The sequence below is a fragment of the Escherichia sp. E1V33 genome (genome assembly GCF_004211955.1).
Taxonomy (GTDB): domain Bacteria; phylum Pseudomonadota; class Gammaproteobacteria; order Enterobacterales; family Enterobacteriaceae; genus Escherichia.
Genome location: NZ_RHJI01000019.1, coordinates 115,343 through 173,013, shown reverse-complemented (window position 1 = coordinate 173,013; position 57,671 = coordinate 115,343). Strand labels below are relative to the sequence as shown.

Here is a 57,671-nt window from a genome sequence, read left to right as displayed (position 1 = left end):
CGAATCATGAAGCGATTGATTTTTTGATCGATTTCATCATGAGACATACCTGGGTGAATCGCTGTCAGTTCTGTCGCTGCCGCTTCAACCGTATCATCTGCAAAAGCAGATGGGCTCACAATGGTAGCAACAACGACAGCCAGTAAAGACAACTTTACAGATTTCATTTATTTTTTCTCAATCAAATTAAGTTTTATTTTGGTTTCTAATAGAAACTAATAATATTTCTATTGGAGTTAATATGCGTTGCAATTTAATCGAAATCTACGCCGCCATTTGTGTGATGTAAAGCGCATTTTTGTCTTGTGTAAGCGTAAACACTGTCTATAAGAAACTTAATTGGTTTCTTAAATAAATAATTTTGAAAATCATTTTGTGCTATTTTAGCGTAAAGAAGAGTAAAGACTTGTTTTGATAAGCGAAATAAATTCTGTTTCTGGACTAAACGTGAAGCGGTTCCTGATGTGTGCTAAAATGCGTTTCTTTGATAAATCTCAATTTTTAAGAGGTTTACGCCAGGCAGGAAAATTTAAATGAATGAATTTGAGAAGATTTTTAATGAAATGAATCTGGACCGGGCATTGCTACCGATCCTTTTTCGTTCGAACCGGTCAACAGTGTGGAAATATTTAAGTGGCGATAGTACGGCTCCTGCCTCTGCCATGTCGCTGATTATGCTGTTGCAGTTAATCCAGAAACGAAACCCCGATCTGTTAGCCGAATGGTTAACACTTTCTGATTTCACCATTCCGCCAGAAGTTTACCTGGACCAGCCTGATTACTGGAAAGGGTGGGTGTATACCCAACACAAGGTCAATAAAAACGTCCTGGAATATTTAAAAAAACACTACCCGGATGAAGACCAAAAAGGTATGGGTAAAGGCCGGGAAGAGTAATTTTGCCTCTACTCGGCTATATGCCGGATGCGGCGTAAACGCCTTATCCGGCCTACGATTCGGGCACAGACTTCCAGGCATGATAATACGCGTCAGCGTCGCATCAGGCATCGGCGTATAACCGCCGGATGCGGCGTAAACGCCTTATCCGGCCTACGATTCGGGCACAGACTTCCAGGCATGATAATACGCGCCCGCCTCGCATCAGGTGTCGGTGCACGACTGCCGGATGCGGCGCAAGCGCCTTATCTGGCCTACGATTCGGGCACAGACTTCCAGGCATGATAATACGCGCCCGCCTCGCATCAGGTGTCGGTGCACGACTGCCGGATGCGGCGCAAGCGCCTTATCTGGCCTACGATTCGGGCATATTTTGTAGGCCTGATAAGACGCGTCAGCGTCGCATCAGGCGATGACCGCACGGATGATCAACGTTATCCCTTCTATCGCAATGACTTCAACATGCGTACCTGCGCCTAAATCTTCGCTGGCGCTGACAGGCCATGAACTGTCGCCGACACGCATATGACCGCGCCCGTTGACCAGCGGTGATTCCAACACAAAACGTCGGCCAATCAATTGTTGCCCGCGCTGATTAAGATGGCTGTCACTGTGCTTTTGTTCGCGAACCCGCCGCGACAACCATTTCCACCACAACCAGGCGGCGAGCAGCGTCAGGACGGCAAACATAACCCCTTGCCACTCCCAACCCAGCGGCACCAGCCAGACCACCAGGCCGGTAATCACCGCTGCCACACCGCTCCACAACAAATAACCATTTCCGCCCAGCATCTCGGCTGCCAGCAGCAAACCACCGAGACTCAGCCAGAAAATATGTGGATGAACGACCATTAGCTCAATCATGGGTGAGTCCGTTTATCGGCGCTGTCTTTCACCAGTTCGGCAATCCCGGCAATCGATCCCATCAGGCTGCTGGCCTCTAATGGCATCATCACCACTTTGCTGTTACTGGAGGAACCAATCTGCTGTAACGCTTCGGTGTATTTCTGCGCCACGAAGTAGTTCACCGCCTGAATGTCGCCAGAAGCAATGGCTTCAGACACCATTTGGGTCGCGCGGGCTTCCGCTTCGGCAGAACGTTCACGGGCTTCAGCCTGTAAAAAGGCCGACTGACGTTCGCCTTCCGCTTTCAGGATTTGCGACTGTTTTTCACCTTCGGCTTTGAGGATTTCCGCCTGACGTATCCCTTCCGCTTCAAGAATGTAAGCGCGTTTGGTACGTTCCGCTTTCATCTGCGCGTTCATTGAAGAGATAAGCTCTGCGGGCGGGCGTACATCACGAATTTCGATACGGGTGACTTTTATCCCCCACGGATTAGTGGCTTCATCGACAATATGCAGCAGACGCGAGTTAATGCTGTCGCGCTGAGAGAGCATTTCATCGAGTTCCATTGAACCCAGAACGGTACGGATGTTAGTCATGGTCAGGTTGATGATCGCCAGTTCCAGATTGCTGACCTCATAAGCCGCGCGCGGAGCATCAATCACCTGAATAAAGCAAACGGCGTCGATAGTGACGTTGGCGTTATCTTTCGAGATAACTTCCTGGGATGGGATGTCGAGCACTTGCTCCATCATATTGATCTTACGACCAATACGATCCATAAACGGCACCACCAGACTTAGCCCCGGCTGTAACGTTTTGGTATAGCGACCAAAACGTTCTACTGTCCACTGATAGCCCTGCGGTACGATTTTGACACCCGCGCCAACAATGACCAGCGCGACAAAAATGAGAATCGGGATAAAAATTAGCATCGGAAAAACCTCCTGTTGTACCGTCCATAAAGAGCAAAATTGCTGCTTGATTAAACAAATTATACCTGATTACTGAAAGAGAGTTCCCCCTTATTCTTGTGGAGGATAAACTGTTTTTAGTAAAAATCAGAAAAAGGGATGGGCAATGCAGGAAAATAGTCTTTTGCTCCAACTGCAAAATGTTGGATATCAGGCGGGCGATACGAAGATTCTAAATAACATCAATTTTTCGCTGCGTGCTGGCGAATTTAAGTTAATTACCGGCCCTTCCGGCTGTGGCAAAAGTACGTTGCTAAAAATTGTTGCTTCATTAATCAGTCCGACCAGCGGAACGTTACTGTTTGAAGGTGAGGATGTCAGCGCACTAAAGCCAGAAATTTACCGCCAACAAGTGTCTTACTGCGCCCAGACGCCGACGCTGTTTGGCGATACGGTATACGATAACTTGATCTTTCCCTGGCAGATCCGTAATAAGCAGCCTGACCCGGCTATCTTTCTCGATTTCCTCGAACGCTTCTCCTTACCGGACACCATTTTGACGAAAAATATCGCCGAGCTATCTGGTGGTGAAAAACAACGCATCTCGTTGATTCGTAACCTGCAATTTATGCCTAAGGTTTTATTGCTTGACGAAATCACCAGTGCACTGGATGAAAGTAATAAACATAACGTTAATGAAATTATCCATCGCTATGTGCGCGAGCAAAATATTGCCGTGCTGTGGGTAACACACGATAAAGACGAAATTAATCATGCGGATAAAGTGATTACGCTGCAACCGCATGCTGGAGAAATGCAGGAAGCACGCTATGAACTCGCATAATATTACTAACGAATCATTGGCGCTGGCATTAATGCTGGTGGTGGTGGCAATCTTAATTAGCCATAAAGAAAAACTGGCGCTGGAGAAAGATATTCTCTGGAGCGTCGGGCGCGCGATAATTCAGCTGATTATTGTCGGCTATGTGCTGAAATATATTTTCAGCGTGAATGATGCCAGCCTGACATTATTGATGGTGTTATTTATCTGCTTTAATGCGGCGTGGAATGCACAAAAACGCAGTAAATATATTGCTAAAGCTTTTATCTCGTCGTTTATTGCTATTACGGTCGGAGCGGGAATTACCCTGGCGGTACTGATCCTCTCAGGGTCGATTGAATTTATCCCGATGCAGGTGATCCCTATCGCCGGGATGATAGCCGGTAACGCCATGGTAGCGGTAGGACTGTGTTACAACAATTTAGGACAACGAGTGATTAGCGAACAGCAACAGATTCAGGAGAAACTGAGTCTTGGCGCGACGCCGAAACAGGCTTCAGCGATATTGATTCGAGACAGTATTCGCGCGGCTTTAATTCCGACGGTCGATTCAGCAAAAACGGTTGGCTTAGTAAGTTTACCAGGAATGATGTCCGGGCTGATATTTGCCGGGATTGATCCGGTGAAGGCGATTAAATATCAGATTATGGTGACCTTTATGCTGCTCTCAACCGCCAGCCTGTCGACCATTATTGCCTGCTATTTAACCTATCGTAAGTTTTACAATTCGCGCCACCAGTTGGTGGTGACGCAATTGAAGAAGAAATAATGCGATGCCGGATGCGCAGCATCGCATCCGGCGTTGTGGTTCATGTGCCGATCAACGGAAAATCAATACAACAACGCATACAGCTGGCGGCGATACTTCGACGCCAGTGCATCACCCGTACCCAGCGCAGCGAGGATCTCCTGGAACGTTTTACGTGTCTGACCGTCTGCGGCGGTGAGATCTTTACGCAGATGCCCAAACAGTAACTCCAGCGCCTCTTCATTGCGCCCAACCTGATGCAGTTGCAGCGCCAGTTGCGTTGCCAGTGCGGCATCTTCTGGATTCTCCGCCACCTGCTGTTGCAACTGTTGAATTTCCGGCGTATCAGCCGCCTGCTTCAGCAGTTCGATTTGCGCCACCAGCCCCTGATAGCGGGTGTCCTGATCCTGCAACGGAATGGTTTTCAGCACCGCTTCTGCATCTTCTGAACGGTTCAGCGCAATCAGCGTTTCTGCCAGCAGCAGGCCGATTTCCCCGTTCTGATTCGACAACTGCCAGGCGTCTTTCAGTAATGGCAGGGCGTCGGTGTAATTGCCTTCCTGCATCAGTTGCATCGCCTGCTGCGCTTTCAGCTCTTCTTCGCGCGGCAGCACCTTATCCAGCAGGGCGCGGATCGCCTCTTCCGGTTGCGGCCCCTGGAAGCCATCTACCGGTTGCCCGTTCTGGAACAGATACACGGTCGGAATCGCGCGCAGACCAAACTGGGCGGCAATCATCTGCTCCGCGTCGCAGTCCAGCTTCGCCAGAATAAATTGCCCGTTGTACTGCGCCGCGAGGCTTTCCAGAATTGGGGTTAACTGCAAACAGTGCTGGCTACGTTCAGACCAAAAATAGAACAGCACCGGAGTGGTCATCGACTGTTCAAGAACCTGTTGCAGGTTAGATTCGTTAATGTTGACAATATTTTCTACGGACATGGAGTCGCTCTCTGTTGTCGATATTTTCTTTGACATGGGGGCTTAAGCGCGCGCTTCAACTCACCCCTGCAATATTTTGTCCATCACGCGCCCCGGCAGCAGGCGCTTAAGCACCATTACTGCCCAGGTCACCAGCGTTACCGGATAGCGCATCTTCGGCTTCTCGCTAATAAAAGCATGGCGTACTTTGTCCACCACCGCTTCCGGTCCCAACGTAAAGCGGGCGGCGATGCCGGGATTTTCGACTGGTTTATCACTTTGCGTCTGGTTGACGTTGTCGGTGAAGCGAGTACGAATGGGACCGGGTTCGATCAGGCTGACTTTAATTCCGCTGTGGCGTAGCTCCATGCGCAGCGCGTCTGACCACGCCTCCAGCGCATATTTACTGGCCGCGTAAGCGCCACGACCCGGCGTGGAGATTAATCCCATCACCGATGATGTCATCACAATACGCCCTTCACCGTGCGGTAACATCGCGGGTAACAAGCGCATGGTGAGCTGGTGTGCGCCGAAAAAGTTGGCGGAAAACTGCTGTTCCATCTGCGCACGGCTGATGGTGGAAAGGGGGCCATACATGCCGAAGCCGGCATTGTTAAAGATCCCATACAGACAATTATCGGTCAGGGCGATCACTTCGTCGGCTGCGCGATCAACACTTTCTGGTGAATCCAGATCGATCAACACGCCGGTAAATCCCATGCTGTTCATGCGCTCAACATCATCCGGTTTCCGGCAACCTGCCAGCACATGAAAACCCTGGCGTTTTAATTCGAGCGCGCTTTCCAGGCCAATTCCACTGGAACATCCGGTAATTAAGACCGATTTTTGCATAACTTTACCTGTCAGGATCTCCGTTGCTTTATGAGTCATGATTTACTAAAGGCTGCAACTGCTTCGCCATCCAGTCGGCAATAAACGGCTGGGCGTCGCGGTTGGGATGAATACCGTCATCCTGCATCCATTGTGGCTTGAGGTAGACCTCTTCCATAAAAAAGGGCAGCAGCGGAACATCAAACTCTTTGGCGAGTTTGGGGTAAATGGCGCTAAAGGCTTCATTATAACGGCGACCATAGTTTGCAGGCAGACGTATTTGCATTAACAATGGTTCAGCGTTGGCGGCTTTGACATCCTGCAAAATCTGGCGCAGCGTTTGCTCGGTTTGCTGTGGCTGAAAACCACGCAAACCGTCATTGCCGCCCAGTTCAACCAGCACCCAGCGCGGCTGATGCTGTTTCAGCAGAGCCGGAAGGCGCGCCAGCCCTTGTTGCGAGGTGTCGCCGCTGATGCTGGCATTAACTACCGACGTTTTACTCTGCCACTTATCATTCAACAAGGCAGGCCAGGCCGCGCTGGCAGACATTCGATACCCGGCGCTCAGGCTATCACCCAGAATCAATAACGTGTCCGCTGCGGCGGCACGGAAGGTTAACAGGACCAGGAACAGGAAGGGCAAATGCCAGCGGAAAACATTGTTGAAGTTCATCATCTTAAGAAGTCCGTCGGTCAGGGGGAGCATGAACTCTCCATCCTCACCGGAGTTGAGCTGGTTGTCAAACGTGGCGAGACCATCGCGCTGGTGGGCGAGTCGGGATCGGGTAAGTCAACCTTGCTGGCAATCCTCGCAGGGCTGGATGACGGCAGCAGTGGCGAAGTGAGTCTGGTGGGACAACCGCTACATAATATGGACGAAGAAGCGCGGGCAAAGTTGCGCGCGAAGCACGTAGGCTTTGTTTTTCAGTCGTTTATGTTAATTCCTACCCTTAACGCGCTGGAAAACGTCGAGCTTCCGGCGCTGCTGCGCGGTGAGAGTAGCGCAGAAAGTCGTAACGGGGCGAAAGCGTTGCTCGAACAGTTAGGGCTGGGTAAACGTCTTGATCATCTTCCGGCACAGCTTTCCGGCGGCGAACAGCAACGAGTGGCGCTGGCGCGAGCCTTTAACGGTCGACCTGATGTGCTGTTTGCCGACGAACCCACCGGCAACCTTGACCGCCAGACGGGCGATAAAATTGCCGACTTGCTGTTTTCCCTCAACCGTGAGCATGGCACCACGTTGATTATGGTGACCCACGACCTGCAACTGGCGGCACGCTGCGACCGCTGCTTACGGCTGGTGAACGGGCAGTTGCAGGAGGAAGCATGATTGCACGTTGGTTCTGGCGCGAATGGCGTTCGCCGTCGCTATTAATTGTCTGGCTGGCGCTAAGCCTGGCGGTGGCCTGCGTGCTGGCGCTGGGCAACATCAGCGATCGCATGGAGAAGGGCTTAAGCCAACAAAGCCGGGAGTTTATGGCGGGCGATCGGGCGTTGCGCAGTTCGCGCGAAGTACCGCAAGCGTGGCTGGAGGAAGCGCAAAAGCGCGGCCTGAAAGTCGGCAAGCAGCTGACTTTCGCCACGATGACATTTGCAGGCGACACACCGCAGCTGGCGAACGTCAAAGCGGTGGATGACATCTACCCGATGTATGGCGATCTGCAAACTAATCCCCCTGGCCTGAAACCGCAGGCGGGCAGCGTATTGCTGGCCCCACGCCTGCTGGCACTGCTTAACCTGAAAACAGGCGACACCATCGACGTGGGTGATGCCACTTTGCGGATTGCCGGAGAAGTGATTCAGGAGCCGGATTCCGGTTTTAACCCCTTCCAGATGGCTCCGCGTCTAATGATGAATCTGGCGGATGTCGATAAGACCGGAGCCGTGCAGCCGGGGAGTCGGGTCACCTGGCGTTATAAATTCGGGGGCAGCGAGAACCAGCTCGACGGCTATGAGAAATGGTTGTTACCCCAGCTTAAACCCGAACAACGCTGGTACGGTCTGGAACAGGACAAAGGCGCGCTGGGGCGATCGATGGAACGCTCGCAACAGTTCCTACTGCTTTCGGCGCTTCTGACCTTGTTGCTGGCAGTGGCGGCGGTGGCGGTGGCGATGAATCATTACTGTCGTAGTCGCTACGATCTGGTGGCGATCCTCAAAACGCTGGGGGCAGGGCGAGCGCAACTGCGTAAGCTAATCGTCGGTCAGTGGTTGATGGTGCTGACGCTTTCAGCCGTTACCGGTGGGGCGATAGGGCTGTTGTTCGAAAATGTGTTGATGGTGCTGCTCAAGCCCGTTCTGCCTGCTGCACTACCGCCAGCCAGCCTCTGGCCATGGCTATGGGCGCTCGGCACCATGACGGTCATCTCGCTGCTGGTGGGGCTACGACCATACCGCTTGTTGCTGGCAACGCAGCCTTTACGCGTATTACGTAATGATGTGGTTGCGAACGTCTGGCCGCTGAAGTTTTATCTGCCGATTGTCAGTGTGGTGGTTGTGCTGCTGCTCGCCGGATTAATGGGCGGCAGTATGCTGCTTTGGGCGGTGCTGGCGGGCGCGGTAGTACTGGCTTTGCTGTGCGGTGTGCTGGGCTGGATGCTGCTGAATGTATTACGCAGCATGACGCTGAAATCGCTGCCTCTGCGCCTGGCGGTTAGCCGCTTGTTACGTCAGCCGTGGTCAACGTTAAGCCAGCTTTCGGCATTTTCGCTCTCCTTTATGCTGCTGGCACTGCTACTGGTGCTGCGTGGCGATCTGCTCGACCGCTGGCAGCAGCAGTTACCGCCAGAAAGCCCGAACTACTTTTTAATCAACATCGCCACAGAACAGGTAGCACCGCTAAAAGCGTTCCTCGCGGAACATCAGATAGTCCCGGAATCGTTTTATCCGGTGGTGCGGGCGAGACTGACGGCGATTAACGGCAAGCCGACAGAAGGCAATGAAGATGAGGCTCTCAATCGCGAACTCAATCTTACCTGGCAAAATACGCGGCCCGATCATAATCCGATTGTCGCCGGTAACTGGCCGCCAAAAGCTGATGAAGTGTCGATGGAAGAGGGGCTGGCGAAACGCTTAAACGTTGCCCTCGGTGATACCGTGACTTTTATGGGCGATACCCAAGAGTTCCGCGCTAAAGTGACCAGCCTGCGCAAAGTGGACTGGGAAAGTCTGCGGCCTAATTTCTATTTTATTTTCCCTGAAGGGGCATTAGACGGGCAGCCGCAGAGCTGGCTTACCAGTTTCCGCTGGGAGAATGGCAACGGCATGTTGACGCAACTCAACCGCCAGTTCCCGACCATTAGCCTGTTAGATATTGGCGCGATTTTAAAACAGGTCGGCCAGGTGCTGGAGCAGGTAAGTCGGGCGCTGGAAGTGATGGTGGTGCTGGTCACCGCCTGCGGTATGTTGCTGTTGCTGGCACAGGTGCAGGTGGGAATGCGTCAGCGTCATCAGGAGCTGGTGGTGTGGCGCACACTCGGTGCGGGGAAAAAACTGCTGCGCACGACATTGTGGTGTGAGTTCGCCATGCTCGGGTTTGTTTCCGGCCTGGTAGCCGCAATTGGTGCAGAAACGGCACTGGCAGTGTTGCAGGCGAAAGTGTTTGATTTTCCGTGGGAGCCAGACTGGCGATTGTGGATTGTGCTGCCGTGCAGCGGTGCGCTGCTGCTGTCGCTTTTCGGCGGCTGGCTGGGTGCGCGACTGGTTAAGGGTAAGGCGCTGTTCAGGCAGTTTGCGGGGTGATGACAGGTGTTAGATTGCCTGATGCGCTACGCTTATCAGGCCTACGAAGAGCGTGCAATATATTGATTTTGCAAGATTGTGTAGGCCGGATAAGGCGTTTACGCCGCATCCGGCATGAACAGTGTGCATTTTGGCAATAAATCTGAAACCAACTGTCATGTCGGTTTTTTTAAAGGCCGAAGGTGGTAAACCTTCGGCCTTAGCTACGTTTCCTCAGTTATTCAATAAACTGACGGATCAGTTCCAGCAGCGCGATTAGCGCCTTAAGCACGATGAGAACTTTATCGAGAAAAGTTTTCATCCGTTGCTCCCTTAAGGGAGAAAGACAATCACAGCTTACCCTTACGTTGCCTGTAACTATGATTTTCTTCATGTGCTAGATGAGGACTGCCTCTCTCCAAATTAGAGCACCAGAATCAGCACCACCTGTATCCTGACCAGGACTTAAAAGTACTTTTCCGCACTGCGGTAATCCCTTGAGGCAGTATCACTACTAGCGTCGGGATTGTATCGCCAACATAGCTGTTTGAATATGTAGGCATCCTGACTTATAATTCACTTGCTAGATGAGGACTGTTTCATTTCTGCCCGGAACCACCAAGTCTTGGGCGGAAAAAATAAAAAAACCGACTGTCATGTCGGTTTTTTTATATCTGTATTTTGGTGCAACCATTCTGTTCTCACGACAATCGCCGTTTCAGAATACCGCCCATCACTGCGCCTTAACCCATTCCGCCACTTCCGCCCACTCACCGCGAAAGACGATTTTTTCCGCTTTTTTCTCAAGCTGATAGCGATACATCGGGTCGTAATATTCTTCAAGTAGCGGCACCAGCCAGGCCATATGACAGTCGGTACTGCCAGTGGTGAGTTGCGTTGCCAGCGCCGCATCCAGACGTGCAGCCAGTTCGTTATAGCGCTGTAGCCCCAGCCGACGCTTAATCGCCGAAAGTCCGTGATGCAGGTATTCGCAATATTTCTGCCAGCCCTGTTCGTCGCCAAAAGCATGGGTAAAATCATGATGCATACGCAAGAAATACTCTTCGTTCAGGCGTTCAAGACGGATCTCAAACGGATCTTCTACCACCGCAATCGCCGCCTGGGTCATTCGCTCGCGCAGACATTCCGGCAGGTGATTCGAACCGATCATCCGGCTTTCATCTTCCAGCACCCACAGGCGCAAATCCTGACGGGCGTCGGTTTTTAGCATTTCGGCAGCCAGCAGGTTTTCAAAACTCGCCTGACTAAGCTGCGGTTGCAACGTGCGACCAAAAGCAGAACCGCGATGACGCGCCAGCCCTTCCAGATCAACACCGTTCGATTGCTGTTGTACCAAAAGCGTTTTACCGCTGCCGGTACAACCGCCAATCAGCACTATCGGTTTTTGTGACAGTTCAATGGTTGCCTGAATCGCAGTCTGGCGCAGTACCTTATAACCGCCTTCCACCAGCGGATAATCAATCCCCGCTTCATGCAGCCAGCGTTGCACAATATGTGAACGTTGACCGCCACGGGCGCAGCAGAGAATACCTTGCGGATTTTGCAGGCACGCTGCCCGCCAGGCGTACATACGCTGCTGACGAATTTCACCCGCCACCAGTTTATGCCCCAGTGCCAGCGCCGCATCTGACCCTTGCTGTTTATAGCAGGTGCCAACAGCGGCGCGTTCATCGTTATTCATTAACGGCAGGTTGATAGCTGCGGGCATTGCGCCTTGCTCAAACTCGATAGGGGCGCGAACATCAATAATGGGCGTATCAGCAATCAGCAGGGCACGATAGTCCTGTTCCGTGTGTCTCTCTTGCATAGTAAAAAGTAAACCTCAAATCAGCTTGCGCGCTATTTTACGCGCCAACGCGCAAGGAAACTTGATTTTTAACTGCGTGAGTTGCCGAAAATTTCTAAAAATCCACTGATTTCCGGTCTGCGCTGGGTAAACAAGGCCACAATATCTTCCACCGCTTTGCCACTGCCAAATTTACGCCATGCCAGACTCAATGGCGAAGGCGGGCGCATAGTTGGGATTACCCGGCTGACCAGTTGTTGATTATCGATCATTGACTGGCAAAGTGATTTTGGCAAAAAACCAATGCCAACGCCCGCCAGATGGGCTGCTATTTTCGTTTCCATATCAGGAACAATAATCTCTTTTTGCCCTGGCAATCGCCAGGCGACGCGTTTGGTTAAGGTGCGGGCGCTGTCTTCAATATTGACCGCCGGAAAGCGACGCAACTGCGCTTCTGTTAGCGGCTCTTCAACGTTCGCCAGCGGATGATCCGCCGCCATGACAAATCGCCATTGCACCGATCCTAAGGGATCAAGACTAAAGGTATTTGCCAGCGCCTCAGTTCCCGTGACGCCGATAGCCAGCGAAAAACCTTCGTACAATAGCGAATCCCAGACGCCCATATAGATTTGCCGGGAGATATGAAACTGGGTAAACGGGTAACGTTCATTCAGCCATGCCAGCAGTTGGGCGACGGCCTCGGAATTATAGAGCAGGTTGTTGATGACGATATTCACCTGGCGTTCCACGCCATCGTTCACCTGTTGCAGTTCGCTCGGCATGCTTTCCAGCCAACTCAGCCAGTCTCTGGCCTGACAAAGCAGATGTTCGCCTGCCGCTGTCAACGTCACGCAGCGAGTGGTACGGAAAAACAATGCCACCCCGGTATTCTCTTCCAGAAGTTTAATGCGATAACTGATGGTTGCCGTGGTTTTACATAATCGTTCTGCCGCTTTTGAAAAACTTCCCGTTTCGGCAACAGCGATGAAAGTCCGCAAAGTTTCTGGATCAAACATCTTCAGGTATCCCCTTTTAAATCCGCAAGTTGCGTGATTTTCTTGTCCTTTGATTTACCTGTATTTTCACATGATAACCCTGCGTGATTTGTGGGCTAAATCTAGTTTTGGAAAAATATTCCAACTTTTGTGTTGATGTTGTTCTCTTAAGGTTTTAGATTGCCTGTTATTCAAACCAAGCTGACCGATCGGCGGTGGTTGAACGGAATTATGTTACAAGGACAAAAAGATGAAACTTCAGGTATTACCGTTAAGTCAGGAAGCCTTCTGTGCTTATGGCGACGTTATTGAAACGCAGCAACGGGATTTTTTCCATATTAACAATGGCCTGGTAGAGCGCTATCACGATTTGGCGCTGGTTGAGATTCTTGAGCAAGACCGTACGCTTATCAGCATTAACCGCGCGCAACCGGCGAATCTGCCGCTGACTATTCACGAACTCGAACGTCATCCGCTCGGTACCCAGGCGTTTATCCCGATGAAAGGCGAAGTGTTTGTGGTGGTCGTGGCGTCAGGTGACGACAAACCAGACCTGTCAACGCTGCGGGCGTTTATCACCAACGGTGAACAGGGGGTGAATTATCATCGTAACGTCTGGCACCACCCGCTTTTCGCCTGGCAGCGCGTCACCGATTTTCTGACCATCGATCGCGGCGGCAGTGACAACTGTGATGTTGAAAGTATTCCTGAACAGGAACTCTGTTTTGCGTGACGCCTGCAACCGACTTGCATAAGATAAACTAATTGTTCATTGTTTATGCTCACTTGTAGGTCGGAGTTAACGTAGGTATGACGGAAGTTAGACGGCGCGGCAGGCCAGGACAGGCGGAGCCTGTGGCACAGAAGGGCGCACAGGCGTTAGAGCGGGGAATTGCGATTCTGCAATATCTGGAAAAAAGTGGGGGAAGTTCGTCGGTTAGCGATATTTCTCTCAATCTGGATTTGCCGCTTTCAACGACCTTTCGCCTGTTAAAGGTTTTACAGGCAGCGGATTTTGTCTATCAGGACAGTCAGTTAGGCTGGTGGCATATAGGATTAGGTGTCTTTAACGTCGGCTCGGCGTACATCCATAACCGTGATGTCCTCTCCGTCGCCGGGCCGTTTATGCGCCGCCTGATGTTACTTTCCGGCGAAACGGTCAATGTCGCGATCCGTAACGGCAATGAAGCGGTATTAATTGGTCAGTTAGAGTGTAAATCGATGGTCAGGATGTGTGCGCCGCTGGGCAGTCGTCTGCCACTGCATGCTTCCGGTGCAGGCAAGGCGCTGCTTTATCCGCTGGCGGAAGAGGAGTTGATGAGCATCATCCTGCAAACGGGTTTGCAGCAGTTTACGCCAACTACGCTTGTGGATATGCCCACCTTGCTGAAGGACCTGGAACAAGCGCGTGAACTGGGCTATACCGTAGATAAAGAAGAGCATGTTGTCGGCCTGAATTGCATAGCTTCAGCAATTTACGATGATGTAGGTAGTGTTGTTGCCGCTATCTCCATCTCCGGGCCTTCATCAAGACTGACAGAAGATCGTTTTGTCAGTCAGGGTGAGCTGGTCAGAGACACCGCCCGCGATATCAGCACGGCGTTGGGACTGAAAGCACATCCATAGTGTCTGTCGCATCCCGCTCTGCGGAGCGGGTTTTTTTGACAAAATTTGAAAGTTGGAAAATTTTTCCAATTAATAGAGGTAGGAATAAAATGGCAAAAATGAGAGCCGTTGACGCGGCAATGTATGTGCTGGAGAAAGAAGGTATCACCACCGCCTTCGGCGTTCCGGGAGCTGCAATCAATCCGTTCTACTCAGCGATGCGTAAGCACGGCGGTATTCGTCACATTCTGGCGCGTCATGTGGAAGGTGCTTCGCACATGGCGGAAGGTTATACCCGCGCAACGGCAGGGAATATCGGCGTATGTCTGGGGACTTCCGGTCCTGCGGGCACTGATATGATTACCGCGCTCTATTCTGCTTCTGCTGATTCCATTCCTATTCTGTGCATTACCGGCCAGGCTCCGCGCGCCCGTCTGCATAAAGAAGATTTTCAGGCCGTAGATATTGAAGCAATTGCTAAACCGGTCAGCAAAATGGCGGTTACAGTACGTGAAGCGGCGCTGGTGCCTCGCGTGCTGCAACAGGCATTTCACCTGATGCGTTCTGGTCGTCCGGGTCCGGTACTGGTGGATTTACCGTTCGACGTTCAGGTTGCGGAAATCGAGTTTGATCCTGACATGTACGAACCGCTGCCGGTCTACAAACCTGCTGCCAGCCGTATGCAGATCGAAAAAGCGGTAGAAATGTTAATCCAGGCCGAGCGTCCGGTGATTGTTGCTGGGGGCGGAGTGATCAACGCCGATGCTGCCGCACTGTTACAACAGTTTGCCGAACTGACCAGCGTTCCGGTGATCCCAACGCTGATGGGCTGGGGCTGTATCCCGGATGACCACGAACTGATGGCCGGGATGGTGGGTCTGCAAACCGCGCATCGTTACGGTAATGCAACGCTGCTGGCGTCCGACATGGTGTTTGGTATCGGTAACCGTTTTGCTAACCGTCATACCGGTTCGGTAGAGAAATACACCGAAGGGCGCAAAATCGTTCATATCGATATTGAGCCGACGCAAATTGGCCGCGTGCTGTGTCCGGATCTCGGCATTGTCTCCGACGCTAAAGCGGCGCTGACGCTGCTGGTTGAAGTGGCCCAGGAGATGCAAAAAGCGGGTCGTCTGCCGTGTCGTAAAGAGTGGGTCGCCGACTGCCAGCAACGCAAACGCACTCTGTTGCGTAAAACCCACTTCGACAACGTTCCGGTTAAACCGCAGCGCGTGTATGAAGAGATGAACAAAGCCTTTGGTCGCGATGTTTGCTATGTCACCACCATCGGTCTGTCACAAATCGCTGCGGCACAAATGCTGCATGTCTTTAAAGACCGTCACTGGATCAACTGTGGTCAGGCAGGCCCGCTGGGCTGGACCATTCCGGCGGCGCTGGGCGTGTGTGCTGCTGATCCAGAGCGCAATGTGGTGGCGATTTCCGGTGACTTCGACTTCCAGTTCCTGATTGAAGAATTAGCCGTTGGCGCACAGTTCAACATTCCGTACATCCATGTGCTGGTCAATAACGCCTATCTCGGTCTGATTCGCCAGTCGCAACGCGCATTTGATATGGATTACTGCGTACAGCTCGCGTTCGAAAATATTAACTCCAGTGATGTGAACGGTTATGGCGTTGACCACGTGAAAGTAGCGGAAGGTTTAGGTTGTAAAGCTATTCGCGTTTTCAAACCGGAAGATATTGCTCCAGCCTTTGAACAGGCGAAAGCCTTAATGGCGCAGTACCGTGTCCCGGTGGTGGTGGAAATTATGCTGGAACGTGTAACCAATATTTCGATGGGCAGCGAACTGGATAACGTCATGGAATTTGAAGATATCGCCGATAACGCAGCGGATGCACCGACTGAAACCTGCTTCATGCACTATGAATAAGGGAGATAAATAATGTTACGTTTCTCTGCTAATTTATCGATGTTATTTGGTGAATATGATTTTCTCGCCCGTTTTGAGAAAGCTGCGCAGTGTGGTTTTCGCGGCGTTGAATTTATGTTTCCTTATGACTACGACATTGAAGAATTAAAACAGGTGCTGGCGAGTAATAAACTCGAACATACGCTGCACAATTTACCGGCGGGTGACTGGGCGGAGGGGGAGCGCGGTATTGCCTGTATTCCTGGCCGTGAAGAAGAGTTTCGGGATGGCGTAGCAGCAGCGATTTGTTATGCCCGTGCGCTGGGTAATAAAAAAATTAACTGTCTGGTCGGTAAAACGCCGGCTGGTTTCAGCAGTGAACAGATTCACGCAACGCTTGTAGAAAACCTGCGTTATGCCGCGAATATGCTGATGAAAGAAGATATTTTATTACTGATTGAACCTATTAACCATTTTGATATTCCTGGTTTCCATCTCACCGGAACTCGGCAGGCGCTGAAATTGATTGATGATGTTGGTTGCTGCAATTTGAAAATTCAGTATGACATTTATCACATGCAGCGGATGGAAGGTGAATTAACCAACACCATGACTCAGTGGGCCGATAAAATAGGTCACCTGCAAATTGCCGATAATCCGCATCGCGGCGAACCGGGGACCGGAGAAATTAATTATGATTATCTCTTTAAGGTAATCGAAAATTCTGACTACAACGGTTGGGTTGGTTGTGAATATAAACCCCAAACCACCACGGAAGCCGGTTTACGCTGGATGGATCCGTACCGTTAAAACGTAACGCTGTTCAGACAATGCTTTTTTAGGCCGCAACGTCGGCAGGGGATCGTGTTGTCTGAATTCAGGAATAGCGACATTTAAAAAGAGGTTAATTATGAAACTGGGATTTATTGGCTTAGGCATTATGGGTACTCCGATGGCCATTAATCTGGCGCGTGCCGGTCATCAACTGCATGTCACAACCATTGGTCCGGTTGCTGATGAATTACTGTCACTGGGTGCCGTCAGTGTTGAAACTGCGCGCCAGGTAACGGAAGCATCGGACATCATTTTTATTATGGTGCCGGATACACCACAGGTTGAAGAAGTTCTATTCGGTGAAAATGGTTGTACCAAAGCCTCGCTAAAGGGCAAAACCATTGTTGATATGAGCTCCATTTCCCCGATTGAAACTAAACGTTTCGCTCGTCAGGTGAATGAACTGGGCGGTGATTATCTCGATGCGCCAGTCTCCGGCGGTGAAATCGGCGCGCGTGAAGGGACGTTGTCAATTATGGTTGGCGGTGACGAAGCGGTATTTGAACGTGTTAAACCGCTGTTTGAACTGCTCGGTAAAAATATCACCCTTGTGGGCGGTAACGGCGACGGTCAAACCTGCAAAGTGGCAAACCAGATTATCGTGGCGCTCAATATTGAAGCGGTTTCTGAAGCCCTGCTGTTTGCTTCAAAAGCCGGTGCGGACCCGGTACGTGTGCGCCAGGCGCTGATGGGCGGCTTTGCTTCCTCACGTATTCTGGAAGTTCACGGTGAGCGCATGATTAAACGCACCTTTAATCCAGGTTTCAAAATTGCGCTGCACCAGAAAGATCTCAACCTGGCACTGCAAAGTGCGAAAGCACTGGCGCTGAATCTGCCAAACACCGCGACCTGCCAGGAGTTATTTAATACCTGTGCGGCAAACGGTGGCAGCCAGTTGGATCACTCTGCGTTAGTGCAGGCGCTGGAATTAATGGCTAACCATAAACTGGCCTGATACCCGCAATAAAAATGGCCGATATCAGAAAATGAATCGGCCAGCAATATTAAAAAAGAAAGCAGCCAAAGATGTTGCTTCAGTATTAAAAATAATATTTTTATTTTATTTGTTCCTCATAGCTAGATTAAAACAACGTTATTCGATACGTGAAATTAAGAGGGATTTATGGAACATCAGAGAAAACTATTCCAGCAACGCGGCTATAGCGAAGATCTATTGCCGAAAACGCAAAGTCAGCGGACCTGGAAAACATTTAACTATTTTACCTTATGGATGGGTTCGGTTCATAACGTTCCCAATTATGTGATGGTCGGCGGCTTTTTTATTCTCGGCTTGTCTACCTTTAGTATTATGCTGGCAATTATCCTCAGCGCCTTTTTCATTGCCGCGGTAATGGTATTAAACGGCGCTGCAGGCAGTAAATACGGCGTACCGTTTGCCATGATCCTGCGAGCTTCTTATGGCGTACGTGGCGCACTGTTTCCCGGATTATTAAGAGGCGGTATTGCTGCCATAATGTGGTTTGGCCTGCAATGTTACGCGGGGTCACTGGCCTGCTTGATTCTGATTGGCAAAATCTGGCCAGGATTTTTAACTCTCGGTGGTGATTTCACGCTGTTAGGCCTTTCTCTACCGGGCTTAATTACTTTCTTACTCTTCTGGCTGGTCAACGTTGGTATAGGTTTTGGCGGTGGCAAAGTTTTAAATAAATTCACTGCCATTCTTAACCCGTGCATCTATATCGTTTTCGGCGGTATGGCGATTTGGGCGATTTCGCTGGTCGGGCTCGGTCCAATCTTTGACTACATTCCGAGCGGTATTCAGAAAGCAGAAAACAGTGGATTCTTGTTCCTGGTAGTGATTAACGCGGTAGTTGCGGTCTGGGCGGCACCGGCGGTGAGCGCATCCGACTTTACGCAAAACGCCCACTCGTTTCGTGAACAGGCGCTGGGGCAAACGCTGGGTTTAGTTGTGGCCTATATTCTGTTTGCGGTCGCTGGGGTATGTATTATTGCCGGAGCCAGTATTCACTACGGCGCTGACACCTGGAACGTGCTGGATATTGTTCAGCGTTGGGACAGCCTGTTTGCCTCGTTCTTTGCGGTACTGGTTATTCTGATGACCACCATCTCCACGAACGCCACCGGTAATATTATTCCGGCCGGTTATCAGATTGCTGCCATTGCACCGACAAAACTGACCTATAAAAACGGCGTACTGATTGCCAGTATTATCAGCCTGCTGATCTGCCCGTGGAAATTAATGGAAAATCAGGACAGTATTTATCTGTTCCTCGATATCATCGGCGGAATGCTGGGTCCGGTAATTGGTGTCATGATGGCGCATTATTTTGTGGTGATGCGTGGGCAAATTAATCTTGATGAACTGTACACCGCACCTGGCGATTATAAATATTACGATAACGGATTTAATCTCACGGCGTTCTCAGTAACTCTGGTTGCGGTTGTTTTATCTCTCGGCGGTAAATTTATTCCGGTCATGGAACCGTTATCGCGTGTTTCATGGTTTGTCGGCGTGATCGTCGCCTTTGCGGCCTACGCTTTATTAAAAAAACGCACAGCAGTCGAAAAAACAGGAGAGCAAAAAGTCACAGGTTAATTAATCCCGATATTCAAAATTGAGTTAGAAAAACCAATCTGTATTTTACAAGGAGTTTGTTATGTCTTTTGATTTAATTATTAAAAACGGCACCGTCATTTTAGAAAACGAAGCTCGCGTTGTAGATATCGCCGTTAAAGGCGGAAAAATTGCCGCTATCGGTCAGGATCTGGGCGATGCAAAAGAAGTTATGGATGCGTCTGGCCTGGTCGTTTCTCCGGGCATGGTTGATGCGCACACCCATATTTCTGAACCGGGTCGTAGCCACTGGGAAGGTTATGAAACCGGCACTCGCGCAGCGGCAAAAGGTGGTATCACCACCATGATCGAAATGCCGCTCAACCAGCTGCCTGCAACGGTTGACCGCGCTTCAATTGAACTGAAGTTCGATGCCGCTAAAGGCAAGCTGACTATCGATGCGGCACAACTCGGTGGCCTGGTGTCTTACAACATCGACCGTCTGCATGAGCTGGATGAAGTAGGCGTTGTCGGCTTCAAATGCTTCGTTGCGACCTGTGGCGATCGCGGTATCGACAACGACTTCCGTGATGTAAACGACTGGCAGTTCTTCAAAGGTGCGCAGAAGCTGGGCGAACTGGGGCAGCCGGTGCTGGTGCACTGCGAAAACGCGCTGATCTGTGACGCACTGGGCGAAGAAGCGAAACGTGAAGGTCGCGTAACTGCCCATGACTATGTGGCTTCGCGTCCGGTATTTACCGAAGTGGAAGCGATTCGCCGCGTGCTGTATCTGGCGAAAGTTGCCGGTTGCCGTCTGCACGTTTGCCATATCAGCAGCCCGGAAGGCGTTGAAGAAGTGACTCGTGCACGTCAGGAAGGTCAGGACGTTACTTGTGAATCCTGCCCGCATTACTTCGTACTGGATACCGATCAGTTCGAAGAAATCGGTACTCTGGCGAAGTGTTCACCGCCGATCCGCGATCTGGAAAACCAGAAAGGCATGTGGGAAAAACTGTTTAACGGTGAAATCGACTGCCTGGTTTCCGACCACTCACCATGCCCTCCGGAAATGAAAGCCGGCAACATCATGGAAGCATGGGGCGGTATTGCCGGTCTGCAAAACTGTATGGACGTGATGTTCGATGAAGCGGTACAGAAACGCGGAATGTCTCTGCCAATGTTCGGCAAATTAATGGCGACTAACGCAGCAGATATTTTTGGTCTGCAGCAAAAAGGCCGTATCGCCCCAGGAAAAGATGCCGACTTCGTCTTCATTCAGCCGAATAGCAGCTATGTTCTTACCAATGACGATCTGGAATATCGCCACAAAGTCAGCCCGTATGTTGGCCGTACCATTGGCGCGCGTATCACGAAAACCATCTTACGTGGTGATGTGATTTACGACATCGAACAGGGCTTCCCTGTTGCGCCGAAAGGTCAATTTATCCTTAAACATCAGCAGTAATCTGGCCCCTGCAATGCCCGTCCTTGCGGCGGGCATTCTCCGGTTAAGGTGTGTTTATGTTCAATTTTGCAGTTAGCCGCGAAAGCCTGTTATCAGGATTTCAGTGGTTTTTCTTTATTTTTTGCAACACGGTTGTGGTTCCTCCTACGCTACTTTCTGCTTTTCAGTTGCCGCAAAGTAGCCTGCTTACACTCACACAATATGCTTTTCTTGCTACCGCACTGGCCTGCTTCGCTCAGGCGTTCTGTGGCCATCGTCGCGCTATTATGGAAGGGCCGGGGGGCCTGTGGTGGGGAACCATCCTAACTATCACCCTTGGCGAAGCATCGCGCGGGACACCGATCAACGATATCGCCACCAGCCTGGCAGTGGGGATTGCGCTCTCCGGCGTGCTGACGATGTTGATTGGTTTTAGCGGATTAGGCCATCGCCTGGCACGGTTATTTACGCCGTCGGTGATGGTCTTGTTTATGTTGATGCTGGGCGCGCAGCTGACCACTATCTTTTTCAAAGGTATGCTCGGGCTACCGTTTGGCATAGCCGACCCAAATTTTAAAATTCAGTTACCACCGTTCGCGCTCTCGGTGGCGGTGATGTGCCTGGTACTGGCGATGATTATCTTTCTGCCGCAACGTTTTGCCCGTTATGGCCTGCTGGTCGGTACGATAACCGGCTGGTTGTTGTGGTACTTTTGCTTTCCTTCTTCGCATTCGCTCTCCGGTGAGTTGCACTGGCAGTGGTTCCCGCTCGGCAGTGGCGGTGCTTTGTCGCCGGGGATTATTTTGACGGCGGTGATTACAGGTCTGGTAAATATCAGCAATACCTACGGTGCGATTCGGGGCACGGATGTTTTTTATCCGCAGCAGGGCGCGGGGAATACGCGTTATAGTCGCAGCTTTGTGGCGACCGGATTTATGACACTGATAACCGTGCCGCTGGCAGTAATTCCATTTTCACCGTTTGTTTCATCCATTGGTTTATTAACCCAGACTGGCGATTACACGCGGCGTTCGTTTATTTATGGCAGCGTTATTTGCCTGCTGGTGGCGCTGGTTCCGGCACTCACGCGACTGTTTTGCAGTATCCCTTTACCCGTGAGTAGTGCGGTCATGCTGGTTTCTTATCTGCCTTTACTCTTTTCCGCGCTGGTGTTTAGCCAGCAAATAACGTTTACCGCTCGCAATATTTATCGACTCGCATTGCCGTTATTTGTCGGCATATTTTTAATGGCATTACCGCCTGTGTATCTGCAAGACCTTCCATTAACGCTTCGTCCTCTGCTCAGTAACGGCTTATTGGTCGGGATTTTACTGGCTGTTCTTATGGATAACCTTATTCCGTGGGAACGCATCGAATAATTTGTTGAAAAAGGATTGATAATGAAGATTGTCATTGCGCCAGACTCTTTTAAAGAGAGCTTAAGTGCAGAAAAATGTTGTCAGGCAATTAAAGCCGGGTTTTCGACCCTCTTTCCCGATGCGAACTATATCTGTTTGCCGATAGCGGATGGCGGCGAAGGGACGGTGGATGCGATGGTCGCCGCGACGGGCGGCAACATCGTGACGCTTGAAGTCTGCGGGCCGATGGGCGAAAAAGTGAATGCTTTTTATGGCCTTACCGGCGACGGGAAAACGGCGGTGATTGAGATGGCGGCAGCAAGTGGCCTGATGCTGGTCGCGCCTGAAAAGCGTAATCCGTTGCTGGCCTCCAGTTTTGGTACGGGGGAGTTAATTCGTCATGCGCTGGATAACGGCATTCGCCATATTATTCTCGGCATTGGCGGCAGTGCGACGGTCGACGGCGGTATGGGCATGGCGCAGGCGCTCGGTGTGCGTTTCCTTGATGCCGACGGTCAGGTGCTGGTGGCTAACGGCGGCAATTTAGCGCGCGTGGCAAGCATTGAGATGGATGAATGCGATCCGCGTCTGGCGAACTGCCATATTGAAGTAGCATGTGACGTTGATAACCCGCTGGTAGGGGCACGCGGCGCGGCGGCGGTGTTTGGCCCGCAAAAAGGGGCAACGCCGGAAATGGTCGAAGAGCTGGAACAGGGGCTGCAAAATTACGCCCGTGTTTTACAACAGCAAACTGAAATCAACGTCTGCCAGATGGCGGGCGGCGGCGCTGCGGGCGGTATGGGTATTGCGGCGGCGGTATTTCTCAATGCGGATATTAAACCGGGTATTGAGATTGTACTGCGGGCGGTCAACCTGGAGCAGGCGGTGCAGGGCGCGGCGCTGGTGATCACCGGGGAAGGGCGCATCGACTCGCAAACGGCAGGCGGTAAAGCGCCGCTGGGCGTTGCGTCGGTGGCGAAGCAGTTTAATGTACCGGTGATTGGGATTGCTGGCGTATTGGGTGATGGCGTGGAAGTGGTGCAACAGTACGGCATTGACGCGGTATTCAGCATTTTGCCTCGTCTGGCACCTTTAGCCGAAGTGCTCGCCAGCGGTGAAACCAATCTCTTCAACAGCGCGCGAAATATTGCCTGCGCCATTAAAATAGGTCAGGGAATTAAAAACTGACTCTTGCCTTTAAAGCGGATGCTATTTATTTCGTATAAGAGCGCAGTGCTCATGCCGGATGCTGCATGAGCACTATATCCTTCCTGAAAATCGCGCAAATTCTATATATTGCAGAGATCATGTAGGCCTGATAAGCGAAGCGTATCAGGCAATGTTACAAAAAAAGCCACGGTATAAACCGTGGCAAAATCCAACATAGCTAAAAATAATCAGGCGAGTGGTATGACTTAAATCTCTACGTCGCGGTTGCAATCTTTCGAGTAAATATAGCTGAACGCTTCACCACGCCCTACGCCATAACCGGCCTGTAAGGAATAAGCGCCCATAAAGATGTAATCGCCTTTTTTCACCGGGATCCAGTTATTGTCGAGGTTATAAACCCCCTGACCGGAAAGAATATAGGCACCATGTTCCTGAACGTGTGTTTCGATATAACCGTGGCTGGCACCTGGCGCAAAAGAGAGGATATGCATGTTCATATCAAAACCTAACTCTTTGGGCAGAAAATCCAGCAGAATAACATCGTCCATACCTTCATAGTGAATGCGTTCCAGTTCGCTGGCATTGCCAGAAACCAGCCACGGTGCATAGCCTTCTACCGGAACATAGCGGCGCTTATATAAAAAGATTTGGCTGTCTTCGGCCTGGGCGTTAACAAACGTCATTAAGGAGCCAGGCGGGCAATAAAGATATCCACCTTCGCTTAAGGAAAATGTTTTGCCTTCGGCTTTGGCAGTGATATTTCCAGAGATCACATACAGGAACGTTTCAATGCCTTCGCCACCGAAGCCCTGTTGGTTGCCGCCGTTTTGATGCAGTGTGACCAGATAATCAACAAAAGAGGCACCCAGCTTTGGCGTGGAGAGGATTGTCGCGTCACAATTTTCAAAGCCCGGAATAATATTTTTTACCAGACCGTCTGGTGTTAACAGTGCGAAATTACCGTGTTTCACAATCGCACGGTTAGCCAGTAAATCATCGCGGTAACCGGTGACGTTATTTAAATATCCCATTTATGACTCCTTATTTCTGCCAGGCAAGTTGATAAAGCATGAGTGCCAACGTTTTGACCCCTTCGGCAAGGTCGGTAATATTGGTGCGTTCCGCCGGGTTATGGCTGATCCCGTTGATGCTGGGGATAAAAATCATGCAGGTTGGTACGCGAGGCGCGAAAATTTGCGCGTCGTGCCCGGCACCACTGTGCATCACCCGGTAATTCAGTTTTTCACTTTCACACAATTCTGTCAGGGTGGCGACCAGGTCCTTATTCATCGGCACGGGTTCTTCGTCCATCCATAAATCGATATCAATACCAATGTCCATTTCATCGCAAATCGCCCGCATGTCGTTTTCTAACTGTTGGGTGAAATCACGCAGCACGGCGGCGTCGGTATGACGACAATCAATGGTGAACGTGGTTTTACCCGGCACCACATTCACCGTATTCGGGCGCGGCTCCACTTTCCCAAAGGTCAGAACCAGCGGATCGCCCATCTTTTTCGCTTTTTCGATCGACTGATGGCAAATGCGACTGAAAGCGTAAACCGTATCACGACGATAACCCATCGGCGTGGTGCCTGCATGGTTTGATTCGCCGTTCAGCGTCACCGTATAGCGACGTTGCCCGACAATTGCATTCACCACGCCAATTGATTGCCCATTACTTTCCAGCACACAGCCCTGTTCGATATGCAGTTCGACAAAGGCTTTAATATCCTGACGCGGAGTTAGCGGGGCGTCCGGCAGAGTAAATCCGCAAGCCTTCATCGCATCGACAAAACTATTTCCTTTGGCATCACAGATATTCCGCACGTCGTCAGGATTCGCCAGTCCAAAGATATTTTTACTGCCCCAGAAGACATACGGGAAGCGGCTGCCTTCTTCTTCCGCCATCGCCACCACTTCGACCGTACGTAGCGGCGCGCCGTATTGCGTTTTCAGCCAGTCAATTGCCAGCCAGGCCGCCAGCGCGCCGAATTGCCCGTCGAGGTTACCGCCGTTAACCACGGTATCGATATGCGAACCGCTCAGAACCACTTCCTGTGGATATTCGGTGCCATTCAGGCGACCGTATAAATTCCCCACTTCATCGAAACGTGTTTCCAGCCCGCTTGCTGCCATTCTTTTTTTAAATTGCTGCTGGGTTTCCAGCCATTCCGGCGAATAAAGTAAACGGGTCATCCCACCCGCTGGGTCAGCGCCAAAAGAGGAAAGCCAGGGCAGCGTTTCTTCTATGGCTTGGCGAAAATGTGTAATCATAAGAAAGTCCTGTCTCAATAATTATTGCGCAAAGGGATTTTTCGTTTCGTATGACGTGTTATAAAGCGCGTCGGAAATTAAATACTGGTAAATATCATCAACAATTTCGATGCCTTCGACGGCGGCTTTGCGTTGTTTAATATCCTGATCTTGCCCCGGATAATAAACCTGATTAAAACCGGGCGCGGGGGTAATGGCATTTAATTCGCGCATGGTCTGGCTAAGATGTTGACGGAATAATTCGCTGGAGGAGAAAAAGTTCGGGTTAATAACTACATGTAATTGCCCCAAATTACGCCCGGCGTGTAAATCGTCATACATCGAACTAACCTGTCGCCCGAACGGTAAGCCGAGTAAGACGCCTGAGAGGACGTCAATCATCATCATCAGGCCATACCCTTTCGGCCCAGCGGCGGGGAGCAGAGCATGTACCGCGAACGGATCGGTTGTTGGTGCACCGTTTTTATCGACCGCCCAGGTATCCGGGATAGACATATTACGCGAGCGGGCGTCGAGCACTTTTCCCCATGCCTGTACGGTAGTCGCCATATCAAAGGTAAGGATCTCGTCGCCTTCTCCCGGCGCGGCAAAGGCCAGTGGGTTAGTACCGTAGTAAATTTCCGCGCCGCCAAACGGCACCACCATCGGATCGGACTGGCACATCGAAATGCCAATTAATCCGGCGCGGGCTGCCTGCTGCACAAAATAAGAGATTGCGCCGCTGTGACCCATCCGGCTGATACCGACCACCGCAACGCCATTTTGCTGGGCGGTTTTGATGGCATGTTCCATACCCATTTTCGCCGCGACCTGTCCGGCGGCATTGTCGGCATGTAAAATTGCCGAGCACGGCCCGGTTTCCTCAAGACGAAACTCCGGTTCGCGGTTGGTGCCGCCTTTTGAAATGCGTTCCGCGTAGTATTCCACGCGCACCGCGCCATGAGAGTGGATCCCTCTGGCATCGGCGTAAACCAATACTTCAGCCACGGTTGCAGCGTGCTCACGTTTTAACCCAGCCTGGCAGAGTTTATTCTCGATTAGCTGGTGGAGTGTTTCCCGACTGATTTTCATCTGTCTTCCTTTTTAACGACGGTGTGAAGCATGACTGCAATTAACATACAGGGAAAATATCTGGATTATGTGATCCAGACAGGCAAAAAAATATAGTTAGAATTTATTTGATAATCCGCTCGCTTTTAACCTGGTTTTTAAAACAACCACGCTTATTAAAAAATAACACGTAATAGCATGGCGGTTATTTGAATTCTTTTGTTAATAATCCCTGTGTGATATTCATCACCTTATTTACTCGTTGTCATCGATACCGTAATCGCCACATTAACACTGCTCGTGCAATTGCCATGGGTGCAATTTTTAAGGAGTTGTTATGATCCACGCCTTTATTAAAAAAGGGTGTTTTCAGGATTCGGTCAGTTTAATGATTATTTCACGAAAACTCAGCGAATCAGAAAATGTTGATGATGTTTCCGTAATGATGGGTACGCCCGCCAATAAAGCGTTATTAGATACCACAGGTTTCTGGCATGACGATTTTAATAACGCCACGCCGAACGATATTTGCGTGGCAATTCGTAGCGAAGCGGCGGATGCGGGGATCGCGCAGGCGATTATGCAGCAGCTTGAAGAGGCGCTAAAACAACTGGCGCAGGGGTCAGGCAGCAGCCAGGCGTTGACGCAGGTGCGTCGCTGGGACAGTGCCTGTCAGAAATTACCCGATGCCAATCTGGCGCTGATTTCAGTGGCTGGCGAGTATGCGGCGGAGCTGGCGAACCAGGCGCTGGATCGCAACCTCAATGTGATGATGTTCTCCGATAATGTCACGCTGGAAGATGAAATCCAACTTAAAACCCGCGCTCGGGAAAAAGGTTTGCTGGTGATGGGGCCGGACTGCGGTACGTCGATGATCGCCGCCACGCCGCTGGCTTTTGCTAACGTGATGCCGGAAGGCAACATTGGCGTCATTGGCGCTTCCGGTACCGGGATTCAGGAGCTGTGCTCGCAGATTGCGCTGGCAGGGGAGGGAATTACTCACGCGATTGGCCTTGGCGGGCGCGACCTCAGCCGTGAAGTGGGCGGCATCAGTGCGCTAACAGCGCTGGAAATGCTCAGTGCAGACGAGAAAAGCGAAGTGCTGGCATTTGTTTCAAAACCACCTGCCGAAGCTGTGCGTCTGAAAATTGTTAATGCCATGAAAGCAACCGGCAAACCGACGGTGGCGCTGTTTTTAGGTTATACCCCGGCGGTGGCCCGCGACGAGAATGTCTGGTTTGCCTCCTCGCTGGATGAGGCCGCAGGCCTGGCTTGCCTGCTTTCACGCGTTACGGCGCGACGTAACGCGATAACGCCTGCCAGCAGCGGATTTATTTGCGGTTTGTATACCGGCGGTACGCTGGCTGCCGAAGCGGCGGGATTACTTGCCGGACACCTTGGCGCGGAAGCCGATGATGCCCATCATCACGGCATGATGCTGGACGCCGATGGCCACCAGATTATTGACCTCGGCGATGATTTCTACACCGTCGGGCGTCCCCATCCGATGATCGACCCAACCTTACGCAACCAGTTAATTGCCGATCTCGGCGCTAAACCGTCAGTGCGCGTATTGCTACTTGATGTCGTGATTGGCTTCGGCGCGACCGCCGATCCTGCCGCCTCGTTGGTGAGCGCCTGGCAAAAAGCCTGTGCCGCGCGTTCAGACAGCCAACCGCTGTATGCCATTGCCACGGTGACAGGCACCGAACGTGACCCGCAATGCCGCTCGCAACAAATCGCCACGCTGGAAGATGCGGGGATCGCGGTAGTGAGTTCGCTGCCGGAAGCCACATTGCTGGCAGCGGCGTTAATTCATCCGCTCTCGCCTGCCACACAGCAACACACACCGTCATTACTGGAAAACGTCGCCGTGATTAACATCGGGTTACGCAGCTTTGCGCTGGAGCTACAAAGCGCCAGCAAACCGGTAGTGCATTACCAATGGGCGCCAGTCGCTGGCGGCAATAAAAAACTGGCTCGTTTATTAGAACGTTTGCAATAAGGGGTTCCCATGTTTACATCAGTGGCGCAAGCCAATGCTGCGGTTATCGAACAAATTCGTCGCGCTCGTCCACACTGGCTGGATGTGCAACCGGCTTCTTTACTTATCAGCGAACTAAACCAGGGCAAAACACTGCTTCACGCCGGGCCGCCAATGCGCTGGCAGGAGATGACCGGACCCATGAAAGGGGCGTGCGTGGGCGCATGTCTGTTGGAAGGTTGGGCGAAAGATGAAGCGCAGGCGCTGGCAATACTGGAGCAGGGGGAAGTGAACTTCATTCCTTGTCACCATGTGAATGCCGTCGGGCCAATGGGCGGCATTACTTCTGCCAGTATGCCGATGCTGGTGGTCGAGAATGTGACCGACGGCAACCGGGCGTACTGCAACCTCAACGAAGGTATCGGCAAAGTGATGCGTTTTGGCGCTTACGGCGAAGATGTCCTGACTCGCCATCGCTGGATGCGCGATGTGTTAATGCCAGTATTAAGCGCGGCGCTGGGGCGCATGGAGCGCGGTATCGATCTCACGGCGATGATGGCGCAGGGCATTACCATGGGCGATGAGTTCCATCAACGCAATATTGCTTCCTCAGCACTGTTAATGCGTGCGCTGGCCCCACAAATTGCTCGCCTCGATCATGATAAACAGCACATCGCGGAAGTGATGGATTTCCTCAGCGTGACCGATCAGTTCTTCCTCAACCTCGCGATGGCTTACTGCAAGGCGGCGATGGATGCTGGCGCGATGATCCGCGCAGGCAGCATCGTCACGGCAATGACCCGCAACGGCAATATGTTCGGGATTCGGGTAAGCGGGCTGGGCGAACGCTGGTTTACTGCGCCTGTAAACACTCCGCAAGGTCTGTTTTTCACCGGCTTCTCGCAGGAGCAGGCGAACCCGGATATGGGCGATAGCGCGATTACCGAAACCTTTGGTATCGGTGGTGCGGCAATGATCGCAGCACCTGGCGTAACGCGCTTTGTCGGTGCGGGTGGCATGGAAGCAGCCAGAGCGGTATCTGAAGAGATGGCGGAAATCTTCCTTGAACGCAATATGCAGTTGCAGATCCCCGGCTGGGATTTCCAGGGTGCGTGCCTGGGACTGGACATTCGTCGCGTGGTAGAAACCGGCATTACGCCACTCATCAATACCGGTATCGCCCATAAAGAGGCGGGGATCGGGCAGATTGGCGCAGGCACTGTGCGGGCACCGCTGGCGTGTTTTGAACAGGCGCTGGAAGCACTGGCTGAAAGCATGGGGATTGGTTGAGGAACGCGCAATGACGATCATCCATCCTCTGCTTGCCAGCAGTAGCGCACCGGACTATCGCCAGCCCTGGCGGTTAGCGGGAGTGTGGCGGCGTGCGATTAACCTGATGACGGAAAGCGGTGAACTGTTAACGCTGCATCGTCAGGGAAGTGGCTTCGGCCCCGGAGGATGGGTGCTTCGCCGCGCGCAATTCGATGCGTTATGTGGTGAATTATGCGGCAATGAACGACCGCAGGTTGTGGCTCAAGGGATTCGCCTCGGGCGTTTCACGGTTAAACAGCCACAGCGTTATTGTTTGCTGCGTATTACGCCGCCTGCGCATCCTCAACCGCTTGCGGCTGCATGGATGCAACGCGCGGAGGAAACCGGGCTTTTCGGGCCACTGGCGTTGGCGGCAGGCGATCCGCTTCCCGCTGAATTACGCCAGTTTCGCCACTGTTTTCAGGCCGCGCTCAATGGCGTTAAAACCAACTGGCGGCACTGGCTGGGTAAAGGCCCCGGATTAACGCCGAGTCATGATGACACGCTGAGCGGAATGCTGCTGGCGGCCTGGTATTATGGCGCTTTAGATGCGCGCTCCGGTCGCCCATTTTTTGCCTGTTCCGACAATCTGCAACTCGTTACCACAGCGGTGAGCGTCAGTTATTTACGTTATGCCGCGCAAGGATATTTCGCCTCGCCACTCCTGCACTTTGTTCATGCTCTGAGTTGCCCGAAACGTACCGCTGTTGCGATTGATTCGCTGCTGGCGCTGGGGCATACGTCAGGGGCAGATACGCTGCTGGGGTTCTGGCTTGGCCAACAACTATTACAAGGAAAACCATGAAAACACTGGTTGTGGCTCTTGGGGGCAACGCCTTACTCCAGCGCGGTGAGGCGCTGACGGCAGAAAATCAATATCGCAATATCGCCAGTGCTGTACCCGCGCTGGCGCGCCTGGCCCGTTCTTATCGGCTGGCGATTGTTCACGGCAACGGGCCACAGGTGGGGCTGCTGGCATTGCAGAATCTGGCGTGGAAAGAGGTAGAACCGTATCCGCTGGATGTGCTGGTGGCAGAAAGTCAGGGGATGATTGGCTATATGCTGGCGCAGAGTTTGAGCGCACAGCCGCAGATGCCGCCCGTCACGACGGTGCTGACGCGCATTGAGGTTTCGCCTGATGATCCGGCGTTTTTGCAGCCAGAGAAATTTATTGGTCCGGTTTATCAGCCAGAAGAACAAGAGGCACTGGAAGCGGCTTACGGCTGGCAGATGAAACGTGATGGTAAATATTTACGCCGGGTGGTGGCGTCTCCGCAACCGCGTAAAATTCTCGACAGCGAAGCCATCGAGTTGTTGCTCAAAGAGGGGTATGTGGTGATTTGCAGTGGCGGCGGCGGTGTGCCTGTGACGGAAGACGGGGCAGGGAGTGAAGCGGTGATTGATAAAGATCTCGCTGCTGCGTTGCTCGCTGAGCAGATTAATGCCGATGGGCTGGTGATCCTCACTGATGCTGATGCGGTATATGAAAACTGGGGAACGCCGCAGCAACGTGCCATTCGCCGTGCCACACCGGATGATTTAGCGCCATTTGCCAAAGCCGATGGTTCGATGGGGCCGAAGGTAATGGCGGTGAGTGGCTATGTCAGAAGCCGTGGCAAACCTGCGTGGATTGGGGCGTTATCGCGGATTGAAGAGACGCTGGCGGGCGAAGCGGGGACCTGTATTTCGCTGTAGTGATGAGAGCATCCGGCAATCGGCGTACCATGCCTGATGCGACGCTTGACGCGTCTTATCAGGCCTACAATGGGTACCGGATCGGTGTAGGCCGGATAAGGCGTTCACGCCGCATCCGGCAATCAAATGAGCACCAGGTTAACTGAACTTACTCTGCGCCCACATCACGCCGCTGGCATATTCCGGCGGCAGCAGCGGGATCAAGGCTTCCAGCGTCGCGGACAGACGCGATGTGTCGCTGTCGGTCAAATTCAGATGCCCCACTTTACGGCCCGGACGGACTTCTTTGTCGTACCAGTGCAGATGCACCAGCGGCAGTTTCAGCCAGTCATAATTCACATCGCTACCAATCAGATTGATCATCACCGACGGATTATTCACCACTGGTTGCGGTAACGGCAGATCGGTAATCGCCCGCAGATGTAGCTCAAACTGGCTGATGCTGGCACCGTTTTGTGTCCAGTGACCGCTGTTATGCACACGCGGTGCCAGTTCGTTGATCAGCAGACCTTGCGGGGTGACAAAACACTCCATCGCCATCACGCCCACATAGCCCAGCTCCTGCATAATCGCCGACAGCATCTCTTCGGCTTGCGCTTGCTGCTGCGCATTGGCCTGCGGAAAAGCGACGCTGGTGCGCAAAATACCGTCCTGATGCAGGTTATGCGTCAGCGGATAAAACACGGTGCTGCCATCAAAACCGCGCGCGCCAACCAGCGACACTTCACCAGAGAAGTTTATGCCCTGCTCGACTATACATTCGCCGTAGCATTCAGCCGGTAACTGTTCGGTTTCATCGGCGCGTAAACGCCATTGACCGCGTCCGTCATAGCCACCAGTGCGACGCTTAACAATCGCCAGCTCACCTAAACGATCAAACACCGCAGGCCACTCGCTGCGATCGGCAAGTAACTGCCACGGTGCGGTCGGCAGGTGGAGCTTATCGAAAAGCTGCTTCTGAGTCAGACGGTCAGCAATAATCGGGAACACATCGCGGTTCACAAAGGCCGGATGGCGCGCCAGCTCGCGGGTTAATGCGGTTTCCGGCCAGCGTTCGATCTCAGCGGTAATCACGCTTTGTTGAAAAGGCACCGCCGCCGGTTCAGCGTCCAGCCCGACCGGCCAGACAGCAATGCCTAACGGTTCGCCTGCCTGACGCAGCATACGGCCTAACTGCCCGTTACCGAGGACGCAAACCTGTTTCATGCCGCACCTCGCGGGTCCGGGTTTTCCAGCACTTCATCAGTTTGTGCTTTGCGCCAGTCATTCAGACGCTGGTGGAGCTCTTTATCATGAGTCGCAAGAATTTGTGCTGCCAGTAACGCCGCGTTTGCCGCGCCAGCTTTACCAATCGCCAGCGTACCCACCGGAATGCCGCGCGGCATTTGTACGATGGAGTAGAGGCTATCGACACCGCTCAGTGCGGCGCTCTGTACTGGCACGCCCAGCACTGGCACCAGCGTTTTGGCGGCAATCATGCCTGGCAGGTGCGCTGCGCCGCCTGCGCCCGCAATAATCACCTGATAACCGTTCTCTTCGGCGCTTTCGGCGAAGCTGAACAGTTTATCGGGGGTGCGGTGAGCAGAAACCACTTCAACGTGGTGCGGGACATTCAGGATTTCGAAGATTTCGGCGGCGAACTGCATGGTAGCCCAGTCGCTTTTGGACCCCATCACGATGGCGACACGCGCCGGATTATTGCGGGAAGACATGCGTCTTAAAACTCCTGTGGTGCACAACTCTCGGCTTTAGAGGGCACAGAGAATAGCACGGAAAGAGAGCAAGGAAAACGGTTGCGTGGCTGTGAAATCAGCAAAGTTGCGGGTTTTTTAAAACGGAAAATGAATTAGCTCAACGTCATCCGCCGTGACTTTCACCATCGAACCTTCCGTATGCCAGGCACCCAGTACCACGCGAAAAGCAGGTTGCTGATTGGCGATAAGTTCATGCACCGCCGGGCGATGGGTATGCCCGTGGATCAGCCATTGCACCTGATGTTTTTCCATCGCACTGACCACCGCGTTTTGGTTAACGTCCATGATCGCCAGCGATTTACTGCTGTTGGCTTCTTTACTGTTCGCGCGCATTCGCGCGGCAATGCGTTTGCGCACAAACAACGGCAGGGCGAGGAATAGCGTCTGCAGCCAGGGTTTGTGGACCTTGGCGCGAAAAGCCTGATAACCCGCGTCATCGGTGCACAGCGTGTCGCCATGCATAATCAGCACCCGACGACCATAAAGTTCGAGCACTTTTTCTTCCGGCAATAACGTCATGCCGCTTTCACGGGCAAAGCGTTTGCCGAGCAGAAAATCACGGTTGCCATGAATGAAATAACAGGGAACGCCGGAATCGGACACCGCTTTGATCGCTGCCGCCATCTGGCGATGGAGTGGATTGGGATCGTCGTCGCCAATCCACGCTTCAAACAGATCGCCAAGAATATACAGCGCGTCGGCCTTGCGAGCTTCCCCCGCTAAAAAACGCAGAAAACCGGCGGTGATCGCCGGTTCTTCCACGCAGAGATGAAGATCTGCAATAAAGAGTGTCGCCACGATTACTCGCTAACGGTCACGCTTTCAATGATAACGTCTTCTTTTGGCACGTCCTGGTGCATACCGCTACGACCGGTTGCAACACCTTTGATTTTGTCTACCACGTCCATGCCTTCAACCACTTCAGCAAACACGCAGTAGCCCCAACCTTGCAGGCTTTCGCCAGAGAAGTTCAGGAAGTCGTTATCAACCACGTTGATGAAGAACTGTGCAGTTGCAGAGTGCGGAGCCTGAGTACGTGCCATTGCCAGCGTACCACGGGTATTTTTCAGGCCGTTGTTGGCTTCGTTTTTGATCGGTTCTTTGGTGGCTTTTTGTTTCATGCCCGGTTCAAAACCGCCGCCCTGAATCATAAAGCCGTTGATAACACGGTGGAAAATGGTGTTGTTGTAAAAACCTTCGCGGCAGTAGTCCAGGAAGTTTTTAACTGTTTCAGGTGCTTTATCGTCAAAAGTTTTGATGACAATATCGCCGTGATTGGTGTGGAAAGTAACCATTTTTGCATCCTGTTCCGTTTGATTGGTGCTTCAACCCGGTTCGGGTCATATATAGGGTGGTGTTATAGCATAACCGCACGATCGGATCATCTCGCAATGTATGCTGATTCGCGCGGGAAATATGGGTATTATACGCAACTCAATTACCCACACATGTCTAAACGGAATCTTCGATGCTAAAAATCTTCAATACTCTGACACGCCAAAAAGAGGAATTTAAGCCTATTCACGCCGGGGAAGTCGGCATGTACGTGTGTGGAATCACCGTTTACGATCTCTGTCATATCGGTCACGGGCGTACCTTTGTTGCCTTTGACGTGGTTGCGCGCTATCTGCGTTTCCTCGGCTATAAGCTGAAATATGTGCGCAACATTACCGATATCGACGACAAAATCATCAAACGCGCCAATGAAAATGGCGAAAGCTTTGTGGCGCTGGTGGATCGCATGATCGCCGAAATGCACAAAGATTTTGATGCTTTGAACATTCTGCGCCCGGATATGGAGCCGCGCGCGACGCACCATATCGCAGAAATTATTGAACTCACTGAGCAACTGATCGCCAAAGGTCACGCTTATGTGGCGGACAACGGCGACGTGATGTTCGACGTCCCGACCGATCCAACTTATGGCGTGCTGTCGCGTCAGGATCTCGACCAGCTGCAGGCAGGCGCGCGCGTTGACGTGGTCGACGACAAACGCAACCCGATGGACTTCGTTCTGTGGAAGATGTCGAAAGAGGGCGAACCGAGCTGGCCGTCTCCGTGGGGCGCGGGTCGTCCTGGCTGGCACATTGAATGTTCGGCAATGAACTGCAAGCAGCTGGGGAACCACTTTGATATCCACGGCGGCGGTTCTGACCTGATGTTCCCGCACCACGAGAACGAAATCGCTCAGTCCACCTGTGCCCATGATGGCCAGTATGTGAACTACTGGATGCACTCCGGGATGGTGATGGTTGATCGCGAGAAGATGTCCAAATCGCTGGGTAACTTCTTCACCGTGCGTGATGTGCTGAAATACTACGACGCGGAAACCGTACGTTACTTCCTGATGTCGGGCCACTATCGCAGCCAGCTGAACTACAGCGAAGAGAACCTGAAGCAGGCGCGTGCGGCGCTGGAGCGTCTCTACACTGCCTTGCGCGGCACAGACAAAACCGTTGCACCTGCGGGTGGCGAAGCGTTTGAAGCGCGCTTTATTGAAGCGATGGACGACGATTTCAACACCCCGGAAGCCTATTCCGTACTGTTTGATATGGCGCGTGAAGTAAACCGTCTGAAAGCAGAAGATATGGCAGCGGCGAATGCAATGGCATCTCACCTGCGTAAACTTTCCGCCGTATTGGGCCTGCTGGAGCAAGAACCGGAAGCGTTCCTGCAAAGCGGCGCGCAGGCAGACGACAGCGAAGTGGCTGAGATTGAAGCGTTAATTCAACAGCGTCTGGATGCCCGTAAAGCGAAAGACTGGGCGGCGGCAGATGCGGCGCGTGACCGTCTTAACGAGATGGGGATCGTGCTGGAAGATGGCCCGCAAGGGACCACCTGGCGTCGTAAGTAATTGCGCTATTGCCGGATGCGAGTTTTCGCATCCGGTTATCGTCTGCGCCACCACAACATTCCCATCAGTAGCATCCCCGGCAACCACACCCACATCAATTCAGAAATAATCACCTGATGCCCGTACGCTGTGGTGTAACGAGACAATGCAAACGGCGCGACTTTAATCACCTGCCAGGGAGCGAAAAAGCGTTCATCTGACCACGGCCACAGCCAGCCAACCCCTTTACCGCCAGTGGTTACCGAATCCAGCAAGCTGTGCGATAGCAACGAGACGGTTAAAAACAGCCAGCAGCGAATCAGCCCGGCCCTGAACCATCGACGTCCAATCAGCACACATAACAGCGGGACAACAAACGCAAACACCAGCGAATGGGTAAACCCGCGATGACCAAAAACATTGCCGTAAGCAACGCCAAATTTAAACGACAAGACGTCGGCATCGGGCAGCATCGCCAGGATGATTCCGGCAAATAACAGGCGCGGAGGGATGACTTTCGAACCCAACCCTAAACCAATGCATAGGGGAACGGCGGCGTGCGTAATAACGGTTGGCATGATGGTCGCTTCGGCAAAATGTCGATGCTATCAGCATGGATGAATGGGGCGTAGAGGGCAAAAGTCTGAAAAGAGAACCGGCCTGTTGATACAGGCCGGGAAAGGGATCAGGCAACAACCTGTACGCTGTGACCTGCAAAACTCACTGTCTGACCGGCGACGATTTTGCAGCGTTTGCGCGTTTCAACCGCACCGTCGACTTTCACCTGGCCTTCGGCAATCGCGATTTTCGCCTGCGCTCCGCTTTCGCTCCAGCCTTCCAGTTTCAGCAAGTCGCACAGCTCAACGTGCGGATGTTTACCTAAAGAAAATGTCGCCATGTTACTCACCCTGTGGATCATGATATTCAACGCACGCCTGTAGCGTGTTTTCAATCAGCGTGGCAACCGTCATCGGGCCAACGCCGCCGGGAACAGGTGTAATGTATGAGGCGCGTTTAGCCGCATCTTCAAACACTACGTCGCCCACAACCTTGCCATTTTCCAGACGGTTGATGCCGACATCAATCACAATTGCGCCTTCTTTGATCCAGTCACCGGGAATAAAGCCTGGCTTACCGACGGCAACGATCAACAGATCGGCATTTTCTACGTGATGACGCAGATTTTTAGTGAAGCGGTGAGTCACGGTGGTGGTGCAACCTGCCAGCAACAGTTCCATGCTCATTGGGCGACCGACGATATTCGATGCGCCAATCACCACGGCGTTGAGGCCGAAGGTATCAATGTTGTAACGCTCAAGCAGCGTGACGATACCGCGCGGAGTGCAAGGACGCAGACGCGGCGCGCGCTGGCACAAACGACCGACGTTGTAAGGATGGAAACCGTCCACGTCTTTGTCCGGGTGGATTCGTTCCAGCACTTTGACGTTATCAATACCCGCCGGTAATGGCAGTTGTACCAGAATGCCATCGATGGTGTTGTCGGCATTCAGTACATCGATAAGTTCCAGCAACTCTGCTTCGCTGGTGGTTTCCGGAAGGTCGTATGAGCGGGAGATGAATCCCACCTCTTCGCAAGCTTTGCGTTTGCTTGCGACATAAATTTGCGAAGCAGGGTTGCTACCCACCAGCACAACGGCCAGTCCTGGTGCCCGCAGTCCAGCAGCAATACGCGCCTGAACTTTTTGAGCAACCTCAGAGCGCACCTGCTGCGCAATCGTTTTACCATCTATAATCTTTGCTGCCATCAGAGAGAGGATTCCATCTGTTACGTAGGTCGAAGGGGATGCGCCTATTTTGTCAGAAGCGGGGCGTGCTGTCAGTTTTCGTTTTCAGGAAAGTAACACCATCTGTACCAGGCAGATTAATGTCCATAATGATAACCGACGTTGGTTTGCCGCCATAACGAGCTAAATCTGATGTGGTCGTACACTTGTTCAGCAACCAGTTCAAAAGCCATTGACTCAGCAAGGGTTGACCGTATAATTCACGCGGTTGAACTGCATCACAGCATCAACGCGCCCTTAGCTCAGTTGGATAGAGCAACGACCTTCTAAGTCGTGGGCCGCAGGTTCGAATCCTGCAGGGCGCGCCATTACAATTCAATTAGTTACGCCTTCTTTATTTTCTCCATAATTCCAGAGTGGGACATATTTGGGACATCATCACCAAAAAATGTCGCCTATTTTCCTCGCGTACTCCGTCAAATGATCAGGCGCAAGGTGAGCATATCTACGCACCATTTCAATGGATTCCCATTCGCCCATTTCCTGAAGCACTGATGAAGAACATCAATAAATGCACATGAGGAAAACGGTGAGTTAAGTTCAAACTGTAGTACAATTCTTTGCGGTATTAACAGGAAAGAATAGGCTATGAATCCTTATATTTATCTTGGTGGTGCAATACTTGCAGAGGTAATTGGTACAACCTTAATGAAGTTTTCAGAGGGGTTTACACGGTTATGGCCCTCTGTTGGTACAATTATTTGTTACTGTGCATCATTCTGGTTATTAGCTCAGACGCTAGCTTATATTCCTACAGGGATTGCTTATGCTATCTGGTCAGGAGTTGGTATCGTCCTGATTAGTTTACTGTCCTGGGGATTTTTTGGCCAACGACTGGACCTGCCAGCCATTATCGGCATGATGTTGATTTGTGCCGGAGTGTTGGTAATTAACCTATTGTCACGAAGCGCACCACATTAAAAATAGTTTCGTTCGAATTTAATGAATACGTCAGCCCGTATGTTTATACGGGCTGCTTTTTTATACCGCTGGTAAATGTTTTTAGGCAAGTGGATCAGGGGATTACCATATTTGCGCTTTGAACAGTAATAATAAAATTTTCGGTGAGAAATATCGCCAGCATTTTGTGATTAAACGAGTGGTTTTGTGTAAGTTGAATTTTATAATTTTAGCGAGTGTTTATGTCGCAATAATACAAGGGATAGTGGACAAAAAGCACGATCAGTCGATGGATTTACCGTAGGATGCAACTGCCTGAGCGTGGTAACCATTATTTTTTCTTGAGCTTTATAAAAGCTGGGAGATTGCACCAAGCGCGTGTGGGATGTGGCAAGCCTGATGGATTTTGCTGTGCCGATGGTGGCGTGTCTGGTTGTTGATCAATCGCGGGTGAAAAAGATGAGCTATAAATGCAACGTAGGAACAGACATCATTGTTTTCAGCCTGGAAGAAGTATCAGGTGCTGCTGAACCATGTTGATATCAATAACACCGGATATTGAGTAGCCTGCAGTTCCTGTCATGGAGTCATCGTTTTGTGATATGCCGCAGACACGTTGTATACAATAACGTGCTGCGGTTGGCTGATGAACGTTCGATAGTGCAAGTATTGAATTATTTCTGGCTGTTATCGATTTTACGTATTTTGTGCATGAGAGGATTTGCACCTTCTTCCACCGACCCTCCAGGCCAGTACGCCACTGTCTCCGGGACTGCTTTGTGCCACGAGCGGACGTCGCAATCGCAATAACGACGAATCCGTCAGTCCACAATAAAGAGTTTTGCTCCTGTCTCCGTTCTGGACTGGTGTGGTTCTGCGTTATCACCAACCTGATAACTCATCCCCGCAGTTAAAGTGAATTTGCGGCCATCTGCAAGCAGTGTTTCGAGCTCTCCCTCCAGGCATAAAAGGACATGACCTTTACAGCACCAATGATCCGCAAGGTAACCTGGAGTGTATTCAACCATTCGCACACGGATTTGGTTCGGCTTGTGACCAAAAAATTGTGTGCGCCAGTAGGCCATGCCTGTTTCCCCAGGATGTTCTGTTTTTTCGACTTCACCCCAGTTGGTCGTGCCAAAAGCAAATGCCTCGATATTCATTTTATGGCCTTTCGTTGTTAAGAAAGAGTTCCTGAGCTCAGGTTAGAATGAATTAACATAAGGATAAATAATTTATACATCAACGGTTTATTTTTCATATATAACAATTAAATTTAACCTTATTCAAGTTATATACCCATTTGAAGTGCTACATTAATGAAAATCGGTGGGTGTCGGTAACGTCCGCTCATAACAGACATTCACTTCAGTTATGGCAGAAAGGTATGCATGAGGGTTATGCGCTTCTGTTAAGCGGCGGAAAATAAGGGAGCAAATAAGGTTGCTCCCTTAAATCATTAATATTCAAGAATGCCGTGAGCGACAGGCAAATAGCGCAGGGAGAAATAGAGCATGTCTTTACCGCAGGAGGAACGTTTCGCTAACAGCGAAGCAATTTCTGCTTCCGGTTTTGGTTTTGCTTCAAAGGTTTTGCCTTTACCGGCGACAAACAGTTCATAAACAATGCCGCTGGCGGGGGAGAAAGTCTGGCAATCGGCACTGGCTTGCAGATAACGTTCGCGCTGTTCTGCGGTAAGTTTATCGACGCCGCTACCATCCTGAACCCAGACGTGAATGCCGGTTGATTTCACTTGTTCCAGCAGTTGCCGATAGCCATCGGGCGACATGTTTCCAGCGAAAAAGCTACTGATATAAACCGGTTTTGCCGAAACATCACTGATCAGCCGTTGCGAGTTGTTTAACCACTTCAGTAATGGCTGACGGGCGGCTTCGCTGCGCCAGTTCAGGTCGTCAATTTCTGCGCTGATATACCAGCCATCCGGCGTAACGCCAGGCGCGGCGCTCCATAATCTGGCCTGCTGGAGATCGGCGACCAGCAGGCGATTAAGATAGCTCTCCAGCGCCGCTGACGACTGCTTCTGATGCATAAAAAATTCCGGATCGGCATTTAAACCAACAATCAGCTTCAGGCCAGCTTGCTGCGCAGCTGCGGCACGCTTAAACAATAATGCCCGCTGTTCTGGCTGGGTGAATGCATCGCCGTAGCGGGTCCATTGCAGAATCAGGGTGTCGAATCCTTGCAAATGCAACTGACTCATCAACCCACGCCACTGGGTATCAGTGACCTGACTATCGCGATTTTGTGGCTGCCAGATAATACCTTTCATCGCAAAGGAAAAAGGACTGACCAACAAAAGTGTCAGCAATACGAAAATTAACTTACGCATTTACCAGTGCACTCCAATGGTGAGAAACGCGTTGTTGCGCTCCCCTGTACGTTGATTAATCGCCTTAAAGGTATGCTGATATTCGACGCCGACGCTGACTTTATGCGGCCAGGCATCGTAATGCGTCTCGCCGGTCCAGATATTCCAGCGAACGCCGACGCCGCCCACCTGCGCGCCCTGAGTACCTTTATCCCGATAGCCGTTACCCTGTACGTGAGCGTAAGGTTCAATAGTCTGCCCGTTAGCTACTTTCTGGTGCCAGCTAACTCGATAATCTGCCGTCCACGCCTGAATATCCTGACGAAAATATTGCGCCGCATCGAGATACAGGTTTTGCGCAAACCAGCCTGAACCGTTCGGGTGCCATTCGTCGCTGTATTTTCCGCCGTTTAAGAACGAGGCGCTGGCGCGCAGCATGGTGTCGGAGGCGCCATTTTGCCCATTCAGCGGCAACTGCTGTTCGACAGCGAGGAAAAAGATCTGATCGCGCAGCGGCTTCCAGCGCAGACCGGTGCCGGACATCGGATTTTTCACCGGCATCATCACCCCGTTTTCTCCGGTATCGGCAAAGACGCGGCTATAAACCGAGAGCAGGTCGCCTTCCAGCAGCATATTGCGCCCGATGCGGTACTCGGCTTCCAGTTGCCCGTAGCTACGATAGCTTTTCCCTGGCGCTGCGCCGCCAACATTATTGTTAGCGGTACTCATTGCTCCGGAACGCAAGCCGATGGAAGAATCGAAACTGAACGTCCAGCGGCGACCGACCTCCTCATGCAGACGGCGGAAATTGAAGCGTTGCTGATTTTGCTCTGGGGTCAGTGGGGTTATCAGCGCCTGATTATCAATGTCATCAATCACCAGCCGGGCGTAGTGCTGCGTCGCAGGCATGTCATCCAGACGTTGGTTCACGTAGGCCAGTTGTCGGATCAGTGCCGGATCGTCCGGTAGCCCTTTATGCGCCTGTTCGAGCATTTCCCGCGACTGTGCGATATCACCGCTATCCCACAAGGCGTAACCAAGCGCTGCCTGGGTGTTACTATTATTCGGTTCCAGTTCCAGCGCGGCGCGCAAATCACTCACCGCCGCCAGGACATTATGACGTTGGCGATAAATTGTCGCCCGCGCAACGTAAGCGTTGGCAGAAGGCGCAATATTGATTGAGCGCGTGAGATCGTTCAGTGCGAGTTCCGGCTGACCAGGAATATAACGTTGCGCATGCAGCCACCAGTAGAGGGCATTGTTTCCCAGTCCACGTTGCTCTGCCTGCTGAAGCCAGCGATCCCGAGCCGCACCATTTCCTGCCGCCTGGGCGGTATTGGCGGCAGCAAGCAAATCTTCATTGCTCATCTCGTGAAGGCTGATTTTTTCCCAGGCCGCCAGGGCGGTGTTGTAGTCTTCCACCTGATATGCCTGATAAGCCACGGCGCGATGTTGCCAGGCGTTCGGTTGCCTTTTTTCCGCCTGAAGCCATGCATATAACGCCACGCCGGGGAGTGTTTCCCGATAACACTTCGCCAGGCGATTCCAGGCGGCAGCATCGTAGGAAGGCGACATATCCCCAAGCAAACGAACGATTGCCGGGCAATTATCTGCAATACCCGGCAACTGACTTTGCCACTGACGTTGCTCCGCCAGCGGCAAGGGTTTCGATAAAATCGCCACCTTCGCCGGAGTTGCCAGGTAAGGATGACTTTCCAGCAGAGACGCCAGTCGCGCCATTAAAGTCTGGCTGACGCTCGCATCGCCCTGGAAAGGATAGCGTTGCAGCAATAAATCGGCAGCTTCGCGTGACTGCTCGTTCTGCATCAGTTGCCAGGTCAGTTGATCCAGGCGGGTAAGATTTGCCGGTTCTTGCTGATACAGCAATCGTGCCAGACGCAGAGCTTCAGCCTTGTTACGGGTCGCCACGCTGACGGCATAACGCTCTTCAAGCATTTCATTGGCGGGGAGGATGGCGAGCAGTTTTTGCGCAGCGTCGTACTGACCTTCTTTTAACAGCACCGGTAGCGTCGCGCCAACAACATACTGGCGGTTATCGGTAAACTGTACCTGATGATTCGCCAATGCCTGCACGGGGTTGGCGCTGTATTTCGATAATAGATAGAGCCAGCTTTTCTCTTGTGCGTCCGTGGTAAACAGCGGCTTATTTTCAGCGAGATAACGCTGGAGGCGAGCATTTTCGCCACGATAAGCCAGCGCGGTCGCGTAAGTAATATATGACTGAGGATCGGTGAAGATCCCCACTGATTGCAGTGCGAGGATCCGATCGTCCAGTTCTCCGGCAAGAAGCACGTCAAACCACTGACGGCGCTCCGCCGCGCTTAATGTATTCTGCTGGCGTGCTTCATTGTATAGCGTATCTGCCTGCGACCATTGTTTCAGGTAGATTGCCCGTTGCAGCAGATCGGTCCGCAGCGTTCTCCCTTCCGGCGACCCGGCAAACTTTGCATCGTTCAGTTGCTCTCTGGCAACAGGCAACTGCGCCAGCCGCAGCGCATTCTGCCCGACTTCGCTGCGACAACGCAGGGTCGGCGCAGCATCGCACGCTTTTTGCTGGGCGAGCAGCTCTTCAACAGTCGTAACGCTTTTTACTTCAACGGGAATTGCCGTCAGACTGCGCTCAAGCCGGACATCTCCAGGGTGACGTTTCAGTTGATCCTCAAGCAAAAGCCGCGCCCGGTCATCATGACCAAAATGGCGATAGGCTTCCGCAAGGTATAAAGTCAGCGGAATATTATCCGGCACCTGCTGGTGTATATATTCAAATTCGCGGATGGCGGTTGCTTCGTCGTTATTTTTCTGTGCCTTCAGCGCCTTATCGAGACGGGGATAAATAACAAAATGGCGATAATCGCTCAGCCCCAGCTCTTCTGCACTGGTGCCGATATTGTCTGCGAGTGCGCTGGTACTCAATAAAGACGTCAGCAGTAAACCAGACCATCCGATGACGCGATTAAGGTTATTCTCCTTCATTTTCGGACTCCAGTTGCGCAACCTGTTCTGTGTTTAAACCTGCTTTGAGTAATAGTGATTGCATCGAAACTTGTAATTCGCGTTGAATTGTCAGGACGCGATCCAACGTTTCCTGGCTGATAACGCCTTCGGTGACCAAAAACTTGCCGAGCGGCAGAGAACTGCGTTCATGGCGCAATAACAACACGTTAATTGCTGAACGATTAATATGACCGAGCGTGGTCAGTATTTCGGCGAACAGGAACTGATGCGGCACATATTGCCGCCAGATTTCACCGGCCTGCTGTTCCGTGAGCCACTGATGCTGAACCGCATTGTACAACATTGCCCGCGGATCGTGACCGCGTCGGCGTGCATACCAGTGACGTAACCCCGTGACAATTTGTCCCCGCAGAACAATGACGTAACGTACTTTTCGTCCGACCTTACGTGCCAGCGCCGCCAGCGAAACAGGGTCGATGCCGTCTTCACTGCCGACAATTAACTCTTCATTTTCCAGGCGTAGCGGCAGCACTGCATAATGCAGCGCCACGGAGGCCGGCATCTCGGCAATCAGTGAAGCAGGGATCTGCCAGGCATCGATGGATTCCCACGCTACGCCATTTTGTTCAGCCAGCGCTTGCGCCAGTTGTTCGGCGCTGATCAATCCTTGCATCAACATCGAACCGCCGAGGCGTAAACCTTCGACACGATTACGCAGTGCTGTATCGAGTTGTTCTTCGGTGATGACCTGATTTTCCAGCAGAATTTGACCTAACGGGCGCAACGAACGGGTATCGCCAGTCACGCTGGGGAAATCGTGCGTCGTTTTATCCCACGCCACGCGACGCGGATCGCCGTGCTGAAGAACCTGTTTCAGCGCGCGCCAGTTAGCCATAAAGTTAATCAGGTTGCCCCAGAAAAGACGCAGGACAGATAGCAGCCCCTGCGTCAGGCCGTAGTAGCCAGTGACGAAAATCACCCGCTGCACGATGCGGTTAACCATCAAACCAAAGTTTAGCCACAGCAGGGTCATTAACCATGCGCTGCCGCTGAAAATAGAAAGGAAATGCCAGGCATCGGGCCACAAACTTTCATACGCCATCAACAGCAAAAGCTGGATCATCACCAGCATTGCGAGGAAGCTGACAAAATTACTGATAGCCCCTTTGCGGTCGCGCCAGAGAAAGTAGTTCAGCGTCAGGCTGGAGGTCCATTTGTGGGTTTTAAAGCCCTGGAAAACAATGCCGATGATCCAGCGAGATTTTTGTCGAACCGCAGTCGAAAAGGTATCGGGGAAATATTCGCGTACGCAGATCATGTTTGACGTCCGCGCGTGCTGTAAAAATTTACGCTGCTCGCGTTCTTTGGCTTCGTCCACCACCGGAAAACGGACAAAAATTTCCGTCATACCTTTCTCTTTCAGGCGGAAACCAATGTCGTAATCTTCAGTAAGACTCTGTACGTCGAAAGCAATACCGTCACCGTCAGCTAACAGTGCGGTCACGGCGCGGCGGCTGAAACAGGTGCCGACGCCTGCGCTGGGCACCTGTCCGGCGAGAGCTTCACGCACCGGAACATCTTTGCCATGCAGTTCTGAAAACTCATCAATGTAAGTCATGCTGGTGAAGTGCGTCCATTCGCGTTCGAATGGGTATACCGGGATCTGAATCAGATCTTTACGCTCGACCAGATAGTTGAACAGACGCAATTCCATCGGTGAAATCACGTCTTCGGCGTCATGCAGAATAAAACCAGCAAAAGCGAAATTGGCGCTACGTTCAAACTGGGTAATGGCATCCAGCACATTGTTCAAACAGTCTGCTTTACTGGTGGGGCCAGGACGCGCGCAGACTACCTTATGCACGTTCGGGAAGCGAGCGCACACTTCGTCAACATCACGCTGAGTGTCCGGGTCGTTGGGGTAGGTGCCAACAAAGATATGATAGTTTTCGTAGTCGAGCGTGGTCGCCGCCAGCTCGGCCATATTGCCGATGACGCCAGTCTCATTCCACGCCGGAACCATAATCGCTAACGGTTTTTCATCTGGTTTATACAGTTCGCGGTAACTCATTCGCGGGTAGCGGCGATAAACACTCAACTTGCGTTTAATGCGGCGTACCCAGTAGACGACATCAATAAAAAAATCGTCCAGCCCGCTGATGAACATGATGACCGCTAACGTTATCGCGATTACTTTTAAGCCGTAGAGCCAGGTAGCAAAAACATCAAGAAGCCAGTCCACACAAAAACCTTACATTAACGCTGGTTATGTTTAGGGTGGCGTATATTAAGGTTTTTTATTAATTGTGACAGCTTTTTACCATTAATAGGTATGACTATTGCGGAACGTTATTTTTACACTGGTTATAAAAGTTGCCGTTTGCTGAATGATTAAGCGGGTAATGTGATAACAAACCTTGTCCCTCGCGCATCTGACGTTACCGCAACCGTGCCTTTATGCGCGACAACAATCGATTTCACTATCGCCAGACCAATGCCGCTACCTTCGCCTTTTCGCTGGCGGGAGGGGTCAACGCGGTAGAAACGGTCAAACAAACGCGGTAAGTGTTCGGGCGCAATGGGCGTACCGGGGTTTTCGACGGTAACTTGCACCTGGTGATTGACCGTCTGACAGCGCACTACAATTGCCTCTCCGGGGGGCGTATAACGCAGGGCATTAGAAAGCAGGTTACTTAACGCCCGACGCAGCATCAGCGGATCGCCCGCAACCTGACATTTGTCACCAACAAACCGCAGCTCCACGCCGCGATCTTCCGCTAACGCCTCGAAAAAATCGAACACTTTGCCGACTTCATCCGCCAGGTTGAGCATTTTCTTTTCGGGGATTAGCTGGTTGTTATCGGCCTGGGCGAGAAACAGCATATCGCTGACCATTTTCGCCATTCGCGTCAGCTCTTCGAGATTAGAATAGAGCACATCTTCCAGCTCCTTCTGACTGCGCGACTGGCTGAGGGCGATTTCCGTTTGCGTAATGAGATTCGTAATTGGTGTGCGAATTTCGTGGGCGATATCCGCTGAAAAATTGGACTGGCGGGTAAAGACATCCTCAATACGCTCGATCATATGGTTGAACGACAGTACCAGCTGCTCCAGCTCAATAGGCACGGTCTGTGGGTCGAGGCGAACGTCGAGATCTTTCGAGGTGATATTCTGGATTTGACGGCTGACGCTGCGGATCGGCGCGTGACCTTTATGTACCGCCAACAGCACGATAAAGACGATCAGGATGCTGATTACCGATGCGGTCATAATAAGTTTATTCATCAAATCATTTATGTAATGAAGATGAAAATCGATCGAAAGCGCGATGTAGAGCGTATAAATCGGTTTGCCGTCCACCAACGGGCCAACCGGCAAGTTAATCATCCGCCAGTTGCTGTGTTCCATATGCCCGTGACCGTGTCCTGGCATCATAATCGTCGGGCCGGAAAGGAGATACACCTCGCCGCCCTGAGCATCTTTATCGGGTATGGCGTCACGCGTAAACTCGCGGATATCCGGCGCACCGGGGGAGTGATACACCGTTTTACCCTGGCTATCTGCCAGGGAAATCAACACATTGGAATAACCACTGACGATATCTTCCAGCGTCATTAAGCGTCGGGCTTGCGTTTCGTCAGGGTGATTTAGTACCCGTTCAAGGGTGGCGCTAATCTCTTTTAAATCATTAATATCCTGCTCGGCAAAATGCACTTTTACTGAGTGGATCATGATCCATGCAAAGGCGAAAAACGCCGCGATGGTGGCCAGGCTGATAAAAAAGGTCAGGCGGGTTGCCAGCGAAAACGGGCGCTGAAATGGCTTATTGACCATCAGGTACCTCAAGCATATAGCCCACGCCGCGCACGGTCTGAATCAGCTTCGGCTCAAAGTCGTTGTCGATTTTGCCGCGTAGCCGCTTCACCGCCACATCAATGGCGTTAGTGTCGCTGTCAAAATTCATGTCCCATACCTGCGAGGCGATAAGCGAGCGGGGCAGCACTTCGCCCTGATGGCGGAGAAAAAACTCCAGCAGAGTAAACTCTTTACTGGTCAAAGTGATGCGCGTGCCGCTGCGGGTGACTTTGCGGCTGACGAGATCGACCATCAGATCGGCAACCTGAAACTGACTTTCGATAATTACCGCCGCCCCGCGCCGCAGTAGAGTGCGCACCCGCGCCAGCAGTTCAGCAAAAGCGAATGGCTTCACCAGGTAGTCATCTGCCCCCAACTCCAGCCCCTTGACGCGATGTTCAATGGTGCCAAGCGCGGTAAGCAACAGAATCGGCATCCCTTTATTGGCGGAGCGTAACATGCGCACGATATCCCAGCCGTTCACGTCCGGCAGCATAATATCGAGGATTATCAGATCATAATCATCGGTCATCGCCAGATGGTAGCCATTCAGCCCGTTGTCGGCCAAATCGACCACAAAACCGGCTTCGGTTAACCCTTTGGTCAAGTATTCTCCGGTTTTCTTTTCATCTTCGACAATCAACAGTTTCATATTTCCTCCGCATGTTGCCCGGGCAATTCTAGAGTAGCGGGATCAGATGGCAATCGCTTATTGGCAAAATGACAATTTTGTCATTTTCCTGTCACCGGAAAATCAGAGCCTGGCGAGTAAAGTTGGCGGCATAAAATCACCAGAAATTATGAGCCTATGTCTCCTTGTAAACTTCTGCCATTTTGTGTGGCCCTTGCGCTAACCGGTTGTTCACTGGCACCGGATTATCAGCGTCCGGCAATGCCCGTTCCTCAGCAGTTCTCACTCAGCCAGAACGGCCTGGTTAACGCAGCAGATACCTACCAGAACGCGGGCTGGCGCACCTTTTTTGTTGATAATCAGGTGAAGACGCTGATTAGCGAGGCGCTGGAGAATAACCGGGATTTGCGCATGGCGACGCTGAAAGTGCAGGAGGCACGGGCGCAATATCGTCTGACTGATGCCGACCGCTACCCACAGCTCAATGGTGAGGGCAGCGGCAGCTGGAGCGGCAATCTTAAAGGCGATTCAGCCACGACGCGGGAGTTTTCTACTGGCCTTAACGCCAGCTTTGACCTCGATTTTTTCGGGCGCTTAAAGAACATGAGCGAAGCCGAGCGACAAAATTATTTAGCCACTGAGGAAGCTCAGCGCGCGGTGCATATTCTGCTGGTTTCTAATGTCGCGCAAAGCTATTTCAATCAGCAACTGGCGTATGCGCAATTGCAAATAGCCGAAGAAACGCTGCGTAATTATCAGCAGTCATATGCGTTTGTCGAAAAACAACTGTTGACCGGTAGCAGCAATGTTCTGGCGCTGGAACAGGCTCGTGGGGTGATAGAAAGTACCCGCAGTGACATCGCTAAACGTCAGGGGGAACTGGCGCAGGCGAATAATGCATTGCAACTGTTATTGGGAAGCTACGGCAAGCTGCCGCAAGCGCAGACAGTAAACAGCGGCAGCCTGCAAAGCGTTAAATTACCGGCGGGTTTGTCGTCGCAAATCTTATTGCAGCGCCCGGATATTATGGAAGCTGAACACGCGTTAATGGCGGCTAATGCCAATATTGGTGCTGCGCGTGCGGCATTTTTCCCGTCTATCAGCCTGACCAGCGGAATATCGACCGCCAGTAGCGATCTGTCGTCATTATTTAACGCCAGCAGCGGGATGTGGAATTTTATACCCAAAATTGAGATCCCCATTTTTAATGCCGGACGCAACCAGGCCAATCTGGATATCGCCGAAATTCGCCAGCAGCAGTCGGTGGTGAATTATGAACAGAAAATCCAGAACGCCTTTAAAGAAGTGGCAGATGCGCTGGCATTACGTCAAAGCCTGAACGATCAAATCAGTGCCCAGCAGCGTTATCTGGCATCGCTACAAATTACTTTGCAACGGGCGCGGGTATTATATCAGCACGGCGCAGTAAGTTATCTGGAAGTGCTGGATGCCGAGCGTTCTTTATTTGCAACCCGACAAACTTTACTTGACCTTAATTATTCCCGTCAGGTTAACGAAATTTCTTTATATACCGCACTTGGTGGCGGTTGGCAGCAATAATTTTTAACTCCAGGAGAGAATAAATGAAAAAAGCACTGCAAGTTGCAATGTTCAGTCTGTTTACCGTTATTGGCTTTAATGCCCAGGCTAACGAACATCATCATGAAACCATGAGCGAAGCACAACCGCAGGTCATTAGTGCCACCGGCGTGGTAAAAGGTGTTGATCTGGAAAGCAAAAAAATCACCATCCATCACGATCCGATTGCTGCTGTGAACTGGCCGGAGATGACCATGCGCTTTACCATCACCCCGCAGACGAAAATGAGTGAAATTAAAACCGGCGACAAAGTGGCGTTTAATTTTGTCCAGCAGGGCAACCTTTCTTTATTACAGGATATTAAAGTCAGCCAGTAACCCAGGTTTAATGAGATGAAAAAAATCGCGCTTATTATCGGCAGCATGATCGCGGGCGGTATTATTTCTGCGGCAGGTTTTACCTGGTTTGCAAAGGCGGAACCGCCTGCAGAAAAAACGTCGACCGCAGAACGTAAAATCTTATTCTGGTACGACCCGATGTATCCCAATACGCGGTTCGATAAACCAGGTAAATCGCCGTTTATGGATATGGATCTGGTGCCGAAATATGCCGATGAAGAGAGTTCTGCGTCTGGTGTGCGCATTGACCCGACTCAGACGCAGAATCTGGGGGTGAAAACGGCTACCGTCACGCGCGGGCCGCTGACTTTTGCCCAGAGTTTCCCGGCGAATGTCAGTTACAACGAGTATCAGTATGCCATTGTGCAGGCTCGCGCTGCCGGGTTTATCGACAAGGTGTATCCGCTTACCGTGGGCGATAAAGTACAAAAGGGCGCGCCGCTTCTCGACCTGACCATTCCCGACTGGGTGGAAGCGCAGAGTGAGTATTTACTGCTGCGCGAAACCGGCGGTACGGCGACCCAGACTGAAGGCATTCTTGAGCGGCTGCGACTGGCGGGAATGCCGGAGGCGGATATTCGCCGCCTGATCGCCACGCAAAAAATCCAGACTCGCTTTACGCTCAAAGCACCCATTGATGGCGTGATCACCGCGTTTGATCTGCGCGCGGGAATGAATATCGCCAAAGATAACGTGGTAGCGAAAATTCAGGGTATGGACCCGGTGTGGGTCACTGCTGCGATCCCGGAGTCCATCGCCTGGCTGGTGAAAGATGCCTCGCAGTTTACGCTCACCGTTCCGGCGCGACCTGATAAAACACTCACCATCCGCAAATGGACGCTACTACCTGGCGTGGATGCCGCGACCCGCACGCTGCAGCTGCGTCTGGAAGTCGACAACGCCGACGAGGCGCTAAAACCGGGAATGAACGCCTGGTTGCAACTCAATACCGCCAGCGAACCGATGCTGCTCATTCCGTCACAAGCGCTGATTGATACCGGCAGCGAACAGCGGGTGATTACCGTTGATGCCGACGGGCGCTTTGTACCAAAACGCGTTGCCGTTTTCCAGGCATCGCAAGGTGTCGCCGCATTACGCTCTGGTCTGGCGGAAGGTGAAAAGGTGGTTTCCAGCGGCCTGTTCCTGATTGATTCCGAAGCCAATATTTCTGGCGCACTGGAGCGGATGCGCTCTGAAAGTGCTACCCATGCGCATTGAGGGAATAACCAATGATTGAATGGATTATTCGTCGCTCGGTGGCGAACCGTTTTTTGGTGCTGATGGGCGCGTTGTTTCTAAGTATCTGGGGCACCTGGACCATCATTAATACGCCAGTGGATGCGCTGCCGGATCTCTCCGATGTGCAGGTGATTATTAAAACCAGCTATCCCGGTCAGGCACCACAAATCGTTGAAAATCAGGTGACTTATCCGCTAACCACCACCATGTTGTCGGTGCTTGGCGCGAAGACTGTGCGCGGTTTCTCACAGTTTGGCGACTCTTATGTGTATGTCATTTTCGAAGATGGCACCGATCCGTACTGGGCGCGCTCGCGGGTGCTGGAGTACCTCAACCAGGTACAGGGTAAGCTGCCTGCGGGAGTCAGCGCCGAGCTGGGGCCAGATGCCACGGGTGTTGGCTGGATCTATGAATATGCACTGGTGGATCGCAGCGGTAAGCACGATCTGGCCGATTTACGCTCATTGCAGGACTGGTTTCTCAAATATGAGCTAAAAACCATCCCTGACGTTGCGGAAGTGGCGTCGGTGGGCGGTGTGGTGAAAGAGTATCAGGTGGTTATCGATCCCCAGCGCCTGGCGCAATATGGCATCAGTCTCGCCGAAGTAAAAAGCGCGCTGGATGCTTCAAACCAGGAAGCGGGCGGTTCGTCGATCGAACTGGCGGAAGCAGAATATATGGTGCGCGCCAGCGGCTATCTGCAAACGCTCGACGACTTTAATCACATCGTTTTAAAATCCAGTGAAAATGGCGTGCCCGTTTATCTGCGTGATGTTGCGAAGGTCCAGGTTGGCCCGGAGATGCGCCGGGGCATTGCCGAACTGAACGGCGAAGGCGAAGTTGCGGGCGGGGTGGTGATCCTGCGTTCCGGCAAAAACGCCCGTGAAGTGATCGCCGCCGTGAAGGACAAACTGGAAACGCTGAAAAGCAGTCTGCCGGAAGGCGTGGAGATAGTTACAACATACGATCGCAGCCAGCTCATTGACCGCGCCATCGACAACCTCAGCGGCAAGTTGTTGGAAGAGTTTATTGTGGTGGCGGTAGTCTGCGCGCTGTTTCTCTGGCATGTGCGCTCGGCGCTGGTGGCGATTATTTCGTTGCCGCTGGGGTTGTGTATTGCTTTTATTGTCATGCACTTCCAGGGGCTGAATGCCAATATTATGTCGCTGGGTGGCATTGCGATTGCCGTCGGGGCGATGGTCGATGCCGCTATCGTCATGATCGAGAATGCACATAAACGGCTGGAAGAGTGGCAGCACCAGCATCCTGACGCCACGCTGGATAATAAAACGCGCTGGCAGGTGATCACCGATGCATCTGTTGAAGTGGGGCCAGCGCTGTTTATCAGTCTGCTGATTATCACGTTGTCGTTTATCCCGATCTTCACCCTGGAAGGGCAGGAAGGGCGTCTGTTTGGCCCGCTGGCGTTCACTAAAACCTATGCGATGGCGGGTGCGGCTCTGCTGGCGATCGTAGTGATCCCTATCCTGATGGGTTACTGGATCCGTGGCAAAATTCCGCCAGAAAGCAGTAACCCGCTCAATCGCTTTTTGATTCGTGTTTATCATCCGCTGTTGCTGAAAGTACTGCACTGGCCGAAAACCACGCTGCTGGTGGCCGCGCTTTCGGTGCTGACGGTTCTCTGGCCGCTCAATAAAGTTGGCGGGGAATTTTTACCGCAGATCAATGAAGGCGACTTGTTGTATATGCCATCGACGCTGCCGGGGATTTCCGCAGCAGAGGCGGCGAGTATGCTGCAAAAAACCGACAAGCTAATTATGAGCGTACCTGAAGTGGCGCGGGTATTTGGCAAAACCGGGAAAGCGGAAACCGCCACCGATTCTGCTCCGCTGGAGATGGTAGAAACGACCATCCAGCTTAAGCCACAGGATCAGTGGCGGCCAGGCATGACGATGGACAAAATCATTGAGGAACTGGATAACACCGTGCGTATGCCGGGGCTGGCGAATCTGTGGGTGCCGCCAATTCGTAACCGTATCGATATGCTCTCAACCGGCATTAAAAGCCCCATCGGCATTAAAGTTTCCGGCACTGTGCTGGCGGATATCGACGCGATGGCGGAGCAAATTGAAGAAGTGGCGCGAACGGTGCCTGGCGTGGCTTCTGCGCTTGCCGAGCGTCTGGAAGGTGGGCGCTATATCAACGTTGAGATTAACCGTGAAAAAGCCGCGCGTTACGGTATGACGGTGGCGGATGTGCAGTTGTTTGTGACTTCTGCGGTGGGCGGGGCGATGGTTGGCGAAACGGTGGAAGGGATTGCCCGTTATCCAATTAATCTGCGTTATCCGCAAAGCTGGCGCGATAGTCCGCAGGCACTGCGCCAGCTGCCGATCCTGACGCCGATGAAGCAGCAAATCACCCTGGCAGACGTGGCAGACGTTAAAGTCTCTACCGGACCGTCAATGCTGAAAACCGAGAATGCGCGCCCGACGAGCTGGATTTATATCGATGCCCGCGATCGTGACATGGTGTCGGTGGTTCACGATTTGCAAAAAGCGATAGCTGAAAAAGTGCAGTTAAAACCGGGCACCAGCGTGGCATTCTCCGGGCAGTTCGAGCTACTGGAGCGCGCCAACCATAAGCTGAAACTCATGGTGCCGATGACGTTGATGATCATCTTCGTGCTGTTGTATCTGGCGTTCCGTCGGGTGGGCGAAGCGTTGCTGATTATCAGCAGCGTACCGTTTGCGCTGGTGGGCGGCATCTGGTTACTGTGGTGGATGGGCTTTCATCTTTCCGTGGCGACGGGTACCGGGTTTATCGCTCTCGCCGGAGTCGCTGCCGAATTTGGCGTGGTGATGCTGATGTATTTACGTCACGCCATAGAGGCAGATCCGTCGCTGGATAATCCACAAACATTCAGCGAGCAGAAGCTGGATGAGGCGTTGTATCACGGCGCGGTCCTGCGCGTGCGCCCGAAAGCGATGACGGTGGCGGTGATTATCGCCGGTCTGCTGCCGATTCTGTGGGGAACGGGGGCAGGGTCAGAGGTGATGAGCCGGATTGCCGCGCCGATGATTGGCGGCATGATCACCGCACCTTTGCTATCGCTGTTTATTATCCCGGCGGCGTATAAGCTGATGTGGCTGCACCGACATCGGGTACGGAAATAAAAGCAGGATACCCGGTATAACCGTGTGGATTGTGTCTTGCGACGATGGGCACTAAATGTTAAAAGGTGCCCCTCAACAAAAAAGACACACAGGGGAAAGGCGTGAAAAACGCGTCAACCGTATCGGAAGATACTGCGTCGAATCAAGAGCCGACGCTTCATCGCGGATTACATAACCGTCATATTCAACTGATTGCGCTGGGTGGCGCCATTGGTACTGGTCTGTTTCTTGGCATTGGCCCGGCGATTCAGATGGCGGGTCCAGCTGTATTGCTGGGCTACGGCGTCGCCGGGATCATCGCTTTCCTGATTATGCGCCAGCTCGGCGAGATGGTGGTCGAAGAGCCGGTATCCGGTTCATTTGCCCACTTTGCCTATAAATACTGGGGACCGTTTGCGGGCTTCCTCTCTGGCTGGAATTACTGGGTGATGTTCGTGCTGGTGGGAATGGCAGAGCTGACCGCTGCGGGCATCTATATGCAGTACTGGTTCCCGGATGTTCCAACGTGGATTTGGGCTGCTGCCTTCTTTATTATCATCAACGCCGTTAACCTGGTAAACGTGCGCTTATATGGCGAAACCGAGTTCTGGTTTGCGCTGATTAAAGTGCTGGCAATCATCGGTATGATCGGCTTTGGCCTGTGGCTGCTGTTTTCTGGTCACGGCGGCGAGAAAGCCAGTATCGACAACCTCTGGCGCTACGGTGGTTTCTTCGCCACCGGCTGGAATGGGCTGATTTTGTCGCTGGCGGTGATTATGTTCTCCTTCGGCGGTCTGGAGCTGATTGGGATTACTGCCGCTGAAGCGCGCGATCCGGAAAAAAGCATTCCAAAAGCGGTAAATCAGGTGGTGTATCGCATCCTGCTGTTTTACATCGGTTCACTGGTGGTTTTACTGGCACTCTATCCGTGGGTGGAAGTGAAATCTAACAGTAGCCCGTTTGTGATGATTTTCCATAATCTCGACAGCAACGTGGTAGCTTCTGCGCTGAACTTCGTCATTCTGGTAGCATCGCTGTCAGTGTATAACAGCGGGGTTTACTCTAACAGCCGGATGCTGTTTGGCCTTTCTGTACAGGGTAATGCGCCGAAGTTTTTGACTCGCGTCAGCCGTCGCGGCGTGCCGATTAACTCGCTGATGCTTTCCGGAGCGATCACTTCGCTGGTGGTGTTAATCAACTATCTGCTGCCGCAAAAAGCGTTTGGTCTGCTGATGGCGCTGGTGGTAGCAACGCTGCTGTTGAACTGGATTATGATCTGCCTGGCGCATCTGCGTTTTCGCGCGGCGATGCGACGTCAGGGACGAGAAACACAGTTTAAGGCGCTGCTTTATCCGTTCGGCAACTATCTCTGTATTGCCTTCCTCGGCATGATTTTGCTGCTGATGTGCACGATGGATGATATGCGTTTGTCAGCGATCCTGCTGCCAGTGTGGATTGTATTCCTGTTTGTAGCATTTAAAACGCTGCGTCGGAAATAAGGCATTCACGCTGCATCCGACAACACGATGACAACAATCTGAAACCGCTCTTATCCATTCGATGAGAGCGGTTTTTTTAATTACTGCTTAAATGCTTCTGCCAGGGAGCGAATATCATTGCTGGTTGGCGACTGATGAAGTCGCAGACCAAACTCTTCGACGATCGCAAATATGTGGTCGAATATATCAGCCTGAATGCTTTCATATTCCAGCCACACCACGGTATTAGTAAACGCGTAGATCTCAAGCGGTAAACCGTTATCGCCCGGAGCTAACTGGCGCACCATTAAGGTCATATCTTTGCGAATCCGCGGATGATTGCGCAGATATTCATTCAGATAGGCACGAAAGGTTCCAACATTGGTCATTCGGCGCAGGTTTAATACCGACTCCGTAGAACCTTGCTGGCGGTTCCACTCATTAATTTCCTGATGGCGACTGGTTAAATAAGGCTTTAACAGATGCGCTTTATTCAGCCGCTGCATTTCAGTTTCATCAAGAAAACGAATACTGGTGACATCAATACTGATACTGCGCTTAATACGCCGCCCACCGGATGCCGACATCCCGCTCCAGTTTTTAAAGGAGTCAGATACCAACGACCAGGTGGGAATAGTGGTAATGGTATTATCCCAGTTACGCACTTTGACGGTGGTTAAACCAATATCAATTACTGCGCCATCCGCGCCGTATTTTGGCATTTCCAGCCAGTCGCCCAGTTTCAGCATATCGTTTGCCGAAAGCTGAATACCTGCCACCAGACCTAGGATCGGATCTTTAAACACCAACATCAGCACGGCGGCCATCGCGCCAAGGCCACTGATCAGAATTGCTGGTGACTGACCAATCAGCAGTGAGATCATCAAAATGCCGACCAGAATCGCGCCGATCAGTTTGATCCCCTGAAATATCCCTTTTAACGGCAACTGTTTTGCTGCCGGGAATTTCTGCGCCAGATTCAAAATAACATCCAGCAACGAGAAGACTGAAAGCAGCGCATACATCATGATCCACAACTGCGCGCAGGTAGTCAGAATATCAGCCGCTTCGGTGCCTTTTTGCAGCCAGAATACCGCCTGAATATTGACGATAATCCCCTGCAGGGTAAAAGCTAAACGATGGAAGAGTTTATTCTGGGTAATGATTTGCAACC

Annotated in this window: 50 protein-coding genes, 1 tRNA gene and 2 pseudogenes (2 of these 53 running past the window's edge); 26 read left to right on the top strand and 27 right to left on the bottom strand. The window is 52.0% G+C overall.

The features are described from left to right. Positions 1–167: the 5' portion of a YadA-like family protein gene (locus tag D9742_RS17520; protein ID WP_130237714.1), read on the bottom strand. Its footprint begins 1,573 nt before the window's first position; 167 of the gene's 1,740 nt are visible here — the first part of the coding sequence; its start codon is at positions 165–167; its stop codon lies beyond the left edge, outside the window. A 366-nt stretch (positions 168–533) separates the two neighbouring features. Here D9742_RS17520 and D9742_RS17515 point away from each other — a divergent pair, with 366 nt between their 5' ends. Next, positions 534–896, top strand: coding sequence for a hypothetical protein (locus D9742_RS17515; RefSeq protein ID WP_130237713.1), 363 nt, complete (start codon positions 534–536; stop codon positions 894–896). 405 nt (positions 897–1,301) lie between these two features. Here D9742_RS17515 and D9742_RS17510 read toward each other — a convergent pair whose 3' ends face one another. Together D9742_RS17510 and D9742_RS17505 are read right to left on the bottom strand one after the other, a co-directional pair. After that, complete coding sequence (locus tag D9742_RS17510) at positions 1,302–1,760, bottom strand: NfeD family protein (protein ID WP_130237712.1); 459 nt, start codon at positions 1,758–1,760, stop codon at positions 1,302–1,304. Next, complete coding sequence (locus D9742_RS17505) at positions 1,757–2,674, bottom strand: SPFH domain-containing protein (RefSeq protein WP_130237711.1); 918 nt, start codon at positions 2,672–2,674, stop codon at positions 1,757–1,759. Before D9742_RS17505 ends, D9742_RS17510 begins: the two co-directional genes overlap by 4 nt. A gap of 145 nt (positions 2,675–2,819) precedes the next feature. Here D9742_RS17505 and fetA point away from each other — a divergent pair, with 145 nt between their 5' ends. Together fetA and fetB are read left to right on the top strand one after the other, a co-directional pair. Beyond that, positions 2,820–3,497 (top strand): iron ABC transporter ATP-binding protein FetA, encoded by a 678-nt coding sequence (fetA, locus tag D9742_RS17500; RefSeq protein WP_130237710.1) that lies wholly within the window; start codon positions 2,820–2,822, stop codon positions 3,495–3,497. Beyond that, a complete protein-coding gene (fetB, locus tag D9742_RS17495) occupies positions 3,484–4,263 on the top strand; it encodes an iron export ABC transporter permease subunit FetB (protein ID WP_130237709.1) in 780 nt (259 codons plus the stop codon). The genes fetA and fetB overlap by 14 nt, the downstream gene beginning before the upstream one ends. Before the next feature lie 62 nt (positions 4,264–4,325). Here fetB and cnoX read toward each other — a convergent pair whose 3' ends face one another. From cnoX to tesA, 3 genes are read right to left on the bottom strand one after another with little or no spacing between them, the layout of a single operon-like run. After that, a complete protein-coding gene (cnoX, locus tag D9742_RS17490) occupies positions 4,326–5,180 on the bottom strand; it encodes a chaperedoxin (protein WP_001295322.1) in 855 nt (284 codons plus the stop codon). Positions 5,181–5,240: 60 nt separating this feature from the next. Continuing rightward, positions 5,241–6,050 (bottom strand): NADP(+)-dependent aldehyde reductase, encoded by an 810-nt coding sequence (gene ybbO, locus D9742_RS17485; protein ID WP_000148959.1) that lies wholly within the window; start codon positions 6,048–6,050, stop codon positions 5,241–5,243. Next, complete coding sequence (gene tesA / locus D9742_RS17480; RefSeq protein ID WP_001295836.1) at positions 6,040–6,663, bottom strand: multifunctional acyl-CoA thioesterase I/protease I/lysophospholipase L1; 624 nt, start codon at positions 6,661–6,663, stop codon at positions 6,040–6,042. The genes ybbO and tesA overlap by 11 nt, the downstream gene beginning before the upstream one ends. Here tesA and ybbA point away from each other — a divergent pair. Then, entirely contained in the window at positions 6,634–7,320 is a 687-nt protein-coding gene (ybbA, locus tag D9742_RS17475) for a putative ABC transporter ATP-binding protein YbbA (RefSeq protein WP_001110573.1), read from the top strand. The two genes, tesA and ybbA, sit on opposite strands and share 30 nt — an antisense overlap. Then, a complete protein-coding gene (gene ybbP / locus D9742_RS17470; RefSeq protein ID WP_130237708.1) occupies positions 7,317–9,731 on the top strand; it encodes a putative ABC transporter permease subunit YbbP in 2,415 nt (804 codons plus the stop codon). Before ybbA ends, ybbP begins: the two co-directional genes overlap by 4 nt. Before the next feature lie 15 nt (positions 9,732–9,746). Here the strand turns inward: ybbP and D9742_RS23720 are convergent. The 3 genes and pseudogenes from D9742_RS23720 to allS form a co-directional block, all read right to left on the bottom strand. Beyond that, a pseudogene (locus D9742_RS23720) lies at positions 9,747–9,845 on the bottom strand (hypothetical protein); the annotation flags it as partial. A gap of 598 nt (positions 9,846–10,443) precedes the next feature. After that, positions 10,444–11,538 carry a tRNA 2-selenouridine(34) synthase MnmH gene (gene mnmH / locus D9742_RS17465; protein ID WP_130237707.1) on the bottom strand — a complete coding sequence of 365 codons (1,095 nt, stop codon included), beginning with the start codon at positions 11,536–11,538 and terminating at the stop codon, positions 10,444–10,446. Positions 11,539–11,606: 68 nt separating this feature from the next. Next, positions 11,607–12,533 (bottom strand): HTH-type transcriptional activator AllS, encoded by a 927-nt coding sequence (allS, locus tag D9742_RS17460; protein ID WP_130237706.1) that lies wholly within the window; start codon positions 12,531–12,533, stop codon positions 11,607–11,609. A gap of 229 nt (positions 12,534–12,762) precedes the next feature. On the opposite strand from allS, the gene allA reads away from it, so the two are divergent. From allA to glxK, 9 genes are all read left to right on the top strand, one after another. Then, positions 12,763–13,245 (top strand): ureidoglycolate lyase, encoded by a 483-nt coding sequence (gene allA, locus D9742_RS17455; protein ID WP_130206359.1) that lies wholly within the window; start codon positions 12,763–12,765, stop codon positions 13,243–13,245. 77 nt (positions 13,246–13,322) lie between these two features. Beyond that, on the top strand, positions 13,323–14,138 hold the full coding sequence (gene allR, locus D9742_RS17450; RefSeq protein WP_130237705.1) for an HTH-type transcriptional repressor AllR: 816 nt from the start codon (positions 13,323–13,325) through the stop codon (positions 14,136–14,138). A gap of 89 nt (positions 14,139–14,227) precedes the next feature. Next, complete coding sequence (gene gcl / locus D9742_RS17445; RefSeq protein WP_130237704.1) at positions 14,228–16,009, top strand: glyoxylate carboligase; 1,782 nt, start codon at positions 14,228–14,230, stop codon at positions 16,007–16,009. Positions 16,010–16,021: 12 nt separating this feature from the next. Continuing rightward, positions 16,022–16,798: a hydroxypyruvate isomerase gene (gene hyi, locus D9742_RS17440; RefSeq protein ID WP_130237703.1), complete on the top strand. Its 777-nt coding sequence runs from the start codon at positions 16,022–16,024 to the stop codon at positions 16,796–16,798. Positions 16,799–16,898: 100 nt separating this feature from the next. After that, on the top strand, positions 16,899–17,777 hold the full coding sequence (glxR, locus tag D9742_RS17435) for a 2-hydroxy-3-oxopropionate reductase (protein WP_000765839.1): 879 nt from the start codon (positions 16,899–16,901) through the stop codon (positions 17,775–17,777). Positions 17,778–17,945: 168 nt separating this feature from the next. Further along, entirely contained in the window at positions 17,946–19,400 is a 1,455-nt protein-coding gene (locus tag D9742_RS17430) for a putative allantoin permease (RefSeq protein ID WP_130237702.1), read from the top strand. 61 nt (positions 19,401–19,461) lie between these two features. Continuing rightward, positions 19,462–20,823, top strand: a complete 1,362-nt coding sequence (gene allB, locus D9742_RS17425) for an allantoinase AllB (protein ID WP_000006887.1) — start codon at positions 19,462–19,464, stop codon at positions 20,821–20,823. A 56-nt stretch (positions 20,824–20,879) separates the two neighbouring features. Beyond that, positions 20,880–22,181: a uracil/xanthine transporter gene (locus D9742_RS17420; RefSeq protein ID WP_097315694.1), complete on the top strand. Its 1,302-nt coding sequence runs from the start codon at positions 20,880–20,882 to the stop codon at positions 22,179–22,181. A gap of 21 nt (positions 22,182–22,202) precedes the next feature. Then, a complete protein-coding gene (glxK, locus tag D9742_RS17415; RefSeq protein ID WP_130237701.1) occupies positions 22,203–23,348 on the top strand; it encodes a glycerate 3-kinase in 1,146 nt (381 codons plus the stop codon). 227 nt (positions 23,349–23,575) lie between these two features. Here the strand turns inward: glxK and allE are convergent, their stop codons facing one another. From allE to allD, 3 genes are read right to left on the bottom strand one after another with little or no spacing between them, the layout of a single operon-like run. Next, positions 23,576–24,361: a (S)-ureidoglycine aminohydrolase gene (gene allE, locus D9742_RS17410; RefSeq protein WP_000540956.1), complete on the bottom strand. Its 786-nt coding sequence runs from the start codon at positions 24,359–24,361 to the stop codon at positions 23,576–23,578. A 10-nt stretch (positions 24,362–24,371) separates the two neighbouring features. Then, entirely contained in the window at positions 24,372–25,607 is a 1,236-nt protein-coding gene (gene allC, locus D9742_RS17405) for an allantoate deiminase (RefSeq protein ID WP_001624777.1), read from the bottom strand. A gap of 21 nt (positions 25,608–25,628) precedes the next feature. Continuing rightward, positions 25,629–26,678: an ureidoglycolate dehydrogenase gene (allD, locus tag D9742_RS17400; protein ID WP_000703913.1), complete on the bottom strand. Its 1,050-nt coding sequence runs from the start codon at positions 26,676–26,678 to the stop codon at positions 25,629–25,631. 316 nt (positions 26,679–26,994) lie between these two features. Here allD and D9742_RS17395 point away from each other — a divergent pair, with 316 nt between their 5' ends. Genes D9742_RS17395 through D9742_RS17380 form a run of 4 tightly spaced genes read left to right on the top strand, consistent with a single transcriptional unit; the run spans position 26,995 to position 31,647 of the window. After that, positions 26,995–28,662 (top strand): acyl-CoA synthetase FdrA, encoded by a 1,668-nt coding sequence (locus D9742_RS17395; RefSeq protein WP_130237700.1) that lies wholly within the window; start codon positions 26,995–26,997, stop codon positions 28,660–28,662. A gap of 9 nt (positions 28,663–28,671) precedes the next feature. Then, complete coding sequence (locus tag D9742_RS17390) at positions 28,672–29,931, top strand: DUF1116 domain-containing protein (RefSeq protein WP_130237699.1); 1,260 nt, start codon at positions 28,672–28,674, stop codon at positions 29,929–29,931. A 10-nt stretch (positions 29,932–29,941) separates the two neighbouring features. Then, the gene (locus D9742_RS17385; RefSeq protein ID WP_130237698.1) at positions 29,942–30,757 is read left to right on the top strand and encodes a DUF2877 domain-containing protein; all 816 of its coding nucleotides are present in this window, start codon (positions 29,942–29,944) and stop codon (positions 30,755–30,757) included. Further along, a complete protein-coding gene (locus D9742_RS17380) occupies positions 30,754–31,647 on the top strand; it encodes a carbamate kinase (protein ID WP_130237697.1) in 894 nt (297 codons plus the stop codon). The genes D9742_RS17385 and D9742_RS17380 overlap by 4 nt, the downstream gene beginning before the upstream one ends. Positions 31,648–31,785: 138 nt before the next feature. Here the strand turns inward: D9742_RS17380 and purK are convergent, their stop codons facing one another. From purK to ppiB, 4 genes are all read right to left on the bottom strand, one after another. Continuing rightward, the gene (purK, locus tag D9742_RS17375) at positions 31,786–32,853 is read right to left on the bottom strand and encodes a 5-(carboxyamino)imidazole ribonucleotide synthase (RefSeq protein ID WP_021556571.1); all 1,068 of its coding nucleotides are present in this window, start codon (positions 32,851–32,853) and stop codon (positions 31,786–31,788) included. Further along, positions 32,850–33,359 carry a 5-(carboxyamino)imidazole ribonucleotide mutase gene (purE, locus tag D9742_RS17370; RefSeq protein ID WP_001295318.1) on the bottom strand — a complete coding sequence of 170 codons (510 nt, stop codon included), beginning with the start codon at positions 33,357–33,359 and terminating at the stop codon, positions 32,850–32,852. The genes purK and purE overlap by 4 nt, the downstream gene beginning before the upstream one ends. A 117-nt stretch (positions 33,360–33,476) precedes the next feature. Beyond that, complete coding sequence (gene lpxH / locus D9742_RS17365; protein ID WP_000212253.1) at positions 33,477–34,199, bottom strand: UDP-2,3-diacylglucosamine diphosphatase; 723 nt, start codon at positions 34,197–34,199, stop codon at positions 33,477–33,479. A 2-nt stretch (positions 34,200–34,201) separates the two neighbouring features. Next, on the bottom strand, positions 34,202–34,696 hold the full coding sequence (ppiB, locus tag D9742_RS17360) for a peptidylprolyl isomerase B (protein ID WP_000256002.1): 495 nt from the start codon (positions 34,694–34,696) through the stop codon (positions 34,202–34,204). A gap of 173 nt (positions 34,697–34,869) precedes the next feature. Here ppiB and cysS point away from each other — a divergent pair, with 173 nt between their 5' ends. Continuing rightward, positions 34,870–36,255 (top strand): cysteine--tRNA ligase, encoded by a 1,386-nt coding sequence (gene cysS, locus D9742_RS17355; RefSeq protein ID WP_000912345.1) that lies wholly within the window; start codon positions 34,870–34,872, stop codon positions 36,253–36,255. 35 nt (positions 36,256–36,290) lie between these two features. Here cysS and D9742_RS17350 read toward each other — a convergent pair whose 3' ends face one another. The 3 genes from D9742_RS17350 to folD form a co-directional block, all read right to left on the bottom strand. Continuing rightward, entirely contained in the window at positions 36,291–36,812 is a 522-nt protein-coding gene (locus D9742_RS17350) for a metal-dependent hydrolase (RefSeq protein WP_001143547.1), read from the bottom strand. A 107-nt stretch (positions 36,813–36,919) separates the two neighbouring features. After that, entirely contained in the window at positions 36,920–37,132 is a 213-nt protein-coding gene (ybcJ, locus tag D9742_RS17345) for a ribosome-associated protein YbcJ (protein WP_000190288.1), read from the bottom strand. Between the two features lies 1 nt (position 37,133). Beyond that, on the bottom strand, positions 37,134–38,000 hold the full coding sequence (folD, locus tag D9742_RS17340) for a bifunctional methylenetetrahydrofolate dehydrogenase/methenyltetrahydrofolate cyclohydrolase FolD (protein WP_064529024.1): 867 nt from the start codon (positions 37,998–38,000) through the stop codon (positions 37,134–37,136). A gap of 270 nt (positions 38,001–38,270) precedes the next feature. Here folD and D9742_RS17335 point away from each other — a divergent pair. Further along, positions 38,271–38,347 (top strand) — tRNA-Arg (locus D9742_RS17335). A 15-nt stretch (positions 38,348–38,362) separates the two neighbouring features. Here the strand turns inward: D9742_RS17335 and D9742_RS17330 are convergent. After that, a pseudogene (locus D9742_RS17330) lies at positions 38,363–38,534 on the bottom strand (integrase); the annotation flags it as partial. Between the two features lie 93 nt (positions 38,535–38,627). On the opposite strand from D9742_RS17330, the gene emrE reads away from it, so the two are divergent. Next, positions 38,628–38,960, top strand: coding sequence for a multidrug efflux SMR transporter EmrE (gene emrE / locus D9742_RS17325; RefSeq protein ID WP_001070440.1), 333 nt, complete (start codon positions 38,628–38,630; stop codon positions 38,958–38,960). Between the two features lie 800 nt (positions 38,961–39,760). Here the strand turns inward: emrE and D9742_RS17315 are convergent. The 6 genes from D9742_RS17315 to cusR form a co-directional block, all read right to left on the bottom strand. Then, complete coding sequence (locus D9742_RS17315) at positions 39,761–40,102, bottom strand: DHCW motif cupin fold protein (RefSeq protein WP_130237696.1); 342 nt, start codon at positions 40,100–40,102, stop codon at positions 39,761–39,763. Positions 40,103–40,398: 296 nt separating this feature from the next. Then, positions 40,399–41,289, bottom strand: coding sequence for a DUF4434 family protein (locus tag D9742_RS17310; RefSeq protein ID WP_130237695.1), 891 nt, complete (start codon positions 41,287–41,289; stop codon positions 40,399–40,401). Continuing rightward, entirely contained in the window at positions 41,290–44,262 is a 2,973-nt protein-coding gene (gene nfrA / locus D9742_RS17305; protein WP_130237694.1) for a bacteriophage adsorption protein NfrA, read from the bottom strand. Continuing rightward, on the bottom strand, positions 44,249–46,486 hold the full coding sequence (nrfB, locus tag D9742_RS17300) for a cyclic di-3',5'-guanylate-activated glycosyltransferase NrfB (RefSeq protein WP_130237693.1): 2,238 nt from the start codon (positions 46,484–46,486) through the stop codon (positions 44,249–44,251). The genes nfrA and nrfB overlap by 14 nt, the downstream gene beginning before the upstream one ends. 149 nt (positions 46,487–46,635) lie before the next feature. Further along, positions 46,636–48,078: a Cu(+)/Ag(+) sensor histidine kinase CusS gene (gene cusS / locus D9742_RS17295; RefSeq protein ID WP_130237692.1), complete on the bottom strand. Its 1,443-nt coding sequence runs from the start codon at positions 48,076–48,078 to the stop codon at positions 46,636–46,638. Then, complete coding sequence (cusR, locus tag D9742_RS17290; RefSeq protein ID WP_130237691.1) at positions 48,068–48,751, bottom strand: copper response regulator transcription factor CusR; 684 nt, start codon at positions 48,749–48,751, stop codon at positions 48,068–48,070. The genes cusS and cusR overlap by 11 nt, the downstream gene beginning before the upstream one ends. Positions 48,752–48,907: 156 nt before the next feature. Between cusR and cusC the strand changes: the two genes are divergently transcribed. The 5 genes from cusC to pheP all read left to right on the top strand — a co-directional run bounded on the left by cusC (position 48,908) and on the right by pheP (position 56,518). Next, a complete protein-coding gene (gene cusC, locus D9742_RS17285; protein ID WP_130237690.1) occupies positions 48,908–50,290 on the top strand; it encodes a Cu(+)/Ag(+) efflux RND transporter outer membrane channel CusC in 1,383 nt (460 codons plus the stop codon). Positions 50,291–50,313: 23 nt separating this feature from the next. After that, positions 50,314–50,646 (top strand): Cu(+)/Ag(+) efflux RND transporter periplasmic metallochaperone CusF, encoded by a 333-nt coding sequence (gene cusF / locus D9742_RS17280; RefSeq protein WP_000709873.1) that lies wholly within the window; start codon positions 50,314–50,316, stop codon positions 50,644–50,646. Between the two features lie 15 nt (positions 50,647–50,661). Then, positions 50,662–51,885 carry a Cu(+)/Ag(+) efflux RND transporter periplasmic adaptor subunit CusB gene (cusB, locus tag D9742_RS17275; protein WP_130237689.1) on the top strand — a complete coding sequence of 408 codons (1,224 nt, stop codon included), beginning with the start codon at positions 50,662–50,664 and terminating at the stop codon, positions 51,883–51,885. Between the two features lie 11 nt (positions 51,886–51,896). Next, a complete protein-coding gene (cusA, locus tag D9742_RS17270; RefSeq protein WP_130237688.1) occupies positions 51,897–55,040 on the top strand; it encodes a Cu(+)/Ag(+) efflux RND transporter permease subunit CusA in 3,144 nt (1,047 codons plus the stop codon). Positions 55,041–55,141: 101 nt separating this feature from the next. Continuing rightward, positions 55,142–56,518 (top strand): phenylalanine transporter, encoded by a 1,377-nt coding sequence (gene pheP / locus D9742_RS17265; RefSeq protein ID WP_000786320.1) that lies wholly within the window; start codon positions 55,142–55,144, stop codon positions 56,516–56,518. Positions 56,519–56,598: 80 nt separating this feature from the next. Here the strand turns inward: pheP and ybdG are convergent, their stop codons facing one another. Continuing rightward, positions 56,599–57,671, bottom strand: the 3' portion of a protein-coding gene (gene ybdG / locus D9742_RS17260; RefSeq protein ID WP_130237687.1) for a mechanosensitive ion channel YbdG. It continues 175 nt past the right edge of the window; 1,073 of the gene's 1,248 nt are visible here — the last part of the coding sequence; the start codon falls outside the window, past its right edge; the stop codon is at positions 56,599–56,601.

What these genes read in the sequence shown, in the direction of transcription:
- D9742_RS17515 (WP_130237713.1), top strand. Translation starts at nt 534, where the DNA reads ATGAATGAATTTGAGAAGATTTTTAATGAAATGAATCTGGACCGGGCA.
- D9742_RS17510 (WP_130237712.1), bottom strand. Translation starts at nt 1,760, where the DNA reads ATGATTGAGCTAATGGTCGTTCATCCACATATTTTCTGGCTGAGTCTC.
- D9742_RS17505 (WP_130237711.1), bottom strand. Translation starts at nt 2,674, where the DNA reads ATGCTAATTTTTATCCCGATTCTCATTTTTGTCGCGCTGGTCATTGTT.
- fetA (WP_130237710.1), top strand. Translation starts at nt 2,820, where the DNA reads ATGCAGGAAAATAGTCTTTTGCTCCAACTGCAAAATGTTGGATATCAG.
- fetB (WP_130237709.1), top strand. Translation starts at nt 3,484, where the DNA reads ATGAACTCGCATAATATTACTAACGAATCATTGGCGCTGGCATTAATG.
- cnoX (WP_001295322.1), bottom strand. Translation starts at nt 5,180, where the DNA reads ATGTCCGTAGAAAATATTGTCAACATTAACGAATCTAACCTGCAACAG.
- ybbO (WP_000148959.1), bottom strand. Translation starts at nt 6,050, where the DNA reads ATGACTCATAAAGCAACGGAGATCCTGACAGGTAAAGTTATGCAAAAA.
- ybbA (WP_001110573.1), top strand. Translation starts at nt 6,634, where the DNA reads ATGCCAGCGGAAAACATTGTTGAAGTTCATCATCTTAAGAAGTCCGTC.
- tesA (WP_001295836.1), bottom strand. Translation starts at nt 6,663, where the DNA reads ATGAACTTCAACAATGTTTTCCGCTGGCATTTGCCCTTCCTGTTCCTG.
- ybbP (WP_130237708.1), top strand. Translation starts at nt 7,317, where the DNA reads ATGATTGCACGTTGGTTCTGGCGCGAATGGCGTTCGCCGTCGCTATTA.
- mnmH (WP_130237707.1), bottom strand. Translation starts at nt 11,538, where the DNA reads ATGCAAGAGAGACACACGGAACAGGACTATCGTGCCCTGCTGATTGCT.
- allS (WP_130237706.1), bottom strand. Translation starts at nt 12,533, where the DNA reads ATGTTTGATCCAGAAACTTTGCGGACTTTCATCGCTGTTGCCGAAACG.
- allA (WP_130206359.1), top strand. Translation starts at nt 12,763, where the DNA reads ATGAAACTTCAGGTATTACCGTTAAGTCAGGAAGCCTTCTGTGCTTAT.
- allR (WP_130237705.1), top strand. Translation starts at nt 13,323, where the DNA reads ATGACGGAAGTTAGACGGCGCGGCAGGCCAGGACAGGCGGAGCCTGTG.
- gcl (WP_130237704.1), top strand. Translation starts at nt 14,228, where the DNA reads ATGGCAAAAATGAGAGCCGTTGACGCGGCAATGTATGTGCTGGAGAAA.
- hyi (WP_130237703.1), top strand. Translation starts at nt 16,022, where the DNA reads ATGTTACGTTTCTCTGCTAATTTATCGATGTTATTTGGTGAATATGAT.
- glxR (WP_000765839.1), top strand. Translation starts at nt 16,899, where the DNA reads ATGAAACTGGGATTTATTGGCTTAGGCATTATGGGTACTCCGATGGCC.
- D9742_RS17430 (WP_130237702.1), top strand. Translation starts at nt 17,946, where the DNA reads ATGGAACATCAGAGAAAACTATTCCAGCAACGCGGCTATAGCGAAGAT.
- allB (WP_000006887.1), top strand. Translation starts at nt 19,462, where the DNA reads ATGTCTTTTGATTTAATTATTAAAAACGGCACCGTCATTTTAGAAAAC.
- D9742_RS17420 (WP_097315694.1), top strand. Translation starts at nt 20,880, where the DNA reads ATGTTCAATTTTGCAGTTAGCCGCGAAAGCCTGTTATCAGGATTTCAG.
- glxK (WP_130237701.1), top strand. Translation starts at nt 22,203, where the DNA reads ATGAAGATTGTCATTGCGCCAGACTCTTTTAAAGAGAGCTTAAGTGCA.
- allE (WP_000540956.1), bottom strand. Translation starts at nt 24,361, where the DNA reads ATGGGATATTTAAATAACGTCACCGGTTACCGCGATGATTTACTGGCT.
- allC (WP_001624777.1), bottom strand. Translation starts at nt 25,607, where the DNA reads ATGATTACACATTTTCGCCAAGCCATAGAAGAAACGCTGCCCTGGCTT.
- allD (WP_000703913.1), bottom strand. Translation starts at nt 26,678, where the DNA reads ATGAAAATCAGTCGGGAAACACTCCACCAGCTAATCGAGAATAAACTC.
- D9742_RS17395 (WP_130237700.1), top strand. Translation starts at nt 26,995, where the DNA reads ATGATCCACGCCTTTATTAAAAAAGGGTGTTTTCAGGATTCGGTCAGT.
- D9742_RS17390 (WP_130237699.1), top strand. Translation starts at nt 28,672, where the DNA reads ATGTTTACATCAGTGGCGCAAGCCAATGCTGCGGTTATCGAACAAATT.
- D9742_RS17385 (WP_130237698.1), top strand. Translation starts at nt 29,942, where the DNA reads ATGACGATCATCCATCCTCTGCTTGCCAGCAGTAGCGCACCGGACTAT.
- D9742_RS17380 (WP_130237697.1), top strand. Translation starts at nt 30,754, where the DNA reads ATGAAAACACTGGTTGTGGCTCTTGGGGGCAACGCCTTACTCCAGCGC.
- purK (WP_021556571.1), bottom strand. Translation starts at nt 32,853, where the DNA reads ATGAAACAGGTTTGCGTCCTCGGTAACGGGCAGTTAGGCCGTATGCTG.
- purE (WP_001295318.1), bottom strand. Translation starts at nt 33,359, where the DNA reads ATGTCTTCCCGCAATAATCCGGCGCGTGTCGCCATCGTGATGGGGTCC.
- ppiB (WP_000256002.1), bottom strand. Translation starts at nt 34,696, where the DNA reads ATGGTTACTTTCCACACCAATCACGGCGATATTGTCATCAAAACTTTT.
- cysS (WP_000912345.1), top strand. Translation starts at nt 34,870, where the DNA reads ATGCTAAAAATCTTCAATACTCTGACACGCCAAAAAGAGGAATTTAAG.
- D9742_RS17350 (WP_001143547.1), bottom strand. Translation starts at nt 36,812, where the DNA reads ATGCCAACCGTTATTACGCACGCCGCCGTTCCCCTATGCATTGGTTTA.
- ybcJ (WP_000190288.1), bottom strand. Translation starts at nt 37,132, where the DNA reads ATGGCGACATTTTCTTTAGGTAAACATCCGCACGTTGAGCTGTGCGAC.
- folD (WP_064529024.1), bottom strand. Translation starts at nt 38,000, where the DNA reads ATGGCAGCAAAGATTATAGATGGTAAAACGATTGCGCAGCAGGTGCGC.
- emrE (WP_001070440.1), top strand. Translation starts at nt 38,628, where the DNA reads ATGAATCCTTATATTTATCTTGGTGGTGCAATACTTGCAGAGGTAATT.
- D9742_RS17315 (WP_130237696.1), bottom strand. Translation starts at nt 40,102, where the DNA reads ATGAATATCGAGGCATTTGCTTTTGGCACGACCAACTGGGGTGAAGTC.
- D9742_RS17310 (WP_130237695.1), bottom strand. Translation starts at nt 41,289, where the DNA reads ATGCGTAAGTTAATTTTCGTATTGCTGACACTTTTGTTGGTCAGTCCT.
- nfrA (WP_130237694.1), bottom strand. Translation starts at nt 44,262, where the DNA reads ATGAAGGAGAATAACCTTAATCGCGTCATCGGATGGTCTGGTTTACTG.
- cusS (WP_130237692.1), bottom strand. Translation starts at nt 48,078, where the DNA reads ATGGTCAATAAGCCATTTCAGCGCCCGTTTTCGCTGGCAACCCGCCTG.
- cusR (WP_130237691.1), bottom strand. Translation starts at nt 48,751, where the DNA reads ATGAAACTGTTGATTGTCGAAGATGAAAAGAAAACCGGAGAATACTTG.
- cusC (WP_130237690.1), top strand. Translation starts at nt 48,908, where the DNA reads ATGTCTCCTTGTAAACTTCTGCCATTTTGTGTGGCCCTTGCGCTAACC.
- cusF (WP_000709873.1), top strand. Translation starts at nt 50,314, where the DNA reads ATGAAAAAAGCACTGCAAGTTGCAATGTTCAGTCTGTTTACCGTTATT.
- cusB (WP_130237689.1), top strand. Translation starts at nt 50,662, where the DNA reads ATGAAAAAAATCGCGCTTATTATCGGCAGCATGATCGCGGGCGGTATT.
- cusA (WP_130237688.1), top strand. Translation starts at nt 51,897, where the DNA reads ATGATTGAATGGATTATTCGTCGCTCGGTGGCGAACCGTTTTTTGGTG.